This window comes from Nonomuraea solani, from assembly GCF_900108335.1.
GTDB lineage: Bacteria > Actinomycetota > Actinomycetes > Streptosporangiales > Streptosporangiaceae > Nonomuraea > Nonomuraea solani.
The window spans coordinates 396,559-451,715 of record NZ_FNVT01000005.1 but is presented as its reverse complement, the minus strand read 5'-3'; the positions used below and the strand labels follow the sequence as shown (position 1 = coordinate 451,715).

General features: G+C 70.8%; 57 protein-coding genes and 1 riboswitch (2 of these 58 only partly in view). Of the genes, 35 read left to right on the top strand and 22 right to left on the bottom strand.

Going from position 1 to position 55,157, the window contains the following annotated elements:
* Together C4V41_RS21775 and C4V41_RS21770 are read right to left on the bottom strand one after the other, a co-directional pair.
* Positions 1-31 carry the 5' end (the start) of a PH domain-containing protein gene (locus C4V41_RS21775; RefSeq protein ID WP_235030294.1) on the bottom strand. It extends 461 nt beyond the left edge of the window, so 31 of the gene's 492 nt are visible here — the first part of the coding sequence; it begins with the start codon at positions 29-31; its stop codon lies off the left edge, out of view.
* Entirely contained in the window at positions 28-267 is a 240-nt protein-coding gene (locus C4V41_RS21770; protein ID WP_103957723.1) for a hypothetical protein, read from the bottom strand. Before C4V41_RS21770 ends, C4V41_RS21775 begins: the two co-directional genes overlap by 4 nt.
* A gap of 110 nt (positions 268-377) precedes the next feature.
* Here C4V41_RS21770 and C4V41_RS21765 point away from each other — a divergent pair, with 110 nt between their 5' ends.
* Both C4V41_RS21765 and C4V41_RS21760 read left to right on the top strand, forming a co-directional pair.
* Complete coding sequence (locus C4V41_RS21765) at positions 378-1,616, top strand: sensor histidine kinase (protein WP_235030293.1); 1,239 nt, start codon at positions 378-380, stop codon at positions 1,614-1,616.
* A gap of 20 nt (positions 1,617-1,636) precedes the next feature.
* The gene (locus C4V41_RS21760; protein WP_103957951.1) at positions 1,637-2,317 is read left to right on the top strand and encodes a response regulator; all 681 of its coding nucleotides are present in this window, start codon (positions 1,637-1,639) and stop codon (positions 2,315-2,317) included.
* Here C4V41_RS21760 and C4V41_RS21755 read toward each other — a convergent pair.
* A complete protein-coding gene (locus C4V41_RS21755) occupies positions 2,299-3,375 on the bottom strand; it encodes a phosphotransferase family protein (protein ID WP_103957721.1) in 1,077 nt (358 codons plus the stop codon). The two genes, C4V41_RS21760 and C4V41_RS21755, sit on opposite strands and share 19 nt — an antisense overlap.
* Positions 3,376-3,609: 234 nt before the next feature.
* Here C4V41_RS21755 and C4V41_RS21750 point away from each other — a divergent pair, with 234 nt between their 5' ends.
* The 6 genes from C4V41_RS21750 to C4V41_RS21725 all read left to right on the top strand — a co-directional run bounded on the left by C4V41_RS21750 (position 3,610) and on the right by C4V41_RS21725 (position 10,448).
* The gene (locus C4V41_RS21750) at positions 3,610-4,842 is read left to right on the top strand and encodes an NYN domain-containing protein (protein ID WP_235030292.1); all 1,233 of its coding nucleotides are present in this window, start codon (positions 3,610-3,612) and stop codon (positions 4,840-4,842) included.
* Positions 4,843-4,946: 104 nt separating this feature from the next.
* Entirely contained in the window at positions 4,947-5,900 is a 954-nt protein-coding gene (locus tag C4V41_RS21745; RefSeq protein ID WP_235030291.1) for a C40 family peptidase, read from the top strand.
* Between the two features lie 454 nt (positions 5,901-6,354).
* Positions 6,355-6,517, top strand: a riboswitch (cyclic di-AMP (ydaO/yuaA leader).
* A 73-nt stretch (positions 6,518-6,590) separates the two neighbouring features.
* Complete coding sequence (locus C4V41_RS21740) at positions 6,591-7,115, top strand: C40 family peptidase (protein WP_103957718.1); 525 nt, start codon at positions 6,591-6,593, stop codon at positions 7,113-7,115.
* Between the two features lie 89 nt (positions 7,116-7,204).
* Positions 7,205-8,014: a gluzincin family metallopeptidase gene (locus C4V41_RS21735; protein WP_146103732.1), complete on the top strand. Its 810-nt coding sequence runs from the start codon at positions 7,205-7,207 to the stop codon at positions 8,012-8,014.
* A 95-nt stretch (positions 8,015-8,109) separates the two neighbouring features.
* Positions 8,110-9,366 (top strand): M48 family metallopeptidase, encoded by a 1,257-nt coding sequence (locus C4V41_RS21730; RefSeq protein ID WP_235030290.1) that lies wholly within the window; start codon positions 8,110-8,112, stop codon positions 9,364-9,366.
* Entirely contained in the window at positions 9,363-10,448 is a 1,086-nt protein-coding gene (locus tag C4V41_RS21725) for a glycosyltransferase family 4 protein (protein ID WP_103957715.1), read from the top strand. The genes C4V41_RS21730 and C4V41_RS21725 overlap by 4 nt, the downstream gene beginning before the upstream one ends.
* 33 nt (positions 10,449-10,481) lie before the next feature.
* Here C4V41_RS21725 and C4V41_RS60795 read toward each other — a convergent pair whose 3' ends face one another.
* Positions 10,482-10,673, bottom strand: a complete 192-nt coding sequence (locus C4V41_RS60795) for a hypothetical protein (RefSeq protein WP_146103731.1) — start codon at positions 10,671-10,673, stop codon at positions 10,482-10,484.
* 32 nt (positions 10,674-10,705) lie between these two features.
* Between C4V41_RS60795 and C4V41_RS21720 the strand changes: the two genes are divergently transcribed.
* Positions 10,706-12,547 (top strand): ABC transporter ATP-binding protein, encoded by a 1,842-nt coding sequence (locus C4V41_RS21720; RefSeq protein ID WP_103957714.1) that lies wholly within the window; start codon positions 10,706-10,708, stop codon positions 12,545-12,547.
* Between the two features lie 44 nt (positions 12,548-12,591).
* Here C4V41_RS21720 and C4V41_RS21715 read toward each other — a convergent pair whose 3' ends face one another.
* Together C4V41_RS21715 and C4V41_RS21710 are read right to left on the bottom strand one after the other, a co-directional pair.
* Complete coding sequence (locus C4V41_RS21715; RefSeq protein ID WP_103957713.1) at positions 12,592-13,311, bottom strand: LA_3659 family protein; 720 nt, start codon at positions 13,309-13,311, stop codon at positions 12,592-12,594.
* Positions 13,312-13,496: 185 nt separating this feature from the next.
* Entirely contained in the window at positions 13,497-14,375 is an 879-nt protein-coding gene (locus C4V41_RS21710) for an aldo/keto reductase (RefSeq protein WP_103957712.1), read from the bottom strand.
* Positions 14,376-14,434: 59 nt separating this feature from the next.
* Between C4V41_RS21710 and C4V41_RS21705 the strand changes: the two genes are divergently transcribed.
* Positions 14,435-14,785 (top strand): MerR family transcriptional regulator, encoded by a 351-nt coding sequence (locus tag C4V41_RS21705; protein WP_103957711.1) that lies wholly within the window; start codon positions 14,435-14,437, stop codon positions 14,783-14,785.
* Between the two features lie 6 nt (positions 14,786-14,791).
* On the opposite strand, the gene C4V41_RS21700 is transcribed toward C4V41_RS21705, so the two are convergent.
* Positions 14,792-16,540, bottom strand: a complete 1,749-nt coding sequence (locus tag C4V41_RS21700; protein WP_103957710.1) for an AMP-dependent synthetase/ligase — start codon at positions 16,538-16,540, stop codon at positions 14,792-14,794.
* A gap of 126 nt (positions 16,541-16,666) precedes the next feature.
* On the opposite strand from C4V41_RS21700, the gene C4V41_RS21695 reads away from it, so the two are divergent.
* The 7 genes from C4V41_RS21695 to C4V41_RS21665 all read left to right on the top strand — a co-directional run bounded on the left by C4V41_RS21695 (position 16,667) and on the right by C4V41_RS21665 (position 22,465).
* Entirely contained in the window at positions 16,667-17,434 is a 768-nt protein-coding gene (locus C4V41_RS21695; protein WP_103957709.1) for a metallophosphoesterase family protein, read from the top strand.
* A gap of 69 nt (positions 17,435-17,503) precedes the next feature.
* Positions 17,504-17,941: an SRPBCC family protein gene (locus C4V41_RS21690; RefSeq protein WP_103957708.1), complete on the top strand. Its 438-nt coding sequence runs from the start codon at positions 17,504-17,506 to the stop codon at positions 17,939-17,941.
* A 1-nt stretch (position 17,942) separates the two neighbouring features.
* On the top strand, positions 17,943-19,142 hold the full coding sequence (locus tag C4V41_RS21685) for an ArsA family ATPase (RefSeq protein WP_103957707.1): 1,200 nt from the start codon (positions 17,943-17,945) through the stop codon (positions 19,140-19,142).
* Between the two features lie 39 nt (positions 19,143-19,181).
* The gene (locus tag C4V41_RS21680) at positions 19,182-19,640 is read left to right on the top strand and encodes a DUF5304 family protein (protein WP_103957706.1); all 459 of its coding nucleotides are present in this window, start codon (positions 19,182-19,184) and stop codon (positions 19,638-19,640) included.
* Between the two features lie 13 nt (positions 19,641-19,653).
* Positions 19,654-20,586 (top strand): ROK family glucokinase, encoded by a 933-nt coding sequence (locus tag C4V41_RS21675; protein WP_103957705.1) that lies wholly within the window; start codon positions 19,654-19,656, stop codon positions 20,584-20,586.
* 12 nt (positions 20,587-20,598) lie between these two features.
* Positions 20,599-21,318, top strand: coding sequence for an endonuclease/exonuclease/phosphatase family protein (locus C4V41_RS21670; RefSeq protein WP_103957704.1), 720 nt, complete (start codon positions 20,599-20,601; stop codon positions 21,316-21,318).
* A gap of 37 nt (positions 21,319-21,355) precedes the next feature.
* Positions 21,356-22,465, top strand: a complete 1,110-nt coding sequence (locus tag C4V41_RS21665; RefSeq protein WP_235030289.1) for a hypothetical protein — start codon at positions 21,356-21,358, stop codon at positions 22,463-22,465.
* Between the two features lie 59 nt (positions 22,466-22,524).
* On the opposite strand, the gene C4V41_RS61950 is transcribed toward C4V41_RS21665, so the two are convergent.
* Both C4V41_RS61950 and C4V41_RS21655 read right to left on the bottom strand, forming a co-directional pair.
* Positions 22,525-22,989 carry a hypothetical protein gene (locus C4V41_RS61950; protein ID WP_160150352.1) on the bottom strand — a complete coding sequence of 155 codons (465 nt, stop codon included), beginning with the start codon at positions 22,987-22,989 and terminating at the stop codon, positions 22,525-22,527.
* 46 nt (positions 22,990-23,035) lie between these two features.
* Positions 23,036-23,794 (bottom strand): alpha/beta hydrolase, encoded by a 759-nt coding sequence (locus tag C4V41_RS21655; RefSeq protein ID WP_103957703.1) that lies wholly within the window; start codon positions 23,792-23,794, stop codon positions 23,036-23,038.
* Between C4V41_RS21655 and C4V41_RS63075 the strand changes: the two genes are divergently transcribed.
* Positions 23,726-23,887, top strand: coding sequence for a hypothetical protein (locus C4V41_RS63075; RefSeq protein ID WP_200824153.1), 162 nt, complete (start codon positions 23,726-23,728; stop codon positions 23,885-23,887). The genes C4V41_RS21655 and C4V41_RS63075 overlap by 69 nt on opposite strands.
* Before the next feature lie 68 nt (positions 23,888-23,955).
* Positions 23,956-24,657: a lysophospholipid acyltransferase family protein gene (locus tag C4V41_RS21650; RefSeq protein ID WP_103957702.1), complete on the top strand. Its 702-nt coding sequence runs from the start codon at positions 23,956-23,958 to the stop codon at positions 24,655-24,657.
* Here the strand turns inward: C4V41_RS21650 and C4V41_RS21645 are convergent.
* Positions 24,654-25,112 (bottom strand): MarR family winged helix-turn-helix transcriptional regulator, encoded by a 459-nt coding sequence (locus C4V41_RS21645; RefSeq protein ID WP_103957701.1) that lies wholly within the window; start codon positions 25,110-25,112, stop codon positions 24,654-24,656. The two genes, C4V41_RS21650 and C4V41_RS21645, sit on opposite strands and share 4 nt — an antisense overlap.
* An 83-nt stretch (positions 25,113-25,195) precedes the next feature.
* On the opposite strand from C4V41_RS21645, the gene C4V41_RS21640 reads away from it, so the two are divergent.
* Complete coding sequence (locus C4V41_RS21640) at positions 25,196-25,618, top strand: DoxX family protein (protein WP_103957700.1); 423 nt, start codon at positions 25,196-25,198, stop codon at positions 25,616-25,618.
* Between the two features lie 47 nt (positions 25,619-25,665).
* Here C4V41_RS21640 and mmuM read toward each other — a convergent pair whose 3' ends face one another.
* From mmuM to C4V41_RS21620, 4 genes are all read right to left on the bottom strand, one after another.
* The gene (gene mmuM, locus C4V41_RS21635; protein WP_103957699.1) at positions 25,666-26,532 is read right to left on the bottom strand and encodes a homocysteine S-methyltransferase; all 867 of its coding nucleotides are present in this window, start codon (positions 26,530-26,532) and stop codon (positions 25,666-25,668) included.
* Positions 26,533-27,360: a trehalose-phosphatase gene (gene otsB / locus C4V41_RS21630; protein WP_103957698.1), complete on the bottom strand. Its 828-nt coding sequence runs from the start codon at positions 27,358-27,360 to the stop codon at positions 26,533-26,535.
* Positions 27,361-27,681: 321 nt separating this feature from the next.
* The gene (locus tag C4V41_RS21625) at positions 27,682-30,105 is read right to left on the bottom strand and encodes a VIT domain-containing protein (RefSeq protein ID WP_103957697.1); all 2,424 of its coding nucleotides are present in this window, start codon (positions 30,103-30,105) and stop codon (positions 27,682-27,684) included.
* Positions 30,102-31,091: a MerR family transcriptional regulator gene (locus C4V41_RS21620; RefSeq protein ID WP_103957696.1), complete on the bottom strand. Its 990-nt coding sequence runs from the start codon at positions 31,089-31,091 to the stop codon at positions 30,102-30,104. Before C4V41_RS21620 ends, C4V41_RS21625 begins: the two co-directional genes overlap by 4 nt.
* A gap of 126 nt (positions 31,092-31,217) precedes the next feature.
* On the opposite strand from C4V41_RS21620, the gene C4V41_RS21615 reads away from it, so the two are divergent.
* The gene (locus C4V41_RS21615; RefSeq protein WP_103957695.1) at positions 31,218-31,685 is read left to right on the top strand and encodes a Dps family protein; all 468 of its coding nucleotides are present in this window, start codon (positions 31,218-31,220) and stop codon (positions 31,683-31,685) included.
* Positions 31,686-32,158: 473 nt separating this feature from the next.
* The gene (locus C4V41_RS21610) at positions 32,159-33,181 is read left to right on the top strand and encodes an alkaline phosphatase PhoX (protein WP_103957694.1); all 1,023 of its coding nucleotides are present in this window, start codon (positions 32,159-32,161) and stop codon (positions 33,179-33,181) included.
* Between the two features lie 205 nt (positions 33,182-33,386).
* Here the strand turns inward: C4V41_RS21610 and C4V41_RS21605 are convergent, their stop codons facing one another.
* Positions 33,387-34,007 carry a TetR/AcrR family transcriptional regulator gene (locus C4V41_RS21605; protein WP_103957693.1) on the bottom strand — a complete coding sequence of 207 codons (621 nt, stop codon included), beginning with the start codon at positions 34,005-34,007 and terminating at the stop codon, positions 33,387-33,389.
* An 89-nt stretch (positions 34,008-34,096) separates the two neighbouring features.
* On the opposite strand from C4V41_RS21605, the gene C4V41_RS21600 reads away from it, so the two are divergent.
* Positions 34,097-36,256 carry an MMPL family transporter gene (locus tag C4V41_RS21600; protein WP_103957692.1) on the top strand — a complete coding sequence of 720 codons (2,160 nt, stop codon included), beginning with the start codon at positions 34,097-34,099 and terminating at the stop codon, positions 36,254-36,256.
* Here C4V41_RS21600 and C4V41_RS21595 read toward each other — a convergent pair.
* The gene (locus C4V41_RS21595; protein ID WP_200824125.1) at positions 36,225-37,136 is read right to left on the bottom strand and encodes a bifunctional helix-turn-helix transcriptional regulator/GNAT family N-acetyltransferase; all 912 of its coding nucleotides are present in this window, start codon (positions 37,134-37,136) and stop codon (positions 36,225-36,227) included. The two genes, C4V41_RS21600 and C4V41_RS21595, sit on opposite strands and share 32 nt — an antisense overlap.
* A gap of 31 nt (positions 37,137-37,167) precedes the next feature.
* On the opposite strand from C4V41_RS21595, the gene C4V41_RS21590 reads away from it, so the two are divergent.
* Positions 37,168-38,070: a lactonase family protein gene (locus C4V41_RS21590; protein WP_160150351.1), complete on the top strand. Its 903-nt coding sequence runs from the start codon at positions 37,168-37,170 to the stop codon at positions 38,068-38,070.
* Between the two features lie 52 nt (positions 38,071-38,122).
* Positions 38,123-39,457, top strand: a complete 1,335-nt coding sequence (locus C4V41_RS21585; RefSeq protein WP_103957689.1) for a N,N-dimethylformamidase beta subunit family domain-containing protein — start codon at positions 38,123-38,125, stop codon at positions 39,455-39,457.
* Here the strand turns inward: C4V41_RS21585 and C4V41_RS21580 are convergent.
* The gene (locus tag C4V41_RS21580) at positions 39,445-40,908 is read right to left on the bottom strand and encodes an FGGY family carbohydrate kinase (protein ID WP_103957688.1); all 1,464 of its coding nucleotides are present in this window, start codon (positions 40,906-40,908) and stop codon (positions 39,445-39,447) included. The two genes, C4V41_RS21585 and C4V41_RS21580, sit on opposite strands and share 13 nt — an antisense overlap.
* 130 nt (positions 40,909-41,038) lie before the next feature.
* On the opposite strand from C4V41_RS21580, the gene C4V41_RS21575 reads away from it, so the two are divergent.
* Complete coding sequence (locus C4V41_RS21575; protein WP_103957687.1) at positions 41,039-42,064, top strand: 6-phosphofructokinase; 1,026 nt, start codon at positions 41,039-41,041, stop codon at positions 42,062-42,064.
* 169 nt (positions 42,065-42,233) lie between these two features.
* Here C4V41_RS21575 and C4V41_RS21570 read toward each other — a convergent pair whose 3' ends face one another.
* Complete coding sequence (locus C4V41_RS21570) at positions 42,234-42,974, bottom strand: MHYT domain-containing protein (RefSeq protein WP_235030317.1); 741 nt, start codon at positions 42,972-42,974, stop codon at positions 42,234-42,236.
* A gap of 137 nt (positions 42,975-43,111) precedes the next feature.
* Positions 43,112-43,975: an MHYT domain-containing protein gene (locus tag C4V41_RS21565; protein WP_235030288.1), complete on the bottom strand. Its 864-nt coding sequence runs from the start codon at positions 43,973-43,975 to the stop codon at positions 43,112-43,114.
* A 112-nt stretch (positions 43,976-44,087) separates the two neighbouring features.
* Here C4V41_RS21565 and macS point away from each other — a divergent pair, with 112 nt between their 5' ends.
* The 3 genes from macS to thiI all read left to right on the top strand — a co-directional run bounded on the left by macS (position 44,088) and on the right by thiI (position 47,106).
* Positions 44,088-45,188 (top strand): MacS family sensor histidine kinase, encoded by a 1,101-nt coding sequence (gene macS / locus C4V41_RS21560; protein WP_103957685.1) that lies wholly within the window; start codon positions 44,088-44,090, stop codon positions 45,186-45,188.
* 9 nt (positions 45,189-45,197) lie between these two features.
* The gene (locus tag C4V41_RS21555; protein WP_103957684.1) at positions 45,198-45,845 is read left to right on the top strand and encodes a response regulator; all 648 of its coding nucleotides are present in this window, start codon (positions 45,198-45,200) and stop codon (positions 45,843-45,845) included.
* 64 nt (positions 45,846-45,909) lie between these two features.
* A complete protein-coding gene (thiI, locus tag C4V41_RS21550; RefSeq protein ID WP_103957683.1) occupies positions 45,910-47,106 on the top strand; it encodes a tRNA uracil 4-sulfurtransferase ThiI in 1,197 nt (398 codons plus the stop codon).
* On the opposite strand, the gene C4V41_RS21545 is transcribed toward thiI, so the two are convergent.
* Both C4V41_RS21545 and aroF read right to left on the bottom strand, forming a co-directional pair.
* A complete protein-coding gene (locus tag C4V41_RS21545; protein WP_103957682.1) occupies positions 47,107-47,394 on the bottom strand; it encodes a YiaA/YiaB family inner membrane protein in 288 nt (95 codons plus the stop codon).
* Positions 47,395-47,479: 85 nt separating this feature from the next.
* On the bottom strand, positions 47,480-48,511 hold the full coding sequence (gene aroF, locus C4V41_RS21540; RefSeq protein ID WP_103957681.1) for a 3-deoxy-7-phosphoheptulonate synthase: 1,032 nt from the start codon (positions 48,509-48,511) through the stop codon (positions 47,480-47,482).
* Between the two features lie 252 nt (positions 48,512-48,763).
* Here aroF and C4V41_RS21535 point away from each other — a divergent pair, with 252 nt between their 5' ends.
* The 4 genes from C4V41_RS21535 (at position 48,764) to C4V41_RS61945 (ending at position 51,606) form a co-directional block, all read left to right on the top strand.
* Complete coding sequence (locus C4V41_RS21535; protein WP_235030287.1) at positions 48,764-49,360, top strand: molybdopterin-dependent oxidoreductase; 597 nt, start codon at positions 48,764-48,766, stop codon at positions 49,358-49,360.
* A 55-nt stretch (positions 49,361-49,415) separates the two neighbouring features.
* Positions 49,416-50,561 (top strand): sensor histidine kinase, encoded by a 1,146-nt coding sequence (locus tag C4V41_RS21530; RefSeq protein ID WP_103957679.1) that lies wholly within the window; start codon positions 49,416-49,418, stop codon positions 50,559-50,561.
* 66 nt (positions 50,562-50,627) lie between these two features.
* Positions 50,628-51,368 carry a LytR/AlgR family response regulator transcription factor gene (locus tag C4V41_RS21525; protein ID WP_103957948.1) on the top strand — a complete coding sequence of 247 codons (741 nt, stop codon included), beginning with the start codon at positions 50,628-50,630 and terminating at the stop codon, positions 51,366-51,368.
* An 82-nt stretch (positions 51,369-51,450) separates the two neighbouring features.
* Entirely contained in the window at positions 51,451-51,606 is a 156-nt protein-coding gene (locus C4V41_RS61945; RefSeq protein ID WP_160150350.1) for a hypothetical protein, read from the top strand.
* A gap of 1,199 nt (positions 51,607-52,805) precedes the next feature.
* On the opposite strand, the gene C4V41_RS21520 is transcribed toward C4V41_RS61945, so the two are convergent.
* Positions 52,806-53,645, bottom strand: coding sequence for a deoxyribonuclease IV (locus tag C4V41_RS21520; RefSeq protein ID WP_103957678.1), 840 nt, complete (start codon positions 53,643-53,645; stop codon positions 52,806-52,808).
* A gap of 181 nt (positions 53,646-53,826) precedes the next feature.
* On the opposite strand from C4V41_RS21520, the gene C4V41_RS21515 reads away from it, so the two are divergent.
* Positions 53,827-54,828 carry an NADP-dependent oxidoreductase gene (locus tag C4V41_RS21515; RefSeq protein ID WP_103957677.1) on the top strand — a complete coding sequence of 334 codons (1,002 nt, stop codon included), beginning with the start codon at positions 53,827-53,829 and terminating at the stop codon, positions 54,826-54,828.
* Between the two features lie 84 nt (positions 54,829-54,912).
* A protein-coding gene (uraD, locus tag C4V41_RS21510; RefSeq protein ID WP_103957676.1) for a 2-oxo-4-hydroxy-4-carboxy-5-ureidoimidazoline decarboxylase crosses the window boundary here: on the top strand, positions 54,913-55,157 show its 5' end (the start). The gene runs 256 nt beyond the window's last position; the window shows 245 of its 501 coding nt (coding positions 1-245); its start codon is at positions 54,913-54,915; the stop codon falls past the right edge of the window.

The following is a 55,157-nucleotide window of genomic DNA, read 5'->3' as shown; positions in this document are numbered from 1 at the left end:
TACGCGGCGGGCGCAACCTGGTCTCGCTCACTGCTCGCCTCCCTGCTTGTTCGCCTGCTTGCCCATCGAGTCGGCGATGGCGAGCAGCGCCAGGCCGAGAACGCCGATCACGATGGCCGCGAACACCTCATATCCCTCCAGGAAGGGCAGCAGGTTGACCACGAGCAGGTCGTGCGCCCACCGCCAGAACCCCAGCAGGGTGTTCACCAGGCCGCCGACGCCCTGCACGAGCAGCAGCCAGCCGAATATCGTCAACGTCGTTCTCATGGATCCAGCGTGTCCGGGCGCCGGTGCCCGCCGCGTCGGTCCTAGGTCTCGGCCGACACCGACTTTGGTCGCTGTCGCCGTACCCTTGGCAGGGCCTAACCTCGATGAATGTGACGGAACTGCGGCGGGACGGCGGCCACGAGCTCGGGTGGGCGCTGCCGTCCGTGCTGCTCGGCGACGCCCGCGAGGGCGGCCGGGTGCGGCGCTCGATGCGCGACTGGTTCGTCGACACCGTCATGTTCCTGCTCGCCTGCGCCCTGACGCTGCTGACGCTGATCGAGATGGCGCCCAAGCCGCCCGACCCGTTGATGGCCCTGGAGCAGGTGGTGGGGGCGCTGTGCTGCGCGGCGGTGTGGCTGCGGCGCCGGTGGCCGGTCGGGCTGGCGGTGGTGACCACCCTGCTCTCGTCCTACCTGGAGATGCCCGGCGGGGCGGCGGTGGTCGGGCTGTTCACGGTGGCGGTGCACCGGCCGTTCAAGATCTCGGGGCCGGTCGTGCTGCTCAACCTGGTCACGGTGGTGCCGTTCATCATCCTGCGGCCGCAGGACGACATGAGCCGGTCGTGGATGGCGGCGTTCAGCGTCACCATCGTGCTGACCGTCTTCGCCTGGGGCATCGTGGTCCGGGCCAGGCGGCAGCTCGTGTGGTCGCTGCGGCAGCGCGCCGACAGCGCCGCCGAGGAGGCCAAGCGGCTCGAACGCGAGCGCATCGCCAGGGAGATGCACGACGTGCTGGCACACCGCATCTCGATGCTCAGCCTGCACGCGGGCGCGCTGGAGTTCCGGCCCGACGCGCCGCCCGCGGAGATCACCAGGGCGGCCGGGGCCATCAGGACCAACGCGCACCTGGCGCTGCAGGACCTGCGCGAGGTCATCGGCGTGCTGCGGCACGCGGACCCGTCCGGCGAGAACCCGGTGCCCGACCGGCCCCAGCCCACGCTCGCCGATCTGCCCACGCTGGTCGAGGAGTGCCGGCAGGCCGGCATGGAGGTACGGCTCGACCTGCGGGCCGATGGCGCTCCCGAGGGGCTGGGACGCAACCTCTACCGCATCGTCCAGGAGGCGCTCACCAACGCGCGCAAACACGCGGGCGGGGCGCCGGTGACGGTCACGGTGACCGGGACGCGCGGCAAGGAGCTGTCGGTGGAGGTGCGCAACCCCCTGTGGGTGCCTGGGTGGGCCCGTCACGGCGCCCGCCTGCCCGGAGCCGGGGCCGGGCTCATCGGGCTCACGGAGCGCGCGGAGCTGTCGGGCGGGCGGCTCCAGCACGGCGCGACACCGGAGGGGGAGTTCGTGGTGCGCGCCTGGCTACCGTGGCCGGTGGAGACGACTCGGGAGGACGACCAGTGACCACATCCAGCGACGGCCCCATGGACAGGCCCGGTGACAGTTCCAGCGACGGGCCCATCAAGGTGCTCATCGTCGATGACGACGCGATGGTCAGGGCCGGGTTGTCGATGATCCTCGGTGGCGTGGCCGACCTGCGGATCGTGGCCGAGGCCGGTGATGGGGCCGAGGTGCCGCCCCTGGTGGCCGAGCACCGGCCCGACGTGGTGCTGATGGACATCCGCATGCCCGGCATCGACGGCCTCACCGCCACCGAGACGCTGCGCCGCACGTCCGCACCGCCCGAGGTGGTGGTGCTGACCACGTTCCACGCCGACGCGCAGGTGCTGCGGGCGCTGCGGGCCGGGGCGGCCGGGTTCCTGCTGAAGGACATCGCGCCGGGCGACCTGGTGCAGGCGATCAGGAAGGTGGCCGCGGGGGAGCCGATCCTGTCGCCGGTGGTGACGCGGCAGCTCATCACGCATGTGTCCGACGGCGGGGCGGGGGAGCGTACCGAGCGGGCCGGGAAGCTGCTCGGACGGCTCAGCGAGCGGGAGCGCGAGGTCGCGCTGGCCGTCGGCCGGGGCAGGTCGAACGCCGAGATCGGGCGGGAGCTGTTCATGAGCGTGCCCACGGTCAAGGCGCACGTCTCCCGGATCCTCACCAAGCTCGACCTCAACAACCGGGTCCAGGTGGCGCTGCTGGTCTACGATGCCGGATCGTAGTGGGCGAGCAACTCCTCGATGGTGGCGCGGTGCAGCACGAGGTCGTCCGGATCATCCGGCCTGGGCTGTTCGCCGAAGTGGATCCTGCGCTGCCACACCCTGGCCATGATGATGCCGTGTCGTAGCGCGGCGTACATCTCGTAGAAGTCCATGTCGCGCGGCTGATAGCCGGTCAGTTCCTGATATTTCCGGCAGACGTCCTCGCCGCGCATGAAGCCGGGCATGCCGGGCAGGCCCGCGCTGGTCGTGATGTCCTGGAAGAAGCGGTGCAGGAAGATCATCCAGGACAGGTCCAGCTCGCGCGGCCCCACGGCGGCCATCTCCCAGTCGAGCACCGCCACCGGCGCGAAGTCCTGGAACATCATGTTGCCGATCCTGGCGTCGCCCCAGGTGAGCACGTCGGGGCCGGGGTCGTCCGGCCAGTGTTCCTCCAGCCAGGCGAAGGCCCGTTCCAGCACCGGGATGGGCCGCTCGCCGTGCGCCCACGTGTAGTAGGCGCGCTGGGCCTCGACGTGCGCGCGCAGCCCGGGGGCGCCGAACGGGGTCAGCTCCGCCGGGGTGAACGCGGCCTGGTGCAGCGCCGCCACGATCCCCACGCTCGCGTCCTGCAGCCGGCGCTGGTCCTCGGGGGAGGCGTCGTGCAGCCATCCCCCGAACGTGTACGGCATCACGTCCGGCGGCACCTCGCCCTCCGCCCGCTCCATGACGAAGAACGGCGTGCCGAGCGGTCCGGCGTCGGGCTCGAACCAGAGGGCCCGTGGCGCTGGGATTCCAGCTTTTTCCCTGGCCAGCCGCATGATTTCGAACTGGGCGCGCAGGTCGTACGAAGGGAAGACGGGAACGGCTTCCACCGCGGGCGCGAGCCTGGCCACGCAGCGTTTTTCCCCCTCACTCCAGGTGGCGGTGAAGAACAGGGTCTCGCTCGACATGCCGTTTTCCGACGGTCTGGACATCTCGGACACAGAAGCGTCCTCGCCGACCCTGCCGCGGAGCCACGCCGTCGCACGTTCGCGCAGTTCTTCCAGGTCACGTGTGGAGGTGCGCATCTGCTCGGTCACCGTGGACCTCCCGGGGGTTCATGTGCCCTTCGACAGTCGTATACCCCCTAGCAAGCGCTTGTCCATCACCGGGTGGCCGTTACGGACAGGTACGCAACAGCCGTACCCTTGTCTGAAAGGGCATGTCACGAAGGGACAAGTGGGATGAGTTCAGCGGGTGAAGGCCTGTCTCGCCCGCTTCCCGAGCAGGTGCGGCTCAACGTCGTGGATCTGGCGTCTCAGGTTCTCGGGACGATGCCCGCTGTCTCCGTGCCGCCGCCGCTGCGCGGAATCGCCAAGTTCGACCCCCGCAAACGCGCCAAACTGGGCGGCGCCCCCATCGCGGCGCAGTTGGAGAACGACAAGAAGTTCCGCGAGCTGGTCGCCGAGTCGGTCGCCGCCGGCTGGCCCGAGCTGGTCAGCGCGCTGGCCGAGGGCAATGTGCCGCCGGCCGCCGACCCCGTGCTCGTGGCCGCCGCCGCCTACCTCACCCGGCCGCCCGGCTGGGCGGAGATCATCGAGGCCGCCCGCACCGACCTGGAGCAGTCGGCGGTGGCCGCCGAGGGCTCCGAGCGCGAGGAGGCGGTCGCGCGGCTGCGCGAGCAGCTCGCCGCCCAGAAGAGCGCCGCCAAGGAGGAGGCCGAGCGGCTGCGCGAGCAGATCAAGGCCGCCCGGGTGGAGAACTCCGACCTGCGCCGCAAGCTGCACGACAGCCGCGAGCGGGCCAAGGCCGCGGTCCGGCGGGCCGAGGAGATGGAGCACGCGGCGGAGGAGGCCAAGTCGGCCGCCACGGTCGCGGGCAGCGCCGGCGAGTCGGAGCTGCGGCGGCTGCGCGAGCGGCTGGCCGATGTGGAGAAACAGCTCGAAGCCTCACGCCGGGCCGCCCGCGAGGGCAGGAGCATCGAGGACGCCCGCGTCCGGGTGCTGCTCGACGCGCTGCAGGACGCCTCGGCCGGGCTCCGCCGCGAGCTGGCCCTGCCCACCATGATCAGCCGTCCGGCCGACTCGGTCGCCGCGATCACCGGCGAGCGCCCCGGCGTGGGCCAGGTGCCCGCCCGCGCCCTCGCCGACGACGACCCGCAGCTCCTCGACCAGCTCCTGGCGCTGCCGCAGGTGCACCTGATCATCGACGGCTACAACGTCACCAAGACCGGCTACGGCACCATGACCCTCGCCGACCAGCGCAACCGGCTGATGACCGCGCTCGGCGGGCTGGTGGCGCAGACCAGGGTCGAGGTGACCGTGGTGTTCGACGGCGCCGAGCTCAACGCCCCCGTGCAGGTCGTGGCGCCGCGCGGGGTGCGCGTGCTGTTCAGCGCGCCGGGCGAGATCGCCGACGATCTCATCCGCCAGCTCGTCCGCGCCGAGCCGCCCGGCCGGGCCATGGCCGTGGTGTCGTCCGACCGCGAGGTGGCCGAGTCGGTCAGGCGGATGGGAGCCAGACCGGTTCCGTCTGGTTTGCTGCTGCGCAGGCTGGGCCGGGCATAAATTACGAATTGGCACTTTAGGTGAACCTCACCGGCCTCTTCTGTACTATTTCGCCCCAGATATCATCCCTGGGAGGCGACACAGTGAGGTTTGGCCGGGTGCCGATGGCCGCGGGAATCGCGTTCGGGCTGGTCATATCGCCCATGGGAGCCGCCGTCGCTGATCCTCGGCCGACGCTGAGGCAGGCCAAAGCCAAGCTGGAGAAGCTCAACGACAAGGCCGACAAGGTCGTCGACCGGTACAACACGGCGACCGAGCGCCTCAAGGACGCCAAGGCCTCCTACGCGAAGCTGAACGACACCTACAAGCGCAAGCTGGAGACCGTCGCGGCCCTGCGCACCCAGGTGGTCGACATGGCCGTCAACGCCTACCAGCTCGGCGGGGACGTCGCCTCATGGCCGGGCATGGTCGGGGCGGACAACCCCGGCGACATGCTCGCGGGAATGGCGCTGGCCGGGCAGCTCTCGCAGGAGCGGGCCGGGAAGCTGGCGGCGTTCGACCGCGAGAACCGCGGGCTGAAGGCCGAGCGCGACAAGGCCGAGACGGCCCTGGCGAAGGCCGACAAGGAACGCGACGAGGTGGAGAAGGAGCGGGCGGAGGTCCGCAAGCTCATCACCCAGCAGAAGAAGCTCCTCGACCGGCTGGGGGCCTACAACCCCGGCAATCCGAACAGCGGGGGCATCAAATACACCGGCCCCGCGTCGGGGAGCGCGGCGGCGGTGCTGCGGTTCGCGTACGCGCAGGTGGGCAAGCCGTACATCTTCGGAGGCACGGGGCCGCGCGGCTACGACTGCTCGGGGCTCACGCAGGCCGCCTGGCGGGCCGCCGGGGTGAGCCTGCCGCGCACGACGTGGCAGCAGTGGGCCTGGGGCGCGCGCCGCAAGGTCGAGATCAAGGACCTGCAGCCCGGCGATCTCATTTTCAGCTCCGGCCTGGGGCACGTCAGTATCTACGCGGGTAACGGGCAGATCGTTCACGCGCCGCAGACGGGTGACGTCGTCAAGGTCGTCAAACTGTCGGCGTACGGCGGCACGCTGGTCGGCGCGGTCCGCCCCTAGCCTCTTATACGGTCTCCGGCCGGCCGTGTGAGCGTCTTTACGGACGCTCCGCGGCCGGTTTTCGGTTTCCCAGCCAAAATCTACTATGCCAGATAGTAGTGCGTCTCGCAACATCCGGGAGCGCTCCCAGTGACGTGGCTCACGTTTTTGCCGCGACAGATGTGACAAACGCGACATTTGGGACCTGACAAACGGGGCCGGAGAGAAGTGTGAGCAGGGTCACATTTTCATAACGGAACCTGGTGTTCCAGCAGGGGTTTCGATATTGACTGACACCTCTGTCTGATCTTTACAAGATGACGCGGGCTTTGCCGTTCCGTGACTTTTCGGCGTAGCTTCTGGCGTCGTCGCGGCGCACAAGCCATGTCCACCGCGGACCCCGCATCGGTCCCCCCCGATGTGAGCCAGATAAAGATCCGCTAGGTCGCCGCCGATATCCCCAAAGCATGAATCGGGCGGTGGCCTGCCGAATCCGTGCAGCCAGGAGGCACGGAGCCGGGGACCCAGCGATCCCAGTTCCCCAGGGATCAGGGGTGAATCGGCGCGCCAACGCGCCGTAGGGCGACTTCCAGGCCCGAATCCGTCAGCTAACCCGGTAGGCGTTCGTGGAAGACACAAGGAGAAATCCTGTCTAACACCCTGCATAACCCCCGCCTGTCCCGCCTTGCCCTGAGTGGCGTTGCACTCACGATGACCGTGACGGCCGGAGGTTTGGTCCTCCATGCCCCCACGGCTCAGGCGGCGACGACGAGCGATTCGGCCGCCACGCCGGTCAGGGCGGAGACCACCGCCAAGACGTCGGCGAAGGCGGCCACGGCCTCTCAGCGGAGAGCAGCCAGAGCCGCTCGGCAGCAAACGAAGGCCCGCAAGGCCGTCGCCGTGGCCAAGAACCAGATCGGTGACCCGTACCGGTACGGAGGCACAGGCCCTGGTTCGTTTGACTGCTCCGGACTCGTCCAGTTCGCCTGGAAGAAGGCCGGAGTGAAGCTCCCGCGCGTGACGAACAGCCAGTTCGCACGCATCAGGAACAAGGTCTCCTGGCGCAATCTCAAGCCTGGTGACCTGATGTTCTTCAGTGGGCTCGGCCATGTGGGCATGTACGTCGGCAAGGGCAAGATGATCCACTCGCCTCGGACAGGCGAACGGGTGCGCATCGACAAGCTGGGCGGATGGCGTAGGTCGTCGTTCGTCGGCGCGGTTCGTCCCGGCATGTGAACAAGCCCCGCCCGAAGGAATTCGGGCGGGGCTTTCGCGCGCTCTGACATGGGCGTGACAGTCGGGCCCACGCACTACGATCTGGGCTCGTGCCAGAGCAGGTGAGCCGACGAGCCGCGTTGACCGGGCTCCTGCTGCTCGCCTTCGCCTCCGCCGGCGCCCCGATCCCCGCCCTTCCCCCTGGACTGCGGAACCTGTGGCGCGACGGCACGGTCGTGAGCCGGGGCAGGCGGTCCGTCGTCGTCGGTCACCACACCGGCGCCGCGACACTCGGCGAACTGGCGCGCAGGGCCGACACGGCCGGTACGAGGGTCTCCGACGTGCTGGGCGAGCCGGTCACCCCTTTGGTCGTGGTGCCCGCGTCCACGGCGGAGGCGGCCCGGCTGGCCGGTGTGGGGCGGCTCGACGGGCTGGCGGCGGTGGCCGACGGCGGGCGGGTGATCGTCGTCCCCGAGTTCTTCGCCGCGCTCAACTCCGTCGGCAAGGACGTGGTCCTCGCCCACGAGCTCACCCATGTCGCGGCCGGCACCGGCGGCCTGCCGGTCTGGCTCTACGAGGGGTTCGCCGACTACGTGGGCTACCGCGACGCCGGGCTGCCCGTGCGGACGGCCGCCGCCGAGCTGGCGGCCGAGGTGCGCGCCGGGCGTCTGCCGTCCGCATTGCCCGGACCTGCGGCTTTCGCGGCTGACGGGCGCGACCCGGCACGCCTCGCGCGGGCGTACCAGGAGGCCTGGCTGGCGTGTCGCTTCCTCGCTGACCGGTTCGGTGAGGGGACCCTGGTGAGGCTCTACCGTGACGCCCGGGCGGCCGGCGTCGATCAGGCGCTCGCCGCACAGGGGCTCTCCGTCGACTCGCTGACGGCACGGTGGCGCGCGTACGTGCGGGATCAGCTCGGATGAGGGGGAGGCAGATGAGCGAACGACTCGACGAGGACGACGCGGCCGATACGGCGCCGGCGGGGAGAACGGAGAGCGGACGGGGGGATGGTAGGGAGGTGGACGCAGACGCATCGGGCGGCCGGCTGAGGCGGGAGGCCGCCATCGCGATGGTGCTGCTCGGCCTGGTGATCCTGGCGGTGGCCGTCTTCAGCACCCCCTGGCAGGTGCTCACCGGCGGCCCGCCCGACCCGGCGGCCGACTTCAGCTCCGCCGAGATCGCCAGGTCGCAGGCGTTCGACGCGGCCACGACCCTGCCGAGCTATCTGGCGCTCGCGCTCACGCTCGTCTTCGCCGGCCTGCTCGTGGCCACGCCCTTCGGCGCCACGGTGCTGGGCCGGCTCAAGGGCCCCTGGTGGCTGCGGGTGATCCTGGGCATCATCGTGATCACCGCGATCGTCGAGGTGTTCAGGTGGCCGCTCGGCATGTGGTTCGAGACGATCATGCGGGACTACGGCCTGTCCATCCAGGACTGGGCGGGCTGGAGCGTCGACCGGCTCAAGGGCATGGGCGTGGAGGTGTTCCTGCTCTGCCTCATGCTGCTCGCCCTCGTGGCGCTGGCCCGCAAGGTCAGGCGCTGGTGGATCCCGGCGGCCGTGGGCGCGTTCGCGCTGACGCTGGTGGCGTCGTTCGTGTATCCGGTGGTCTTCGAGCCGATGTTCAACGAGTTCACCTCCATGGAGCAGGGCTCGCTGCGGACGAATCTGCTGGACCTGGCCGAGCGCGACGGGGTGCCGGTCGAGGACGTGCTGGTCGCCGACGCCTCGCGCAGGACGACGGCGCTCAACGCGTACGTGTCCGGCTTCGGCGCCACGCGCCGCATCGTCGTCTACGACAACCTGCTCAAGGCGCCGCCGGCGGAGGTCGAGCTGGTCGTGGCGCACGAGCTGGGGCACGCCAAGTACAACGACGTGCTCTACGGCACGCTCATCGGCGGCCTGGGGGCGGCGCTGGGCGCGATCCTGCTGTTCCTGGTGTTCGGCGCGATCCGGCGGCGCACCGGCGTCACCTCGATCGCCGATCCCCGTGCGGTCGGCGCGGTCATGGGGCTGATGACCATCGGTTCGCTGATCATGGGCCCGATCCAGAACGTGATCAGCCGGCACATCGAGGGCCGGGCCGACGTCCACGCGCTCGATCTGACCAAGGATCCGGCCACGTTCATCGCGATGCAGAAACGCCTCGCAGTCACGAATATTTCCGACTTGTCGCCGGATGCGGTGGAATATGTCCTCTATGTCTCGCATCCTTCCGGCCCCGAGCGCATCGCCATGGCCCGCTCGTGGGCCAAGCTGAACGGCGTCCCGCTGCCGTGACCAACGTGGTCATCGTGACCAACGACTTTCCGCCGCGACCGGGCGGCATCCAGTCGTTCGTGCACGGGCTCGCGCTGCGCACGCCGGAGGTGGCCGTCTACGCCCCTTTCTGGCCGGGCTGCGAGGAGTTCGACCGGCGGCAGCCGTACCGGATCGTGCGGCATCCGACGCGGCTCATGCTGCCCACCCCGGCCGTCGCGCGTACGGCGGCCGGGCTGGTGGCCGAGCACCGCGCCGATACCGTCGTGTTCGGCGCGGCGGCGCCGCTCGGCCTGCTCGCCCCGCGCCTGCGCGCGGCGGGCGCGCGGCGCGTGGTGATGCTCACCCACGGCCATGAGGCGTCGTGGGCGAGCGCGCCGGGGTTCCGCGCCGTGCTGCGCAGGATCGGCGAGCACGCCGACGTGGTCACGTATCTGGGGGAGTACACGCGGCGGCGGCTGGCCGCCGTGGTGCCGCCCGGCAAGCTCGTACGGCTCGCGCCGGGCGTCGACACCGAGCAGTTCCACCCCGGCGCTCCCAAGGCCGAGCTGGGCCTGTCAGGGCGCCCGGTGGTCGTGTGCGTGTCGCGGCTGGTGCCGCGCAAGGGCCAGGACCGGCTCATCAGGGCCTGGCCCCAGGTGTTGCGCTCGGTCCCGGACGCGGTGCTGCTGCTGGTCGGCGGCGGCCCGCACCGGAGCTCGCTGGAGCGGCTGGCGGCCGGGCGGGAGTCGATCAGGTTCACCGGCACGGTCCCGGCCGCGAGCCTGCCCGGCTACTACGCGGCGGCGGACGTGTTCGCGATGCCGTGCCGTACCCGGTGGAGGGGGGTGGACGTCGAAGGGCTCGGGATCGTGTTCCTGGAGGCGTCCGCGAGCGGGCTGCCGGTGGTGGCGGGCGCGTCCGGTGGCGCGCCCGACGCGGTGCGGCCCGGCGAGACCGGGCTCGTCGTGGACGGCGCGGACGCGGGCGAGGTGGCGCACGCCATCGTCGAGCTGCTGTCCGACCCCGCCAAGGCGCGCAAGATGGGCGCCGCCGGCCGCGACTGGATCACCCGCGAATGGGCGTGGGACCAGGTCGCGGCCCGCTTTCACGACCTCCTCTGACCTCACCACAGGCGAATCGCCTCCCCGTTTTCTTCAAGGAGGACCGGTCCGGCCTTTGGTGGCGCCGAGCGTGAGCCCGGCGACGAACCGCTCGTGCGGGAGCTGGAAGACGATCAGCGTCGGCAGCGCCAGGCCGACGTCCTCGTCTCCGACCCCGGCCTGCCCCAGGCCGGCCATGTGGGTGAACTCGTCATCGCCGGCCCGCCCGGCACCTGACGCCGTCAACGCGCCACCGCCGGGCCGCCTAGCCTGGCGGCATGGAGTCGACGCGGCGCAGTGTCGCCGAGGCGGCAGGCCTGGTGTGGCACGCGGGACGCGTGCGCGCCGCCGGTTTGATCCTCCTCACGCTCGTCCAGTCCGGCCTGCCGGTGACCGTCGCCTGGCTCACCAAGTTCGTCATCGACGCCCTGGTCGCCAGGGCGCCGCTGAGCGAGCTGATCGTCCCGCTCGTGTCACTGGTGGCGGTCGGCGTGGCCGTGGCGGCGCTGCCGCAGGTCGCGCTCTACCTCGGGAACGAGATGGGCCGGCAGGTCTCGTTACACGCCCTCGACCGCCTGTACGTCGCCATGGAGCGTTTCGTCGGCCTCGCCCCGTTCGAGACCCCGGCCTTCCTCGACCGCCTCCGGCTGGCCGCGCAGGGCGGCTCCATGGCCAGGAGCCTCGTCACGAGCGCCTTCGAGCTGGCCAGGACCGCCCTGACGCTGGCTGGTTTCGTCGCCTCGGTCGTGCTGATCTCGCCCGCTATGGCCGGTGTCGTGCTGGTCGCCGGGATCCCGGCGCTGATCGCGCAGGTCGCGCTGGCCAGGCGGCGGGCCAGGATGATCTGGGACATCGCCCCCGTACAGCGGCGCGAGCTATTCTACACCCACCTGCTCGGCAGCGTCGCGGCGGCCAAGGAGGTGCGGCTGTTCGGCCTGGGGCCGTTCCTGCGCCGCCGCATGCTGAACGAGCGCGGCATCTCCCAGGACGCCGAGCGGGCCATGGACCGCAGGGACCTGTCCGTCCAGAGCGGCCTCGAACTGCTCGGCGCCCTGATCGCCGGCGGTGGCCTGGTCTGGGCGGTGATCGCGGCCGGGGCCGGCACGCTGACGGTCGGCGACGTGTCGATGTTCATCGCGGCGGTGGCGGGACTGCAGGGCGGGCTGGCGGGGCTCGTGAACGGTATCGCGCGCACGCATCAGCAACTCCTGTTGTTCTCCCACTACGCCGACATCGTGCACAGCCCGCCCGACCTGCCCCTCGCCGCCGAACCCGCCCCCGCGGGCCCGCTGCGGACCGGCGTCGAACTGCGCGACGTCTGGTTCCGCTACGCCGACGACCTGCCGTGGGTGCTGCGGGGCGTCACCCTGACGATCCCGTACGGGCAGGCCCTCGCGGTCGTCGGGCTCAACGGGGCGGGCAAGAGCACGCTCGCCAAGCTGCTGTGCCGCTTCTACGATCCCGTCCAGGGCTCGATCCACTGGGACGGCGTGGACCTGCGCGACCTCGACCCGGCCGATTTACGCGCCCGGCTCGGGGCGGTCTTCCAGGACCACATGACGTACGACTTCAGCGCCCGCGACAACATCGCCGTCGGCGACCTGTCCGCGATCGACGACCTCGACCGCATCAGGACCGCCGCCGTCAACGCGGGCGTGGACGAGGCGATCAGCGAGCTGCCCGACGGGTATGACACGGCGCTGACCCGGATGTTCGTCCTGTCGCTCAAACCCGCCAAACGCCCGCCGACCGGCGTCACCCTGTCGGGCGGGCAGTGGCAGCGGGTGGCGCTGGCCAGGGCGTTCCTGCGCGACCACGCCGACTTCATGATTCTCGACGAACCCAGCTCGGGGCTGGACCCGGCGGCGGAGCACGACGTGCACCTGCGCATGCGCCGCTACCGCGCCGACCGCACCAGCCTGCTCATCTCCCACCGGCTCAACGCGGTACGGGCGGCGGACGTCATCGCGGTCCTGGAGGACGGGGTGGTGGCCGAACTGGGCGGCCATGACGAACTGATGGCCGCCGACGGCCTGTACGCGCACATGTTCCGCCTCCAGGCCAGCGGCTACCACCACCCCCCGCCCCTGCCCACCCTGGACCTCGACCCGGGGACATGAAAGGGCGGGCCCGCCTTCACCACGAGCCCGTCCTTGGGGTGTGACTAGTTGATGTCGAGCTTGCTCTGGATTTTGACGAGGATCTTCATCATCTCGAGCTGGGTCGCATGCGTGGAGTCCTGCCTCGCCTCCATGCGGTCGAACCGTTTGTCGACGGCGTCGAATCGCTCGTCGAGGACGTCGAGTCGCTTGTTGACGGCGTTGAACCGCTGGTCGACGGTGTCGAGTCGCTTGTTGACGGTGTCGAACCGCTGGTCGAGGACGTCGAACCGTTTGTCGACGGCGTCGAATCGCTCGTCGACGGTGTCGAGTCGCTTGTTGACGGTGTCGAATCGCTCGTCGACGGTGTCGAGTCGCTTGTTGACGGTGTCGAACCGCTGGTCGACGGTGTCGAGTCGCTTGTTGACGGCGTCGAATCGCTCGTCGAGGACGTCGAACCGTTTGTCGACGGCGTCGAATCGCTCGTCGACGGCGTCGAATCGCTCGTCGACGGTGTCGAATCGCTCGTCGACGGTGTCGAGTCGCTTGTCTACGGCGTCGAGTCGCTGGTCGACGGTGTCGAACCGTTTGTCTACGGCGTCGAACCGCTCGTCGACCTCGGCGAACTTGACGTCCATCCTGGCGCTCAGCTTCTTGACGTCGTTGGCGACGCCGTTGATGCGCTCGGTGAGTTGCTGGCCCATCTCCCGCTGGTCGGCGCGGATCTGGATCAGCTCGCTTTGAATTTTGTCGCCCAGCAGAACGCCGGCTGCCTTGATGCTCATGGTGATCTCCCTTACCTTGGGGTAAGGGACCGGGGATGCAGGAAATCTCCGGTCCCGTTGCTTTGCCACGAGATTACCCGGTGATCTCCGGCCAAGAACCCCGAATCGAAAGGAGATTCCCCTGCTCAGAGGGGATCTGGGAGATTAAATCCGGAAAAATAGACCCAATTTATGGCGATGATTTTTTAGACGGAGAGAGACAACCGGTCGTATTGCTCCTCGGTCAGCTCGATCGACAAAGCGGCCACGTTCTCCTCCAAATGCCCCACGGAAGACGTCCCCGGAATCGGGATCACCGTGGGGGAGCGCCGCAGCAGCCACGCCAGCGACGCCTGCGCCGGCGTGACCCCGATCTCGGCCGCCACCTCCGCCAGCGGGCTCCCCGGCCCGGCGTGCGCCCCCGCCGCGAACGGGAACCACGGCAGGAACGCGATCCCGTGCCGGGCCGCGTAGTCCACCACGGGGTCGTGCTCCCGGGTGCTCAGGTTGTACAGGTTCTGCACGCTCGCGATCGCCGCGATCTCCGAAGCCTGCCGCAGCTCGTCCACGGTCACCTCGGACAGCCCGATGTGGCGCACCTTGCCCTCGTCCTGGAGCCGCTTGAGCGCGCCGATCTGGTCGGCCAGCGGGTACTCGGGGTCGACGCGGTGCAGTTGCAGCAGCTCGATCCGGTCCACCCGCAGCCGCCGCAGGCTCAGCTCGGCCTGCTGGCGCAGGTAGGCCGGGTGGCCGTGGGTCACCCACTCGGCAGGCGACGGGCGGACGACGCCGACCTTGGTCGCCACCGTCACGCCCTCGTACGGACGCAGCGCCTCCGCGATCAGCTCCTCGTTGGCCCCCAGCGCGTACGCGTCGGCCGTGTCGATCAGGTTCACGCCCAGCTCCACGGCCCTGCGCAGAAGAGCGACGGCGCCGGCGCGGCCGGCCGGGGCGCGCCAGATGGGGGCCTCGGTGGCCGAGGGCGCCGGTTCGGGGCCGTCCGCCAGGCGCATCGCGCCGTAGCCGATCCGGTTCAGGGGCAGGTCGCCGCCGAGAAGGAAGGTCTCACCAGGAATTTCTCTCATGCCCGTCACGCTAGAAGTTCACACGGATGTGAGATTCAAGCGCCTGTGAGGAGTGTCACATGAAGATCGGAGCGCTGGCCCAGGAGACGGGGGTCAGCCCGAGGCTGCTGCGCTACTACGAGGAGCAGGGCCTGCTGACCTCACACCGTGGCGACGGCGGCCACCGCCGCTACGGTCAGGACGCCCCGGTCGTCGTACGCCGCATCCGCACCCTCCTCGCAGCCGGGCTGCCGACGAGGGTCATCAGGGACGTGCTGCCCTGCGTCTCGGGCACGGGCGAGGTCCTCGCCGCCTGCACCGTCGGCCACCTGCGCGGCCGCCTGACGGGCCTGGACGATCAGCTCGCCGAGCTCCAGGCCCATCGGGACGCGCTGGCCGCGATCCTGCGGGCGACCGAGGCGGCCGTCTAGAAGGGCTCAGTGCCCGACGTACAGCTCGTCGATCTCCTTGGCGAAGTCGCGCATCACCAGGTTGCGCTTGACCTTCAGCGTGGGCGTGAGGTGCCCGCTCTCCTCGGTGATGTCGGCCTCGAGGATCGTGAACTTCTTGATCTGCTCGGCCTTCGACACCGCCAGGTTCGCGCGGTCCACGGCCGCCTGGATCTGCTCCAGCACCTCCGGGTCCGTCCGCAGGTCGGCGATCTTCGAGCCCGCCGGCACCGCCTCCGGGTCGAGGGTGATCAGGGCCGCGACGAACGGCCGGTCGTCGCCCACGATCATGGCCTGGGAGATCAGCGGATGGGCGCGCAGCGCGTCTTCCAGCGGCCCCGGCGCCACGTTCTTGCCGGCCGCCGTGACCAGGATCTCCTTCTTGCGCCCGGTGATCCGCAGGTAGCCGTCGGCGTCCAGTTCGCCGATGTCGCCGGTGTGGAACCAGCCGCCGGCGTCGATCACCTCGGCGGTGGCGTCGTCGTTGTGCCAGTAGCCCTCGAAGACGTTCCTGCCCTTGGCCAGGATCTCGCCGTCGTCGCCGATGCGCAGCGTGACGCCGGGCAGCGGCTTGCCGACGGTGCCGATCTTGTTGGCGCCCGGCATGTTGACCGAGCACGGCGCGGAGGTCTCGGTCAGGCCGTAGCCCTCGAAGACCTCGATGCCGACGCCCTTGAAGAAGTGGCCGAGCCGGTCACCGAGCGCCGAGCCGCCGCACACCGCCGCCGAGAGCCGGCCGCCGGTGGCCGCGCGCAGCTTGCCGTAGACCAGCCTGTCGAAGACCAGCCGCTTCAGCTTCAGCCCGAGCGGCGCGCCGCCCGTGCTCTCGGCCTTGCTCCAGGCCACCGCCACGTCGACCGCGGCGGCGAAGATCTTGCCCTTGCCGCCCGCGATGGCCTTCTGCTCGGCGCCGTTGTAGACCTTCTCGAACACCCGCGGCACGCCCAGCAGGAACGTGGGCTTGAAGTCCTGCAGGTCGGGGGCGACGTTCTTCATGTTCGGCGTGTGCGCCATGACGGCGCCCGCCTCGATCAGCACGACCTGGATCATCCGCGCGAAGATGTGCGCCAGCGGCAGGAACAGCAGCGCCGCCGGGTCCTTGCGGGCGAACAGCGGCTCCAGCGGCCCCCGCAGCACGTTGAGCGCGGTGAACAGCAGGTTGTCGTGGCTGATCCGGCAGCCCTTGGGCCGGCCCGTGGTGCCGGAGGTGTAGACGATCGTGGCCAGGTCGGCGGCGACGACCCGCTCCCTGCGCTCGTCCACGGCCGCGGCCGGGACGTCGCCGGTATCGAGGGTGCCGTCGATCCGCCAGACCGACGCGAGGCCGGGCGCGGCCTGCCTGACCGTCTCCTCGTGCCCGTCCAGCTCGACGAACACCGCCTTGGCCGCGCTGTCCTCCAGGATCCACCTGACCTGCTCGGCCGAGGAGGTCTCGTAGATCGGCACGGTGACCCCGCCGACGGACCAGATGGCGTAGTCGGCCAGCGTCCACTCGTAACGGGTGCGCGACATCAGCGCGACCCTGTCACCGTGCTCGACGCCCGCCGCGATGAGCCCCCTGGCCACCTCGACCACCTGGTCGCGGAACTCGGCCGCGGTGACCACGGGCCAGCCGGTGCCGGCCTTGCGACGCATCACCACGGCACCAGGCTCCCGCTCGGCCCGCTTGAACACGGTGTCCGGCAGGCTGGCGGAGGCGGGCACGTCGACCAGGACGGGGACGCTGTACTCGCGCACGAATCAACTCCTCTTCGGGGAACGCCTGGACGTTACCGCTTTAAGTTACGCGCTGGTAGCTCCGTCATTGAGGCGTTATGGAGGGCGTTCATCACGCTAGCAGCCACCACTCGTAGGATCTCCCCCATGAGGGTGCACGTCGTCAGCGATGTCCATGGCAGAGCCGACGCACTGGCCAGGGCCGGTGACGGGGCCGACGCGCTGATCTGCCTGGGCGACCTGATCCTGTTCGTCGACTACGACGACCACGCGCAGGGCATCTTCGCCGACCTGTTCGGCGCCGAGAACGCCGCCGCGTTCATCGCCCTGCGCACGGCCAAGCGGTTCGACGAGGCCAGGGCCATGTCCGCGCGGCTGTGGGCCACGCTGGAGGGCGATCCGCGCGAGCACATCGAACGCAACGTACGCGCCCAGTACGAGACCCTCTTCGCCGCCATGCCCGCCCCCGCCTATCTGACCTACGGAAACGTGGACATCCCGCGCCTGTGGGCCGACTACCTCAGGCCGGGGCACGAGGTGCTCGACGGGCAGGTGGCGGAGATCGGCGGGCTGCGGTTCGGGTTCGTGGGCGGCGGGCTGAAGACCCCCTACCGCACCCCGTACGAGCTGGCCGACGAGGAATACGCCGCCAAGGTCGAGGCCGTCGGCGAGGTCGACGTGCTGTGCTGCCACATCCCGCCCGCCGTGCCCGAGCTGCTCTACGACGTGGTGGCCCGGCGGTTCGAGCGCGGCAGCGAGGCCACCCTGAGGGCGATCGAACGCACCCAGCCGCGCTACGCCCTGTTCGGCCACGTGCACAACCCGCTGCACGGGCGGGCCCGCGTCGGGCGTACCGAATGCGTCAACGTCGGCCACTTCCGGGGCCGCGGCGTGCCGTACGTGCTGGAGTGGTGATCAGCGGTCCGCCGCAGAGTGTGATCAGCGGTCCGCCGCAATGAGCGGATTCTGCATTACGGTGGTCGCATGCCTGATCGCACCACTTCGAGCACCACCATCGGGGCAGGCCGCGCCGACGTCATGGCGGTCATCGAGGATTTCCCCTCTTATCCCGACTGGGCCGGGCAGGTCAAGAGCGCCGAGGTCCTCAGCACCGGCGCCGACGGCAAACCGCAGAACGTGCGGTTCGTCCTCGACGCGGGCCCGATCAGCGACTCCTACACCCTCGGCTACACCTGGCAGGGCGACGACGTCGTGAGCTGGCAGGTGGTCGAGCCGGGAAAGATGGTCTCCGACCTGCGGGGAAGTTACCGGCTCGCCGACGCGGGCAGTGGCACCGACGTGACGTACGAGCTGACCGTAGATCTCAGCGTGCCCATGATCGGCCTGATCAAGCGCAAGGCCGAGAAGGTCATCGTGGACACCGCGCTCAAGGGCCTCAAGAAGCGCGTCGAAGGCCGCTGAGGTGAGCCCGCGGGTCCTGCTCTTCACCGGCAAGGGCGGCGTCGGCAAGACCACGGCCGCCGCCGCGACCGCCACGCTCGCGGCCGCCCGCGGGCTGAAGACGCTGATCGTCTCCACCGACACCGCCCACTCGCTGGCCGACGCGCTCGCCGTCGAACCGGGGGAGATCGCGCCGGGCCTGCACCTGCACCAGGTCGACACCCAGCGCACGCTGGAGCGCCACTGGGGCGAGCTGCAGGACTACGCCAGGGGCCTGCTGTCCGAGCTGGGCCTCGACGAGATCACCTCCGAGGAGATCACGGTGCTGCCGGGCGCCGAGGAGGTCATCGCCCTGCTGGAGCTGCGCGAGCACGCCAGGCAGGGCCGATGGGACGTGATCGTGGTCGACTGCGCCCCCACCGCCGAGACGCTGCGGCTGCTGGCCCTGCCCGAGGCGCTCGACTGGCACGTCACCAGGCTCATGCCGGTCGGCCGCAAGATCGTGCGGCTGGTCTCGCCGTTCGTGCGCAGCGTGGCCCGCGTGAGCGCCCCCGGCGAAGACGTCATGAGCGCGGCCGAGCGCTTCCACCGCGGCCTGATGGAGGTGCGCGAGCTGCTCACCGGCGACCACGCCTCCGTCCGGCTCGTGCTCACGCCCGAGTCCGTGGTGCTCGCCGAGGCCAGGCGCACCCTCACCTCACTCAGCCTGTACGGCTACCGCGTCGACGCCGTCATCGCCAACCGCGTCTTCCCGGCCGGCGGCGCCGACGAGTGGCGCACCCAGTGGGTGGCGGCGCAGTCCAGACTGCTGGCCGAGGCGGAGCAGTCGTTCGCGCCCCTGCCCATCCACGTCGTCCCCTACCTGCCCGCCGAGCCGGTCGGCAAGGACGCGCTGGCCGACCTGGGCGCGGTGATGTACGCCGGTTCCGACCCGTTCGCCCCCCACTCCGTCGAGCCGCCGCTCCGGATGACCGCCGACGAACTGGTGCTCGCCCTGCCCGGCGCCGACCGCGACGACATCGACCTGGCGCGTAAGGGCGACGAGCTGATCGTGACGGCGGGCCCGTACCGGAGGATCCTGGCGTTGCCCGCGGCGCTGGCGCGCCGCAGGATCGGCGGCGCGGCGCTGCGCGACGGCGTGCTCAGGGTGCGGTGGGCCCCGCCCCAGACGGCTGACTCTGCATTACGGTTCACCTCAGGGAGCGAATCCGCGACCTCATGAGTTGAGGTGGAAGAGCGACCCATACGCAGGGAGGGCCAGATGACCGAGAACAATGAGCGAAGCGCCGGCAGAGATCAGAACCGGGATCAGAACCGGGATCAGAACAGGGACCCGATCGGGACCGTCGCCGACGAGGCACGCAAGCTGTTCGACTCGATCCAGGGGCGGGCCACCCGCCAGGTCGGGAAGAGCGTGTTCAACTCCTTCACCGGCGGTGGCGGCCGCAGGGAGCGTGACGTGTGGGAGGAGGCCGTGTCCGACACCCACGACGAGTACATCTGCCGCGCCTGCCCGGTGTGCCGGGCGATCGCGGCGCAGCGTGAGTCGGGCTCCGACGTGACGGGGCATCTCGTGGCCGCGGGCGGCGAGCTGTTCGCCGCCGTCAGAGGCGCGTTCGACGCGTTGAGCAGGCCGGCGCCGCGCGGGCAGAGTGGGCAGCGTGATGATCGTGACCGTCGCGACCGCGGCGATGACGTGGAACACATAGATCTGGGATAGGAGACACGGGGCAATGCTCACGATCGGTGTCGACATCGGCGGGACCAAGGTGGCCGCGGGTGTGGTCGACGACCACGGTGAGATCGTCGAACACACGCTGCGGCCCACCGCCGCCGACCGCCCGGACGTGGTGGCCGAGACGGTGGCCGACGTCGTTCGCGAGCTGTCCGAAGGCAGGCGGATCGAGGCCGTCGGGGTGGGCGCGGCGGGTTTCGTCGACGAGACCCGGTCGATGGTGCGCTTCGCCCCCAACCTCGCCTGGCGCGAGGAGCCGCTGCAGAAGAAGATCAGCGGCCTCGTCGGCCTGCCGGTCGTGGTCGAGAACGACGCCAACGCCATGGCCTGGGGCGAGACCCGGTTCGGCGCGGGCAGGGGGCAGTCCCACGTGGCCTGCCTGACGCTCGGCACCGGTATCGGCGGCGGCCTGGTCTTCGACGGCGCCCTCTACCGGGGCCGCTGGGGCATGGGCGCGGAGCTGGGCCACATGCAGGTCCTGCCCGGCGGGCGGCCCTGCGGGTGCGGCAACATCGGCTGCTGGGAGCAATATGCCAGCGGCCAGTCCCTCGTCAAAGAGGCCAGGCGGATCGCCGAGGCCGAGCCGGAGCGGGCCCGGACACTGCTCGGGCTGGCCGGCGGCAAGATCGAGGGCGAGGAGGTGACCGAGGCCGCGCGGCTGGGCGACGAGGCGTCGCTGGCCGCCTTCGCGTCGCTGGCCGACTGGCTCGGCCAGGGCATGGCCGACATGGCCGCCATCCTCGACCCCGGCTGCTTCATCGTCGGCGGCGGCGTCTCACGTGCCGCCGACCTGTTCATCGACCGGGCCAGAGAGGCGTTCGCCGAACGGCTCACCGGGCGCGGGCACCGCCCGCTCGCCGAGATCCGGCTGGCCGAACTGGGCGCCTCCGCCGGCGTGGTGGGCGCCGCCGACCTGGCCAGGCAGCGCTAGAAGCCGCCGTACGTGACGATCAGGGTCGCGACCTACAACCTGCACGGGCTGCGCGACAGCGTGCCCGCGCTGACCAGGGTCGTCACCGCCATGCGCGCCGACGCGCTGTGCGTGCAGGAGGCGCCCGGGTTCCTGCGCTGGCGGGCCAGGCGCCGGGCCCTGGGCGCGGCCACGGGGCTGCGCCAGGCCACGCAGGACCGGGCCGGGGGCACGGCGGTGTACGTCGGGAAGCGGGCCCGTGTGCTGCACGCCGGCACCCACGCCCTGCGGGCCTTCGCCGGGCTGGAGCGGCGCTTCCTGGCCGTGGCCGTGGTGGCGGCCGGGGACGCGCGGCTGGCCGTCGGCTCGCTGCACCTCGACCTCAACGGGTCCGCCAGGGCACATCACGCCGCCGAGGCCATGGCGATCATGGAGGATGTGGCGGCCGCGTACGAGGCCGTGATCGTGCTCGGAGCCGACGTCAATGAGCGGGAAGACCGGCCGGCCTGGCGCTTTCTCGCCGGGCGGGCGGCCGACTGCTACGCCGTCGCGCCCAAGGGCGACGGCCTGACCTTCCCGTCGCGGAGCCCGTCCGCGCGCATCGACGGCGTGTTCGCGGAGCGCGAAGCGCGGGTCGTCTCGTGCGGGGGAGCGGACGCCTCGATCGCCGATCTGGCCGCCGCCAGCGACCACCTTCCGGTCGTCGCGGAGTTGCGGGTCGAGCACGGCGCGGAGTTGCGAGTTGGGCACTAGAGCGAAAAACGGGCTCTCCAGCCCGTAGCATTTCCTCATGACCCGTCGCTCTCAGCGGCGTGCGCTCTCCTTGATCTTGGCGACGTCCGTGGCCTTGACGCAGGTCACGCCCGCCGCGCATGCCGATCCGCGCCCCGCCACGATCGAGGCGTGGCAGCAGTCGACCAGCGTGCGCCTCCAGGCCGACGGCTCCCTGTCCGACGTGCTCGCGATCTCGTCGAGCGACGTGTGGGCGGTGGGCCAGCAGGAGATCTGGGACGTCTGGAAGAACCGCGGCAGCATCCGCCACTGGGACGGCGCCAGGTGGACCGAGGTCCCCGTGCGCGACGCCACGGCCGCGGGCAACCTGCGCGGGCTGGCCGCCGTCTCCTCCTCCGAGGTGTGGGCGGTCGGCGACGGGCACGACGGGCTGCCCTACGTGGCACGCGGCGACATGACCGGGTTCGACCGGGTCAGGCCGCAGGGGCTGCGCGCCGGAGACTGGGTCGGCGGCGTCGACGCCAAGTCGGGCAAGGTCGTGGTGGTCGGCTCGCGCGACGAGCATGGGCTCATCCTCACCGGCCAGGGCAACTCCTGGACCGTGCAGGAGACCAAGGAGAAGGGCGGCCTCTACGCGGTGGGCGGCGGGTTCGCCGTGGGCGACACCGGCACCGAGCCGCTGGTCATGCACTACTCCGACGGTGCGTGGAAGTCCATGCCGGTGCCCTCCATCCCCGGCGGCTACCTGCGCGACGTGCAGGTCGACAGCTCCAAGCGGGCGGTGGCCGTGGGCGGGGTCTACAACGGGCCCGGCGACATCGAGCCGCTCGTGCTCACCTGGAACGGCAAGCGCTGGCGGGAGCTGCGGCTGCCCGGGTCCGAGGCGCGGCTCTACGGGGTGACGGGCGACGGCAAGGGCCGCTACTGGATCACCGGTTACGATCCGTCGCGGGCGGCGGAGCCGTACATGATGCGGTGTGTGAAGAGCGATTGCGAGGCCATCAGGGGCGGGGCCAAGCCGGGCAGGAACAGTGTGCGCCTGCAGTCGGTGGCCTATCTCGCGGGCAAGGGCACGGTCTGGGCGGTGGGGCACGCGGTCGACACCGCCGACCGCTACACCGACGTGGTGGAGACGTTCGCCCCGAAAACGACCACCTCGAAAAGCTAGAGCCCCGAAGTCCTCAAGCCCCGAGTCCTCAAGCCCCGAAGTCTTAAAGTCTCGAAGTCTTAAAGTACGGCGCCGTCGTCCCAGCCGGAGTCGTTGGACGGCGGGCCGTCGCCCATGCGGACCACCAGCGCCACGAACCCGCCGATGAACGCCGCCACCGCCGTGAACAGCGCCCAGCCCTCCATGTGCCAGCTCGCCATCGCCGCCACCAGGAGATAGGCCGGCCCGCCGAACAACGCCACCCACGCCAGCTTGGTCGCTATGTCGAGCTTGGGCAGCGGAGGCGGCGGCGGAGGCGTGAAGTGGCCTTCGCCCTCCTCCTCGTCGTCGCCCTCGTCGCGAGGCTCGTCGTCCTCCGTGTCGAGCTCTTCCTCCTCGGGCGGTTTGACCACCCGGCGCATGGGCTCGACGGGGATGTTCTCGCTGTCGGGCCATGGCTGATCGGCCGAGTCGCGCTCGGCCGTGTCGTTGAAGGACGCGACGATCTGCCGCCAGACCTCGTCCTCGTCACTCTGGCGCGTCACCTAGATGGGCCTCTCCGCAACGATCGCGACTTCCCCCTGGGTGCGATCAGTCCCTCTGCAAGGGTACCGAGGCATGTGTCCGGATGAAGTCGAGGCTTCCGGCAAAGATCCTGTCGGCATCGTTGTCCAGCGTCGCAACATGGTAGCTATCGGTAAGCTCCTCGATCGTGGCCTGAGGGACCTTCTCACGGATGATCGCGACACTCGTGGGCTTGACCACGTGATCCTCCACACTGTGGAAGACCAGCAGCGGCTGTGTCACCTTCGCCAGGTCGGCCTGCACCAGCGACCACAGCCCGGGCAGCGACGCGGCCGCCTTCACCGGAGTGCGAGTGTAGGCCAGCTCGGTCACGCCGGGCTTCTTGACGTCGTTGGCGACGCCCGGCACCGACGGCACGAACCATTTGAGCAACGGGGCCAGCCTCATCAGCGGCACGTCGTTGGCGATCGACGGATTGACCACCATCACGCCCCTGATCGCCGTGCCGTGCACCTCGGCGAGCCGCAGCGCCAGGCAACCGCCCAGCGACAGGCCCGCCACGAACACCTCCGCGCAACGCCCCTGGAGGTCCGCGAACGCCTTTTCGACTTCGGCGTACCAGTCCTCCCAGCGTGTGCGGTTCATCTCCTGCCACTTTGTCCCGTGGCCCGGCTGGCGGGGCAGCGACACGCTGATCCCCTGACCGGCCAGATATTCGCCCCACGGCCGTAGTGACTGCGGTGTGCCCGTGAACCCGTGGCAGAGCAGGACACCGATCTGGCCCGCATCGTGGTGGTACGGCTCCGCGCCTGGCATGAGCGGCATAACAGCTCCTCCATGCTGTTTCATTCCGGCAATTTCCACCAGAACGGCCCGATCGTCGCACGTTCTAGGGTGTTTGTGCGAGAGCTGATGTAGGAGCATGGCCATCGAGATGGGAAGATGACTCTGCTCGCCCGACGAAGTGCTGAGGAAGAGGTGCCAGGGTGTTCTACTGGGTGGTCAAGGCCATCTTGGGGCCGATCCTCCACCTCGTCTTCAGGCCGTGGACCGAGGGCGCCGACAACGTGCCGAAACAGGGTCCGGCGATCCTGGCCGGCAATCACCTGTCCTTCGCCGACCATTTCTTCGGCCCGCTGCAGATCCGCCGCAAGGTGATCTCGCTGGGCAAGGCCGACTACTTCACCGGCCGCGGCATCAAGGGCTTCTTCACCCGGCTGTTCTTCAGCGGGGTGGGCACGGTGCCGATCGACCGCTCCGGCGGCAAGGCCAGCGAGGCGGCGCTGCGCACCGGGCTGCGCATTCTGCGCGAGGGGCACATCCTGGGCATCTATCCCGAGGGCACCCGATCGCCCGACGGCCGCCTCTACAAGGGCAAGACCGGCGTGGCCCGGCTGGCCCTGGAGTCGCGGGTGCCGGTGATCCCGTGGGCCATGGTCAACACCTACGAGATGATGCCGCCGGGGCGGCCGCTGCCCAAGCTCGGCATCAAGCCGGGCGTCAGGTTCGGCAAGCCGCTCGACTTCTCCCGCTACTACGGCATGGAGGACGACCGGCTGGTGCTGCGCGCGGTGACCGACGAGATCATGTACGCGCTGATGGAGCTGTCCGGGCAGGAATACGTCGACAAATACGCCGCCAGCGCCCGGGTCGAGATGGAGCGCGCCGCGCGGGCCGCCAAGGGCTAGCCGGCGCGTAAGACCTCTTCCGTCTTGCGCATCGCGGTCGTCATGGCCTCCAGCTCCTCACGGTTGAGCTGGTCGATCAGGTAGGCCCGCACGACCCCCACGTGCCCCGGCGCCACCCGCTCCAGACAGCGCAGGCCGGCGTCGGTGAGCACCGCCAGCACGCCCCGCTCGTCGGACGGGCAGGTCGCCCGCTTCACCAGACCGGCCTTCTCAAGCTGGGTGATCTGGTACGTCAGCGCGCTCTTCGACACCACGACGCCCCTGGCCAGCTCGGTCATGCGCATCGAGTGATCCGGGGCGTCGGACAGGCGCACCAGGATCTCGTACTGCGGATGTGTCAGCCCCGCCGCGGCCTTGAGCTGCTCCTCGATCCGGCGCTCCAGCAGGTGGGAGGTGGACAGGAAGGCGCGCCACGCGGCCATCTCCGTCGCGTCTAGCCATCGGGGGTTCGTCACCGATTCATTCTACTTGTCGTTCAGATTTGAACATCACTGCTAGAGTTGTCGTTCAAATCTGAACGACTGATGGAGGAGGCCGCATGGTCGACCAGGCGCGTCCCGTCGTGCTATTGCTCGCGAGGATCGCCATCGGGGTGATCTTCCTGGTGCACGGCTACCAGAAGTTCGCGACCATGGGGATCGCGGGCACCACCAAGTTCTTCGAGTCCGCCGGCATCCCGCTGGCCGGCGTGGCCGCGCCCGCCGTGGCCGTGCTGGAGGTCGCGGGCGGGCTGGCCCTGATCCTGGGCGTGGCGCTGCCGATCGTCGGCACGCTGCTGGCGCTCAACATGGTGGGGGCCATCGTCTTCGTGCACGCGGCGAACGGGTTCGCGGCCGGCGAAGGCGGTTACGAGTTCGTCCTGGCGCTGGCCGCCGCCAGTCTGGCGATCGGCTTCACGGGGGGCGGGGCGCTGGCGCTCGACAACGTCCTCGGCCGCCGCCGCGCCACCGCCACGGCGTAGCGCTCATCACGTACGTGGGCCCCGCGCGGGTCCACGTACGTGAAGGCTCAGGACAGGTGGGCGCGGATCTGCCTGATGTGCTCGGGTGTCGTCCGGCAGCAGCCGCCGATCAGCGACGCGCCCGCCCGCCGCCACTCCTCGGCCGCCTCGCCGTATTCACCCGGCTCGGTCAGCCCGGTCCATCGGCGGGCGGCGGCGTCCCACGTCTCGCCCGAGTTGGGATAGACCACCACGGGCAGCCCGCCGGACAGGCGCGCGATCAGCCCGGGGATGTGCCGCGGCGCCGTGCAGTTCACGCCGACGGCCACCACCTGCGGATTCCCGCCGAACAGGGCGGCCGCCTCGACGATCGGCGAGCCGTCGTTGAGCCGCTCATCGTCACGGCACGAGAAGCTGATCCACGCCTTGACCCCCGGCGTGGCCGCCAGCAGCCGGGCCAGCGCCCGCGCCTCCGGGTAGGACGGGATCGTCTCGCAGGCCAGCAGGTCGGCTCCCGCCTCGGCGAGCACCTCCCAGCGCGGCAGGTGCCAGGCGTACAGGCCGTCCTCGTCGAGGCCGTAGTCGCCGGTGTATTCGGCGCCGTTGGCCAGATAGGCGCCGTACGGGCCCACCGAGGCCGCCACCAGTCCCCGCCCCGCCTCGTCGCGGGCCTGCCCGGCCAGCTCCACCGACAGCCGCATCAGCCGCCCGGCCTCCGCCGCGTCCAGCCCGCGCCGCGCGAAGCCGGGGAACGTGGCCTGGTAGCTGGCGGTCGTGGCCACGTCGGCGCCCGCCGCGAAGTAGTCGGCGTGCGCCCGCCGGATCAGCCCGGGCTCCTCCAGGAGCAGCCGCGCCGACCACAGGTCGTCGCTCAGGTCGGCGCCGAGGCGTTCGAGCCGGGTGGCCAGGCCCCCGTCCAGGACAAGTGTCGTCACTTATCCAGCGTATGAGCCCGCCGGAGGTCCCGGGAACGCGCCGATCACGTGGTCGAGCATGGCGGGGACGTCCTCGGGAGACCCGGCCGTGAAGTCCGCCCCGCGGATCAGCTCGTCGCCCACCTCGTCGTTGGCCACCGCGACCGCGACGCCCATGAACGCCGGGTCCCGCCGTTCCCGGCCGCGCAGCGCGTCGAAGGCGCGGGCGTCGGAGAGGTCGTCGCCGAAGTACCAGGCGCGGGTGAGCGACTCGGTCTCGTGCTCGATGATCGTGCCCTTGTCGCGCTCCACCGGGGGTCGCAGATCGACGACCATCCGGCCGTACTGTTCCCGCAGGCCCAGCTCCGCCGCCTTGCCCGAGGCCCACCGCTCCACCGCCGTACGCAGGGACGGGGCCGCGCGGTAGTGCAGCGAGACCAGCAGCGCCTTGTCCTCCACCAGGACGCCGCCGGGCAGTTCGCGGGCGGCGTCGGCGGCCAGGCCGCGCATGACCGGGGCCCAGGGTTGCGCGTCGGCGTCCGTACGCACCTCGCCGTCGACGACGGTCTGCATGCCGTACAGGCCGAAGAGGTGGACGCCGGGCAGGCCCGAGAAACGGTCGCACAGGAAGGCGGCCGGGCGGGCGGAGACGATGGCGACCCTGCTCACCAGGTTCGACAGCACCTCCAGCCGGGCCAGCGCGCCCGCCACCGGGAACACGGCGGCGGGATCTCGCATGATCGGCGCGATGGTGCCGTCGTAGTCGAAGAAGAAGCCGCTCTTCGTGCTCTCCGAGACGGTGGCCGACACCGCTTCGACGAAGCGGAGCGGGGCGCGAGGGGTCGCCATGATGTGGACGATAGAACAGCCTGACCGGCTCGGATAGACGCCCGTCGGGGTAATTCGGGGGTGCGTCACGATCACTGGGGGAGGGGGATGGACGCGGTGCGCGCCAGGGCCCGCCGATGCGACGGCACGTCCCGCACCGCCGCGTCGGTGAGCCGCTCGTCGAGGTCCCGTACGGCACGCCCGCTTCACCGGTACGCCCGCCTCACGCGGCCATTCGCGCGGGTGCCCCCATGTCCGGCATCTGTGAGGTGGTGGCTGTGGGGGAGGGGCGGTCACCGTGGTGGTGGCCGTCCCTCCCGGTGCCGGGCTGGATGGTGTTGATCAGGTGCGCTTCCAGAACGGCCCTCGGCGGCCGCCGCGATCGTCGGGCGGTGTGGTGGGAGGTGTGCCGGTGTCACCGGCGAGCGCGGTGAGGACCTCGATGGCCCGGTCGTGCAGGGCCTTCGCGTCCGCTCCCGGTCGTTCGGCCGCCTCCAGTTCCCTGGCCAGCGCCTCCAGGGCCTCGTTCCCGCCCAGGTAGGCCGCCAGCGCACCCAGACGGGTCCCCAGGTCGGCCAGGTACAGCACGTCCGGGCCCGGCAGAGCCTTCAGCCGGTCCAGTTCGGCCACCAGTTGCGGCCTGACCGACTCCAGTCGCGTCCCGGCCGCGCGTCCATGCCCGGTACTCCCGGGCACCACCGGAGCGGGCGCCACGGGAGGAGGCATGGCCGGCTGCCCGGGCATCGACCGCACCGGCCCGCCGAACTCCGGCCCAGACCCGGGCCTGCCGCCTGGTGCGGCTGCGGGGCCGGGCGCCGGCAGTGCGCCGGCTCCGCCGCCGCCCGTGAACCCCTGGTCCAGGTCGGCCGAGCTGAAGCCGCCCCCGGGCGCCCGCATCCGGCGAGCGGACACCGGCGCGGCGGCCAGCATCGCGGTGGCCGCGAAGCCGCCCGCCATCGGTGGCGCCATCGGCATCTCCCACCCGCTGGGCGGCTCCACCGGCTGGATGACGTGGTGCTCGGGCACGCCGTCGGCCACCTGCCGGGTGTCGATGGCCACGTAAGCGGTGAACCGGCAGAGCACCCCGTGCTCCAGCGAGGCCCGTACGATCTGCTGCTCCAGGTCGTGCTCGCCCATGGCGTACCGGTCTTCGAGCTCCCGAAGGTGCGCCCTCGCCCACACCGCCCGGATGGCCGGATTGTCCACGGTCACGCCCGCGACCTGCTCCTCCCAGGGCCCACCGGCCGCCATGCCGCGTACGGTCAGCGAGGATCCCTCGCGGTAACGCCCGTACACGCGCAACGGCACCCCGGGGAAGATCGAGCCGAGATGGGTGACCGTACCGGCTTCAACATCGAGCCCCTTGAGGGACACGTCGGTGACCAGGGGAGCGCCGATGCGGCGGTGGATGTGCTCCATGGCGGCGTCGAGCCGGTCCTCCGACTCGACCAGCTCGCACCGGCCCGCCCCGAGCCCGGCGAGCCGGCCGAGGAACCCGGCGTTCACCGCCCGGTCGATGCCGACCGTGTGCACGCGCATGGCCGACAGCGCGCCGCCCGCCTGCTCCAGGATCTGGTCCTCGTTGCCCACCTGGCCGTCGGTGACCAGCACCACGACACGTTCCCGCTCGCTCCGGCCACCCAGCAGGGCGATGGCCTGGCGTAGCGGTTCGAGCAGTTCGGTGCCGCCCCTGGCGTCGACACGGGCGAGGTGCTCGACCGCCCGGTACCGGTTGCGGTCGGACGCCTCCGCCATCCCCTCGAACGCCTGCTCCACCACCGAGTCGAACGCCAGCACCGCGAACCGATCCTGCGGCGTCAGCGTGTCGACGATGCGCGCGGCGGCCCGGCGGGCGCAGACCATCTTCCAGCCGCTCATGCTGCCGGACCGGTCGAGCAGCAGCACCAGGTCGCGTGGCGCGCGCGTGGCCTGCAGCGGCGGCGGTACGACGGTCAGCGCGAACGTCCCCTGGCCGTCGAACTGCAACGACGTGGAGGCGTCGAACGACAGCCGCAGGATGAAGTCGCGGTCGAGACGTTCGCCGGGCTGGAGGCGTACCGTGTGGCCCTGTTCTTCCACCACGTGCAGGCTGGAGGCCAGCTCGCGCAGCTCCAGCCCGGCGGCGTCGACGCTCGCGGTCAGCGAGAGCCGCACGGGGTTGGGGAAGCCGGGCAGCAGGACGGGCGGGCTGATCCTGGAGGCGTCGGGGACCGCGTCGGTGTCGGGCGCCGTCCCGTCCCCGGCCGGCGGGCCGTCGATCGGGGTGCCCGGAATGTACCGGGGCGCCACGACCAGCGGGAACCTGAACGTGGCCGCGCCGTCCTCGTACGGCAGCGGCTGGCTCATGGTCAGCCGGACCGACACGCTCTCGCCGGGCAGGATGTTCCCCACCCTGATCGTGAACACGTCCGGCCGATCCTCCTCGGCGATCGCCGCCCGCCGCCCCTCACGCAGCGCCTGGTCGTAGTCCGCCCTGGCCTGCCCGCGCTCCTTCAGCACGCCGTCGACCACCCGGTCGTCGGCCTCCATCCGGAACCCGGTCACCGCCGCCCGTTCGGGCAGCGGGAAGACGTACGTCGCCTCCAGCGTGACGTCGAACGGATTCCTGAACCCCTGCGTGACCTCGACCCCGGCGATGAGCCCCGAAATGCTCGCCGCCACGTTCACGCTCTCCAGCGGCAGGTTGCCGCGCTCGGTCAGCAGCGCGCCGAACCCGGCGTCCGGCACCGGCAGGCACCGGGCGGGCTCCAGCGAAGTGATCCTCATATCAGCTCCCTCTCCTTGAGCACCGCAAGCAACGGCCCCGCCGCCGCCAGCATCGCCTGAACGTCCTCCTCGGACGGAACGCGACCCGCGTCCCACACCAGCCGCACCCCACCCCCCAACCTGACCCCTGCCACCACCACATCCGACACCCTGCCGCCCACCACGGAGCCGCCTGCGGGTGCGCCGTCCGCCTGGGCGCGGTCTGTCATGGCGCTGTCAGGTATCGCCGTGTCCGGGGTCAGGCCGGCCGGGGCCGCCGTGTCGCCGGGCGCGACCGCGTTCTCCGTCGCGCCGTCCGGCCGCTCGGCACCCGACGTGTGCCCAGCGCTTGGCCGCTCGGCCCAGAACCGGCCCCGCGCCGCCTCCTCGGGCCGCCCGCTCCCACCGGCGGCCCGATCGCCACGCCCGCCTCTAAACCGCGCGTCGTGACTGCCCGCGCCGTGACCATCTGCGCCATGACGCCCCGAGCCGTGTCGCGCCGAGTCGTGAGGCGCCAAGTCGTGACGGGCCGCGCTGCCGCCGCCCGGCCCGGCATGGCCGTCCAGCGCTGGCAAGGCTCCCTGGCCGTCGCGCGCCGGAAGGGTTCCCTGGCCGTCCAGTGCCGGAGGGGCGCCTTGGGCGGGTACGCCGCCCGGGGGCATCACGTCCGGCAGGTCGGTTGCCGGGGTGTCGCCCAGTTGGGCGGCGGCCTCCAGCATGCGGTCCGTCGCCCCCGTCAGCGCCGTCTGGATCTCGGCGATCGAGCGGCCCGCCGCCTGTAGTCGCTTCACGGCCACGAGCTGCAGCAAGTGCCGCCGCCCGTACCGTGCGATTCTGCCGCGCCGGGTCAGGGGCGGATCCACCAGGCCGATCGTTGTATACCACCTGATCAGCCGCTCACCGGGCACATCACGCACCCGGCCGTTGACGGTCGGCGGGGACGTGCCGAGGCGCAGCGCGCGCGCCGCGTGCTCGGCCAGTTCGCCGATGGTCCAGGTGTCACTCATACCTTCACAATGACACTGTCACTATTACACTGTCAACGACGAGCGCACTCCGGAGGGTCGGAAGAACCGCAGGCCCCAAAGCGTTCTAAATAGGGAAAAGTCCGACCAAAGGGGAGGAACTCCGACATGGCTACGATCACCGGTCCGCTCCAGGGCGATGCCAGGAACACCGTCGCGGAAGCCCTGCAGGGAGCACTGGTCGATCTGATTGACCTCTCGCTCGTCGCCAAGCAGGCGCACTGGAACCTCATCGGACCCCACTTCCGCCCGATCCACCTCCAGCTGGACGAGCTCACCGACCTGGCCAGAACCCACATGGACACCATCGCCGAGCGCGCCGTCGCCCTCGGCGTCAACCCGGACGGCCGTTCCGCCACGATCGCCAAGTCCACCCGGCTTCAGCAGCCCGAGGGCGGCTGGCTGGAGGACGGCAAGGTCGTGGCGACCGTCACCGACATCCTTGACGGCATCAGCAAGCGCATGTACGAGCGCATCCGGGCCACCGACGAGCCCGACCCGGTCTCCCAGGACTTGCTCATCGCCGTCGCGCAGGACATCGACAAGCAGCACTGGATGTTCCAGGCCCAGCGCTGAGGTATTGCGACAGGGTCAGTGCTGAGGCATTGCGACAGGCCCAGCGTAGAGGCGCCGTGACAGCGTCAGCGCTGGGGCATCGCGACAGCCCAGCATGGAAGTACCGCGACAGGCCCGGGTCCGTGGCCCGGGCTTTCGCATGCCGTCGGCGTGTTCGCGTCCGCCACGGTGATATCACCGCCTCCCGGTTCCAACGGGAGGCGAAAGGGGCCCCACTGTCACGGACCGTCACGAGGGGACCGGCCGCTTGATCCAGGCGCGGCAGGCAACGGACCCGGGGTGGTGTTCCTGGTACGGGACGCCGGAGCGGGTTCGCGGTCCGGCCGGGTGCCGGTCGCAGACGTACGGACGGTGACCGTACGGCTGCCGGGAGCGGTGCGGGTTCCGGGGTTTGCGCAGAGTTTGATGTCGCGAGTCCCTGCCATTCATGTCGGTGCGGTCGACTAGCGTGGCACCTAGAGGGAGGCCCCACGATGTCCCACAAGACTCTCCTCCGCACGGGCCCGCTCGTGCCGGGCGGCGTCAGCCCGTACGGACCGCTCGGCCTGTCAGGCGAGGGCGCACTCGCGCTGCCCTCCGGGTTCACCGGCCGGGTGGTGGCCCGTTCCGGCCACAAGGTGGCCGGGCTGACCTGGCACGCCGCCCCCGACGGCGGTGCCTGTTTTCCCGACGGCGCCGGCTGGATCTACGTGTCCAACTCCGAGCTGCCCCTGCTCGGTGGCGCCTCGGCGGTGCGCTTTCGCGCCGACGGCAGTGTCGCCGACGCGTACCGGATCCTGTCGGGCACCGATCTCAACTGCGCGGGTGGCGCCACGCCGTGGCACACCTGGCTGTCGTGCGAGCTCGGCCACCGGGGGCGCGTCTTCGAATGCGACCCCTACGGCGCCCGCGCCGCCCGGCCCCGACTGGCCATGGGCCGCTTCAAGCACGAGGCCGCCGCCTGTGACCCGGAGCGGCGCGTGATCTACATGACCGAGGACGAGCCCGACGGCTGCTTCTACCGGTTCCGGCCCGGCGACTGGGGTGACCTGACGGAGGGCACGCTCGAAGTCCTGTGCTCCTCGGGCGACTGGCGGCCGGTGCCCTCGCCGGCGGCGCTGCTCAAGGCAGCCCGCCACCAGGTCGAGGACGCCCGCCACTTCGACGGCGGCGACGGGTGCCACTACGCGGGCGGGGTCTGCTACTTCACCACGAAGGGCGACACCGGCCTGTGGGCCTACGACGCCCAGACCTCCACGCTTGACCGGCTCTGCGAAGGCGTGCGCGCCATTACCGCCGCCCCCTCCGGAGACCTCTACGTCGCCAGGGAGTGCAACGAGATCGACGTCATCGCGCCGGACCGGGCGGTGACCCCGTTCCTCAGGCTCGAAGGGCACGACGGGGCCGAGCTGACCGGGCTGGCGTTCTCACCGGACGGGGAACGGCTCTACTTCTCGGCCAGGCGCGGCCGCACGGAGGGCCACACGTTCGAGGTGACCGGCCCGTTCCGCACCTGACCGGTGAGGGAGTCGCCCATGACCGCCAGGACCGCCCCTGACCGACCCGAAGGCCGCGCCTGACCGGATCGGAGGTCGGACCCTGGCCGCTCAGGTCCGCGCCTGACTGGCCCGGCCTAGCGCGCCTGATCGACCGGCGCCGTGTTTGGCCGGCCTGAAGGCTGCACCCTGTCCGCTCAGGGTCGCATCTGGCCGGCCCGGAGGCTCAGGTGAGATAGCGCACCAGTACCGTCTTCAGTTCCGCGATCAGCTCGGCGGCTCGCTCCGGCGAAGGCGAAGGCGAAGGTGAAGGTGAAGCCGCCGAGGTGATCATCGGCATCACTGCCTTCACCACGGCCAGCGCCATCGTCCCGGTCAGCGCGGCGCGCTCCTCGGACAGTTCGGGCGAGCGCCGCCGCAGCATGGCCGCGATCTGCCGGGCGATGTCCTCGTGCAGCCGCCGCGAGGCCGCCGCGAACCGGTCACCGGTGGCGGTCCCGTACAGCAGCGACCAGTACGCCGGCGACTCGCTCTTGAACCGCACGCTCTCATCCACGAGCTGCCCCACCAGCGCCTCCAGCGGCACCTCGGGCGTGACGGCGGCCAGCCGGGCGGCCCAGAACTCCTGGCGGTCGACGGTGTAGCGGGCCACCAGCCCGTCCAGGATCTCCTCCTTGTTCCGGAAGAACTGGTACAGCGACCCCGGCGACATCCCCGCCCGCGCCGCGACCTGGTTCGTCGTCAGCTCCGGATAACCGACCTCGGCGATCAGCGACTCGGCGGCGTCGAGGATCTCGGCCATGCGCTTCAGGCCGCGCGCCTGCCGACGGACCGTGCGTTCAGCCATGGGTCTCCTCGTTGACAAATACGAGCTTTTACTTGTATTTCTGGAACGGACAGAAACACGAGTAGTTTACCGAGTTTTCGGAGATCGCCATGACCCTGGTGGAACGACCGGCCCTGCGCAGGCTCGGATTCCTCCTCGTACGCCGCCGCAAACTCGTCCTCTCCCTCGCCCTGGCCCTGCTGGTCGTCGCAGGCGTGCTGGCGGCCGGGACGGTGTCCGGGCTGTCGCTGTCCAGGTTCGAGGCGCCGGGCTCGGAGTCCGACCGGGCGCAGGCCGAGCTGGCCGAGCGGTTCGGTACGGGCAGCCCCGACATGATCTTCCTGGTCACCGCCAGGACCGGCACCGTGGACGACCCGGCGATCGAGGCCGCCGGCAGGGAGCTGACCGCCAGGATCGGCCGCGCGGAGGGCGTCGCCGAGGCCGACTCCTACTGGACCCGGGGCCGGCCCGCCACCCTGCGCAGCGAGGACGGCAGGCGTGCCCTCGTCGTCGTCCGCATCCCCGGCGACGCCGGCCACGTACGCTCCCAGGTGCTGCCCAGGCTCGTCCCCGAGATCACCAAGGGCACGGCCCTGCTCGACGTCAGGGCCGGGGGAGGGGAAGAGGTCTTCCGCGAGACCGTGCCCCTGGCCAGGCAGGACTTCGTCCGCGCCGAGCTGATCATCTTCCCGCTGGCCTTCGTGCTGCTCTGGCTCTACCAGCGGCGCGCCATGGCGGCCCTGGTGCCGATCCTGGCCGGCGTGTACGCGATGGTGCTCGGCCTGGCCCTGCTCGCCGGTGTCCTGCCGTTCGCCGACATATCGACCTTCGCCCTCAACCTCACCCTCGCCATGGGACTCGGCCTCGGCATCGACTACTGCCTGTTCGTCGTGCAGCGCTTCCGCGAGGAGACCCGGCGCGGCGCGGACCGGGCCGCCGCGGTCGCCGGGGCCGTCGAGCACGCGGGCAGGACCGTGCTGTTCAGCGGCCTCACCGTGGCCTCGTCGCTGGCCGTGCTGTTCGCGCTGCCCTTCGACTTCCTGCGCTCCTTCGCCTATGCCGGCATCGCCGTCGTCGCGGGCGGCCTGGTCGCCGCCGTCATCGTGCTCCCCGCCGTACTCGCCACGATCGGGGGCACCCTCCTGCCCAAGAGCGACAGGCCGGAGCGTTCTGAGGGCTTCTGGCATGCTCTGGCCCTCGGTGTCATGCGCCGGCCGGTCCTGTCCGGCGGGCTGGCCACGGTGCTGCTGCTGGTGCTCGCCGCACCCTTCCTCGGCCTGCGCTTCGGCGTGGCCGACGACCGCATCCTGCCCCCGGAGGCCTCCTCCCGGCAGACCCAGGAGATCATCCGCCAGACCTTCCCGGCGGAGGAGACCGACGCCATCCAGCTCGTGTCAAAGACCACGGGCGACGTCGCCGGGTACGCCACCGCCCTGTCCCGCCTCCCCGGCGTCGCCCAGGTGGACTCGCCGGCGGGCTCGTACGCGGCCGGCGCCCGCGTGGCCGACGGCGACCCGGCCAGATTCGAAGGAGAGGGCACCTGGCTGTCCGTGGTCCCCTCCGCCGCCGCCCTGGCCGACGACCCCGTACGCCTCGTCGAAGCCGTACGCTCCGTCGAACCTCCCTTCGAGGTCCTGGTCGGCGGCTACCCGGCCGAGCTGGCCGACTACCGCGCCTCCGTCGTGGACCGCCTCCCCCTGGTGCTGGCGCTCATGCTGGGCGTGACGTTCGTGATCCTGTTCCTCATGACGAGGAGCGTCATCATCCCGATCAAGGCGACCCTCCTGAACGTCCTCAGCCTCGCCGTCATGTTCGGCGCTCTCGTGTGGATCTTCCAGGACGGCAACCTGTCGGGAGTGCTCGGCTTCACCGCGACCGGCACGCTCGACCCCAGCATCCCGATCCTCATGCTCTGCGTCGCCTACGGCCTGTCCATGGACTACGAGGTGTTCCTGCTGTCCCGCATCAAGGAGGAGTACGACAGGACCGGCGACACCGAGCAGGCCGTGGCCGCCGGACTGCAGCGCGGCGCGCCGCTGATCACGGCGGCCGGTGGCATCCTGGCGCTCACGTTCGCCGCCTACGCCACCGCGCGGGTGTCGTTCGTGCAGATGCTGGGCGTCGGCATGGCGGTGGCGGTGCTGGTGGACGCGACCGTGATCAGGGCCGTGCTGGTGCCCAGCCTGATGCGCCTGGCGGGCCCGCTCAACTGGTGGCCCCGGAAAAGGAGAACCACCACTAGAGATCTCGTGACCACATCTGCTCGATGACCTCGATCCCGTTCTCCATCCCCATCTCCTCCGAGTCCAGCTCGAACCCGGCCGCCTCGTAGATGCGCCGCGCGCTGGCCAGGCAGTCGCGCGTCCACAACACGATCCGCTTGCACCCCTCGGCCCGCGCGTGCCGCAGGCACTCCTCCACCAGCCGCCGCCCGAGCCCCAGCCCCCGGGCGGACGGCTCGACGAGGAGCATCCGCAGCTTGGCCGTCGTCTCGTCCTGCCGGACGAAGAACACGCACCCGGCCCGCTCCCCGTCCACCTCGGCGATCCAGCCGGCGTCGCGGGAGAAGTCGAGGTCGCCGACGATCCTGGAGACGAGCCGCTCGAAGTCGGTGCCCCAGCCGTACTCGGCGCCGTAGAGCACCCCGTGCCGGTAGACCACCCAGCCCAGGTCGCCGGTGCGCGGGGGCCTGATCACGTACGGCTCCCGCGCCGGCCCCTCCCCGAGCAGTGCCCGGATCGCCGCCATGCTCGACACCAGCCGTTCCTGGTCCTCCTCCGCCAGCCCGGACAGCAGCCGCCCGATCTCCTCGGCGGAACGCCTGTCGAGCGCCGCGAAGACCTCGGCCCCCGCCGGAGTGAGCCGGACGAGCTGCTTGCGCGCGTCCGACGCCGAACGCTCCCGCGCGACCAGCCCGTCGGCCTCGAAACGGGTCAGGAGCCGGCTGAGGTAGCCCGCGTCCAGGTCGAGCAGGCCCCTGAGCTCGCCGGTCTCCATGAACTCGCCCTGCGCGAGCTCGAACAGCACCCGGACCTCGGTCAGCGAGTAGGGCGAGTCGAGCATCCCTGCCTGGAGCGCGCCGATCACCTTCGTATAGAACCGGTTGAAGCCTCTGACCTCAGAGACTCTTGCTTCTGTCAACGAACTCATTGCCTTAGTCAACCATAGGAGGAACGCGCCTGTGAAGCGTGTGCACATCGGCGGATACGGCCCGGGCATCGTCACCATCGGCGGCGGCCTGACCCGGGTGACCTCACCGTCGTTCCTCGCCGCCCATCCCACCCTGCCCGTCCTGTACGCGGTGGGCGAGCTCGAACGCGGCTGGCTGACCGCGTTCGAGGCCGGCCCGGAGCCGCGCCCGCTGGACGAGCGGCCGAGCGAGGGCGACAGCCCCTGCCACGTGGCCGTGGCCCCCGGCGGCGACCTGCTCGCGGCGGCCAACTACGGCGACGGCACCGCGGTCGTTCACCACCTCGACGAGCGGGGCGCGTTCACCGGCGAGCCGATCGTGCTGCGCCACGAGGGCTCGGGCCCGGACCCCGACCGCCAGCGGGGCCCGCACGCCCACCAGGCCGTCTTCCACGACGGCGTCCTGCACGTCTCCGACCTCGGCACCGACGAGATCCGCCGCTACGACCTCGACGGCACCCCGCTCAAGCCGATCCCGCTGCAGCCGGGCTCGGGCCCGCGCCACTTCGCCTTCTCCGGCTCACGCCTGTACGTGGCGGGCGAACTGGACGGCACCGTCACCCTCATCGACGGCGAACGCCGCACGATCGTCCCCGCCTCCCGGAGCCAGGGCCCGAACGCCCCCTCCCACCTGCAGCTCGACGGCGACCTCGTCTACGTCGCCAACCGCGGCCCCGACTCGATCACCGTCCTGCGCGCCGCCGACCTGTCGCCGGTGGCCGAGGTCTCCTCGGGCGGCCACTGGCCCCGGCACTTCGCCATCGACGGCGACCGCATGTACGTGGCCAACCAGCACTCCGGCACCGTCACCCTCTTCACCCTGCGCGACGGCGTCCCCGAGCCTGCGGGAGAGGAGTACGAGGTGGAAAGCCCGGCCTGCGTGCTGATCATGTAAGGAGTTCGTCAAGTCGCGGCTGACGAGGGCGCGCGATCATGACCATGGGCTCGTGCGTAAGATCATGCTCGCCCTCGTCCTGCTGGCGTCCGGCTGCGGCGAACCACCCGTGGCCGCGCCGCCGGTACGGACACCGACCGCCACGGCGCCGGCGGTGGACGTACAGGAGTCGTGGCGGATCACCCGCCACGGCGCCGACCACGAGATCGAGGGCTACGCCGACCGGGTGAGCGTCCTGCCGGGCGAGCGGTTCGGGCTGCGCGTCTCCACGACCGCGCCGCGCTTCTCCGCCCGCGCCTTCCGCATGGGCGCGAACCCGGCCAAGGTCTGGGAGTCCGCCCGGGTACGGGGCGTGCGGCAGGCGCCGATGCGGATCACGGGCGGCATGGTGACGGCCGCGCACTGGAGACGGTCTCTCACGGTGGACACCACGGGCTGGCCCGAGGGCGCGTACCTCATCCGGCTCGACGCCTCCACCGGCGCCCAGCGCTACGTCCCCGTGACCGTGCGCTCGGCCTCCACCGCGGGCCGCGTGGTGATCGTCAACGCGGTCACCACCTGGCAGGCGTACAACCTGTGGGGCGGCCACAGCCTCTACCAGGGCCCGGCGGGGTACGCCGACCGCTCCCGCACGGTCACCTTCGACCGCCCTTACGACGGCACCGGCGCCCGGCTCTTCCTGGACTTCGAGAAGGAGGCGCTGGCGGTGGCCGAGCAGAGCGGCGTGCCGCTGGCGTACCTGACCAGCCTGGACCTCGAACCGGGCGCGCTGGACGGCGCCCGCGCGGTGGTCTCGCTCGGCCACGACGAGTACTGGTCGCCCGCCATGCGCAAGGCCGTCACCCAGGCCAGGGACCACGGCACCAACCTCGCCTTCCTCGGCGCCAACGCCGTCTACTGGCGCATCGGCCTGCACGGCAGGAAGGTCGCCTGCGACAAGGAGCGCCTCTGCGAGCTGTGGCGCGAGTCGGAGCCGGAGAGCGCGCTGGTGGGCCAGATGTACGACTGCTTCCCGGCCGAGGGCGTCTACCGGGTGCGCAGGCCCGGCCACTGGATCTTCGCCGGGACGAAGGGGCGGCGCTTCCCCGGGCTCGTGGGCGTGGAGACCGACCGGGTGTCGCCGGGCTCGCCCGGCAACGTGAAGGTGCTGGCCGAGTCGCCGTTCTCGTGCGGCGGCCGGTCGAGTGTCACGCACAGCACGTACTACACCGCGCCGAGCGGGGCCGGGGTGTTCGCCTCGGGCACGATGCGCTGGGTGTGCGCGCTGAAGGGCAGGGGCTGCGGCCACGGCGTCACCGGGCCCGCCGCCGCCTTCACCCGCCGTGCCACCGTCAACCTGCTGACCAGGTTCGCCAAGGGCCCGGCGGGAGACCCTCAGGAGCGGTGAGACATGGCCAGCTCCACGGCCGCCCGCCACCGCTCATAGGCCGCGTCGTCCCGCTCGCCCGGCTCGAACCGCCGGTCGAGATGCCACGTCTTGCGCAGCTCGGCCCGCGACCCCCACACGCCCGCCCCCAGCCCGGCCAGGAACGCCGCCCCGAGCGCCGTCGTCTCCTGGACGGCGGGCCGCTCCACGGCCGTGCCGAGCTGGTCGGCCTGGAACTGCATGAGCAGGTCGTTCGCGCTGGCCCCGCCGTCGGCCTTGAGCACCGGCACGGACCCGCTCGTCATCGACTCCACCACATCGCGCACCTCGAACGCGATCGCCTCCAGCGTGGCCCTGACCAGGTGCGCCCGCGTCGTGCCGCGCGTGAGGCCGCTGATCAGCCCCCGCGCCTCGGGGTCCCAGTGCGGCGCCCCCAGCCCGGTCAGCGCGGGCACGAACACCACGCCGCCGCTGTCGGGCACCGTACGCGCCAGGGCCTCCGACTCCGGCGCCGTCCCGATCAGCCCGAGCCCGTCGCGCAGCCACTGCACCGCCGCGCCGGTCACGAAGATCGACCCCTCCAGCGCGAACGTGCGCTCGCCGTCCGGCGTCTGCCAGGCCACCGTGGTCAGCAGCCCCGAGTCCGGGCGGACGATCTCCCCGCCCAGGTTGGCCAGCACGAACGAGCCCGTGCCGTAGGTGCACTTCACGTCGCCCACGTCGAAGCACGTCTGCCCGAACAGCGCCGCCTGCTGGTCGCCGGCCACCCCGCTGATCGGCAGTTCGAGCCCGAGGAACGCCGACGGCTCGGTGTGCCCCAGCGGCCCGTAGTTGGGCACGATCTCCGGCAGTGCCTCCATCGGCACCCCGAACAGCTCGCACAGCTCGGGTTCCCAGGCGCCGGAGCTCAGGCCGTACAGAAGGGTGCGTGAGGCGTTGGACGGGTCGGTCACGTGCCGCGCGCCCGCCGTGAGCCTGGCGATCAGGTAGGAATCCACCGTCCCTACGGCCACATTTCCGGACGTGACGCCTTCCCACACCCCGGGGTCGTGCCCGGCCAGCCAGGTGAGTTTCGTCGCGGTGAAGTACGGGTCCAGGCGCAGCCCGGTCAGCTCCGACACCCGCCGCTCGTGCCCCGCCGCGCGCAGCCGCCCGCACACCTCGGCCGTGCGGCGGTCCTGCCAGACGATCGCCCGGCGCGGCGCGGCCAGCGTGCGCCGGTCCCACAGCACGGCGGTCTCACGCTGGTTGGTGAGGCCCAGGCAGGACGGCTCGGAGGAGGCCCCGCGCAGCGCCGTGGCGCAGGCCGCCAGGGTGGCCTGCCAGATGTCCTCGGGGTTGTGCTCGACCCGGCCGGGCCGGGGAAAATGCTGGGCGAACTCCTCGTACCCCTTGGATGTGATCTGCCCGTTCTCGGCGACGATGAGCGCGGTGACCCCGGTCGTCCCGGCGTCGATGGCCAAAACACTCACGAAAAATCCTCCTGCCGAGGGTTTGTTTTGCGAGCCTGGCGTTTGGTCTAGACCACTCCCTGTGAGGGCGGGCACAATGCGAGTCTGACATCAAGGTCTGGTTCGTGACCCCTATCGGGAGGAACCCGCCATGCGCATTGGAGTGCTCACCGGAGGCGGCGACTGCCCCGGCCTCAACGCCGTGATCAGGGCAGTGGTCCGTAAGGGGGTGAGCGTCTACGGACACGAGTTCGTCGGATTCCGCGACGGCTGGCGCGGTCCCCTGGAGGGTGACACGATGCCCCTCGACATTCAGGCCGTGCGGGGCATCCTGCCACGTGGCGGGACCATTCTGGGCTCCTCCCGCACCAACCCGATAAAGATCGAGGGCGGTGTCGACCGGATCAAGGAGAATCTGCTCGCCACCGGCGTCGACGCGTTGATCGCCATCGGTGGCGAAGACACCTTGGGCGTCGCCAAACAGCTCTACGACCGCGAGGTCAACGTCGTGGGCGTGCCCAAGACGATCGACAACGACCTTTCGGGCACCGACTACACCTTCGGCTTCGACACCGCGGTCAACATCGCGATGGAGGCCATCGACCGGCTGCACACCACGGCCGAGTCCCATCACCGCGCGCTCATCTGTGAGGTCATGGGCCGGCACGCGGGCTGGATCGCCCTGCACGCGGGCATGGCGGGCGGCGCCAACGTGATCCTCATCCCGGAGAAGCCGTTCGACATCGACCGGGTCTGCGAATACGTGGAGTCGCGCTTCCGCACCCGCTACTCGCCGATCATCGTGGTCGCCGAGGGAGCGCACCCGATCGAGGGCCAGATGGAGCTGCAGGCGGGCACGCTCGACGCCTTCGGCCACGTCCGGCTGGGCGGCATCGGCGAGGTGCTGGCCAAGGAGATCGAGAAGCGCACCGGCAAGGAGGCCCGCACCACGGTGCTCGGCCACATCCAGCGCGGCGGCACCCCGACGGCCTACGACCGGGTGCTGGCCACCAGGTTCGGGCTGCAGGCCATCGACGCGGCCCACGAGGGCGACTACGGCAAGATGGTCGCGCTGCGCGGCACCGACATCGTGCGCGTCGGCCTCGACGAGGCGACGGCCGAGCTCAAGACCGTGCCGGTGTCGCGTTACTCGGAGGCCGAGGTGTTCTTCGGCTGAGGCTGAAGCCGGGGCCGGGGCCGGCTGAAGCTGGCTGAAAGCGGCCTGCAAGCGCGTGGCCGTACCTTCAGGACAGCGGGGTCACCGCTACGACCCCCCTCAGGGTACGGCTTGCGCCGCAGCGAGTCGGCGGCCCACCTTGCGTCGCAAGCCGTACCTAGGAGATAGCTCAACCGCGGGGCGTGCCGAAGAGATCCACTTCCGGCGCGCCCTCGTCGCGTCCGCGCAACCGCTCCCTGAACTCGGCCTCGCTGCGCAGCTCCTTCTCCGTCGGAGACAGGATGACGGTCAGCAGCAGCCCCACCGTGATCACACTGATGCCGACGATGAGCGGCAGCAGGAAGTCGATGGCCTTGGCCCCCTGAACGGGCACCATGTCCGCGTGCGCCGACACCGACAGCGAGAACATCCCCGTGTAGTGCATCCCCGAGACCGCCACACCCATGACCAGCGCCGCACCGCCGATCTTGAGTGCCCCGCTGACCCGTATCGTGAACCACAGCGCCACCGTCGCCGCCACCACCGCGATCAGCACGGACAGTGCGACGACCAGCGGGTCGTAGGAGACGAGGGCGGACATGTTCATCGCGTACATGCCCAGGTAGTGCATGGACGCCACGCCGAGCCCGGTCAGCAGGCCGCCGCCGAGCAGGAAGACCGATCGCTCACCGCCGTGGGCGGCGAGGAAGAGGCCCATCGCCACGAACACGACCGCGATGAGCGCGGACAGGGCCGTGAGCGGCACGTCGTAGCGGATGACCGAGCCGCTCACCGAGAAGCCCAGCATGGCGATGAAGTGCATCGTCCAGATACCCGTGCCGCCGATCGCGATGGCCGCCCCGACGAGCCAGAACTTGGCCTCACGCCCCCCGATGAGCCGGGCTCTGGACGTCAGTAACAGCCCGAGCATGGAGCCCACGCTCGAGATGATGTACGCGGTCACGGGCGTGAAAAGCCCAAAAGAAAAATGGTCGATCGGCGACATAACCCCACCCATCCCTTACGCACCGATAAGGGAGTATGAACAGGGAGTCGCCGCGTGCGCAACTACCTTCTGCGAACCTGCATCGCCTGCTGGCGCGGCAATTGCGTCACGGGAGCGGGGTAGGCGAGCTGTTGCTCCTGCTGGTTCGTACGGCGCCGCAGCTCCAGCCTGGCGACGAGCTCCGCGTCCTCGTGCAGTTCCTCCTCCGAGGGCGACAGGATCACCATGAGGAGCATGGTCAGCGTGATCAAACTGATAACGGTCATGAGGGGCACGAGGAAGTCGAGGGCGTCGGCGCCCATGACCATGCCGGGCTCGGCATCGACCGTGACGTGCATGGCGTACATGCCGGTGTAGTGCATGCCGGACACGGCCACGCCCATGACGAGGGCGGCGCCACCGATCCAGATGGGCTTCTTGACCCGCAGGGTGAACCAGAGCGCGACCGTGGCGGCGACCACGGCGATGGCCACCGAGGCGGCCACGGTGACGCGGTCGTAGCTGACGTGGGCGGACATGTTCATCGCGTACATGCCCAGGTAGTGCATGGACGCCACGCCGAGCCCCGTCAGCAGGCCGCCCCCGAGCAGCGCCAGGACCCGGCCGCGGCCGTAGGAGACCAGGAACAGGCCGGTGCCCACGACCACGATGGCGACGAGCGCCGAGGCCGCGGTGAGCCAGACGTCGTACTTGATCTGGGTGCCCTCCACCTGGAAACCCATCATCGCCACGAAGTGCATGACCCAGATGCCCGTGCCGCCGATGGAGATGGCGGCCCCCAGCAGCCAGCGCACCCGCGCGCCGCCCCGGGAGGCGTGCGCCTGCGCGGTGAGCCGCAGGCCGAGCATCGACCCGATGGTCGACATCACGTACGCGAGCAACGGTGTCAGCAAACCGTAGGTGAAATGATTCACGGCGGTGGTCATCTATCGGTTCCTTGTATTTAGGGGTTCACGGATTGTGCCATCTCGGACATCCGTTTCGCATGGATACTGCAACTATCTGTCAACTTGACTGTCGGGAACATGAGAAGGGCTCATGGCTATCGAGGGGCCGTTCTGGCGGGCGATCGCCGTCTTCCGCGTGGCGTCGCTGGTGTACGCGGCCGTGCTCATGTTCCAGTACCGCGGCTACGAGGAGCCGGTGCTCGGCTGGCTGGTGATCGGCGTGATGGCGCTGTGGACGGCGGGGGCCACGTTCGCCTATTCGGTGGCCGCGCTGCGCCGGTGGCCGCTGCTGGCGATGGACCTGCTGGTGGCGATGGCGTGCCTGCTGGCCTCCCCGTATGTCGAGGGCGCCAGTCAGGGCGCGGCGGGGATCATGCCGGTGCCCGCGACCTGGGTGGCGGCGCCCGTACTGGCCTGGGCGGTGCACGGCGGCCGGCGCGCGGGCGCGGTGGCGGCGGCCGTCGTCGCGGCGGGCGACCTGTGGCTGCGCGTCCGCGCGCCCGACGTGCCCATCCTGATCAACGGCGCGGTGTTGCTGTTCCTGTCAGGGGTCGTGGTCGGGCACGTGGCCCGGCTGGCCAAGCAGGCGGAGGCGCGCATGCAGCGGGCCATCGAGATGGAGGCCGCCCAGCGCGAGCGCGAGCGCCTGGCCCGCGATATCCACGACTCGGTCCTGCAGGTCCTCGCCCTCGTGCAGCGGCGGGGCCGGCAACTCGGCGGCGAGGCGGCCGAGCTGGGGCGGCTGGCCGGCGAGCAGGAGGCGGCGCTGCGCGAGCTCGTCTCCGCGGGCCCCGCGCCGCCGGAGGGCACGACCGACCTGCGCACCCTTCTCGCCCGGCACCGCTCGCCCGAGGTGACGATCTCGACCCCCGCCACGCCCGTGCTGCTGCCCGCCGAAGCGGCCGGGGCGGTCGCGGCGGCCGTCGGCGCGGCCCTGGACAACGTGCGCGCCCACTGCGGACCCGGGGCGCGGGCGTGGGTGCTCGCGGAGTCGGACGACGGCGCGGTCACGGTCGGCGTCAGGGACGACGGGCCCGGCATTCCGGACGGGCGGCTGGCGGAGGCGCACGCCGCCGGGCGCATGGGCGTCGCCCGCTCCATCCGGGGCCGGATCGCCGACCTGGGCGGGACGGTCTCCATCGTGAGCGTCCCCGGCCAGGGCACAGAGGTCGAAATCAGGCTGCCCGTCTAGAGTTGCGGCATGGTGGTGCGGGTCATGGTGGTGGACGACCATCCCATGTGGCGTGACGGGGTCGCCAGAGACCTCGCCGAGGCCGGTTACGAGGTCGTCGCCACCGTGGGGGAGGGGCGGCAGGCGGTCCGGGTGGCCGCGGCGGTGCTGCCCGACGTCGTGGTGCTCGATCTGCGGCTGCCCGACATGCCGGGCCCCGCGGTGGCCGCCCGGCTGGCCGGGGTGGAGCCGGCGCCCAGGGTGCTGGTGTTGTCGGCCAGCGCCGAGCAGGACGACGTCCTGGAGGCCATCAAAGCTGGCGCGTCAGGATATTTGGTCAAATCGGCGAGCCGGGAGGAGTTCCTCGACGCCGTCCGGCGCACCGCCGATGGCGACGCCGTGTTCACGCCTGGCCTGGCCGGGCTCGTGCTCGGCGAATACCGCCGGCTGGCCGCCCGTCCGGCCCACGCCGCCGAGACGCCGCGGCTGACCGAGCGCGAGACCGAGGTGCTCAGGCTGGTCGCCAAGGGCCTGTCCTACCGGCAGATCGCCGAGCGGCTGGTGCTCTCCCACCGCACCGTGCAGAACCACGTCCAGAACACTTTGGGCAAGCTGCAGTTGCACAACCGGGTGGAGCTGGTGCGATATGCGATAGAGCAGGGCCTCGACGCGGACTAAACTCGATGGGTCACGACGTTGCGACCAACGCGTCCTTTCCCTGTCTCTCCCCGGAGGTTCCACCATGACGATGTCCGCCCTGGGCGAGCCGTGCGTTCTGCTCAAGCTGGGCGAGATCGTCCTCAAGGGCAAGAACCGCGAGCTGTTCGAACGCCGCCTGATCAGCAACATCCGCGACGCGCTCCAGTCGGTCGACGTCAAGGTCGACGTGCGCAAGCGGCACGGCGTCATCGCGATCTTCCTGCCCGAGGGCGCCACCGCCGAGCAGGCCGAGGCCGTGGCCCAGCGCGTCGCCGACGTGCCGGGGCTGGTCTGGATCCACCGCGCCTGGCGGGTCGCCAAGGACCCGGAGACCGTGCTGAAGGCCGGCCTCGAGCTGGTCGGCGAGAGCGAGGAGGCCAAGCGCGGCGCCCGCTTCGCGGTCCGCTCCCGCCGCCGCGACAAGCGCTTCCCGATGCACTCCAACGAGCTCGACCGCTACGTCGGCGGCGCCATCAACGACGAATACGGCCTGCCCGTCGACCTGAAGAACCCCGAGCTGACGGTGTTCATCGAGGTCGACAGGGACGAGGTGTTCATCTTCACCGGCGGCATCCCCGGCCAGGGCGGCCTGCCCGTCGGCAGCAGCGGCCGGGCGCTGGTGCTCATGTCGGGCGGCATCGACTCGCCGGTGGCGGCGTACCGGATGATGCGGCGCGGGCTGCACGTCGACTTCCTGCACTTCTCCGGCATCCCGTTCACCACCTCCGAGTCGATCTACAAGGCCTACGCGCTGGTCAGGAAGCTCGACAGGTTCCAGGGCAGGTCGCGCCTGTGGGTGGTGCCGTTCGGCAAGGCGCAGCAGTCGATCCGCAACTCGGGCCAGGACCGGCTGGCCGTGATCGCGCAGCGGCGGCTCATGCTGAAGACGGCCGAGGAGGTCGCCCACCGCATCCGCGCCGCCGCGCTCATCACCGGTGACGCGCTCGGCCAGGTGTCCTCCCAGACCCTGACCAACATCACCGCCCAGGACAACGCGGTCGAGCTGCCCATCCTGCGGCCGCTGGTGGGCTGGGACAAGACCGAGATCATGGCCGAGGCCCGGCGCATCGGGACACTGGAGATCTCCGAGCTGCCCGACGAGGACTGCTGCTCCCTGCTGGCGCCCAAGCGCGCCGAGACCCGGGCCAAGATCGAGGACCTGAAGCAGATCGAGAAGCGGCTCGACGCCGAGGAGCTGTGCGTGCAACTCGCCGACTCGATCCAGGAGTACACGCTGTAGTCAGGCGTCCACCTTGAACGGGTCGTGCTCGGCCAGCAGCTTGTCCAGCCTGGCCTGGTCGACGCGGTTGCTGACCTCGGCCTGCTCCTGCCGGTCGCGCACGACCTTGCACAGGGTGATGGTCGAGGTGACGACGTACAGCATGCCGAGCCCGAGGAACGCCCTGATCCACCCTTCGGTGGGCAGGTAGATCAGGGCGATCACCACAGAGGCCAGCGAGACGGCGAACGACAGGACGGCCTGGATGTAGAACGCCGCGGTGTTGGTGGGCTTGATGGGCTTCGTCATGCGGGCATCGTCCCGCCGCGCCGGAGCCCGGCGCATGGGGTCTCGTACTCAAGTTACTCATGAGTACGTTCGCCCGCGCGATGGATCAGACGGTGACCGCGCCCGCCGCCCGCTTGCCCAGCAGCGCCGGGAAGTCGTTCATGACCTGGGCCAGCTCACCCAGGTCGGCGTCCACCAGCGCCTGCGGGCCGTCGCAGAGCGCCTGCTCGGGCTGCGGGTGCACATCGATGATCACGCCGTCGGCGCCCACCGCGATCGCGGCCCGGGTCAGCGGCAGCACCAGGTCGCGCCGGCCGCCCGAGTGCGACGGGTCCACGATCACCGGCAGGTGCGACAGGCGCTGCGCCGTCGGGACCGCCGAGACGTCGAGCGTGTTGCGGGTCGCCGTCTCGAACGTCCGCAGGCCCCGCTCGCACAGCACGATGTCGAGGTTGCCGCGCTGGGCGATGTACTCGGCGGCCATCAGCCACTCCTCGATCGTGGAGCTCATGCCGCGCTTGAGCATCACCGGCCGCCCCGCCTCGCCGACGGCCTGCAGCAGCGCGAAGTTCTGCATGTTGCGGGTGCCGACCTGCAGCATGTCGGCGTACGTGGCCACCAGCTCCACGTCCCTGGCGTCCACGACCTCCGTCACGATCGGCAGCCCGGTCTCCTCGCGCACGTCCGCCAGGATCCGCAGCCCCTGCTCGCCCAGCCCCTGGAAGGCGTACGGCGACGTACGCGGCTTGAACGCCCCGCCGCGCAGCAGCACCGCCCCCGCCGCCTGCGCCATCCTGGCCGCGCCGAGGGTCTGCTGGTGGGTCTCCACCGCGCACGGCCCCGCGATCAGCGTCACGGTGTCGGGGCCGATCGGCACGCCGCCCACGTGGACGGTGGAACGTTCCGGGTGGTTCTCCCTGCTGACCAGCTTGTACGGCGTGGACACGCGCATCACGTCGCGCACCCCGCCCATGCCGCGCAGGCCGGCCGCGTCGAGCTGCGTCACGTCGCCGACCAGGCCGACGATCGTGCGCCGTACCCCCTTGCTGACGAAAGCCTCGACTCCGGCCGCCTGGGCGACCTCCACGATCGACGCCAGATCCTCCGCGGTGGCCTCGGGCCCCATGACGATCACCATCTGCTGCTCCTCAATTCGCGTGTTGAAAGTCCGGAAAACACGAAAGGCCCCGGGTCCAGTGGACCCGGGGCCTTTCGTTCGCCTGTCTGCTAGCGCAGCGTCAGATGGCGAACGGACTCGGGTCCGTCGCCATACCAAAACAGCCACGCGGTGCGCATAGCTCGTAATGGTAGCGCACCGCACCCGCTCGCGAGGCACGGGCGGGGCGATGGCAGGATGGCCCAAGACGCGAGATCGGTGAGGGGAGTGATCGTGGAGGAGTCGCGCCTGCCTCCAGGCCAGTACGTCCCGCGCGGCCGACCCGTGATCCATTACGGCAGGGTTCCCGTCTTCAAACCGGAGAGCTGGGACTTCATGGTCTTCGGCGCCACCGCCTCGGGAGAGGAGCACCGGATCCCCTGGAGCGACTTCGAGCAACTGCCCCGCAGCACGCGCGTCGCCGACTTCCACTGCGTCACCAAGTTCTCCCTCATGGCCAACGAGTGGCGCGGCGTCACCCCGGCCACGATCATGGCGGCCGTCCCGCCCGACCCCGGCGTACGGCATGTGATGATCTGGGCCGAATACGGCTACGGCGCCAACCTGCGCATGGCCGACTTCGCGGCGCCCGACACGCTGTTCGCCATGGAGCTCGACGAGAAGCCGCTCAGCCCCGACCGCGGCTTCCCGCTGCGGATCGTGGTGCCGCACCTGTACGCGTGGAAGAGCGTCAAGTGGGTGCGCGGCATCGAATACCTGCTGGAGGATCGCCGGGGCTTCTGGGAGGAGCGCGGCTACCACAACATCGCCGACCCCTGGCGCGAACAGCGCTACTCCTACCAGGAAGAACCCGGCGAGGGACCCCCCTAGACTTCACTCCGGGTTTTCCCCCGGACACACTCTGTTCTTGGCTACGGTGGCCCGCATGCTGACCACCGTGTGCGTGGCGCTGTCCTCCCTGACCTTCCTCCTGGGCTACGGCCTCGCCCGCGTCTCGTGGCGCCGCCACGGGCGGCAGGAGGAGCGCAGGAAGGACGAGGCGACGTTCACCACCCTGCACATCTGCGCGCTGGCCGCCCCGGCCCTGCGCGCGGGGCTCGACCGCGACTCCGCCCGCAAGGCCGTACGCCATCTGCACACCCTGCTCGGCACCCACGCCGTCGCGATCACCTCGACCGACGCCGCGCTGGCCTGGGACGGGCCGTGCACGGACGACGTGCTCACCTACGCCCGCGTCACGCTGGCCGCCGGGCACACCCGGGTGTTCCCGGGGGAGCCGCACGGGGCCGTCGTGGTGCCGCTGACCGTGGACGGCACGGTGGTGGGCGCGCTGGCGGCGTTCGACGACGAGGTGAGCGCCGCGCTCGTGCGTACCGTCACCGAGGTCGGCCGCTGGGTCTCCGGTCAGCTCGAACTGGCCGACCTCGACGCCTCGCGGCGGCGCGCGATGGAGGCCGAGATGCGAGCCCTGCGCGCCCAGATCTCGCCGCACTTCGTCTACAACGCGCTCACGACGATCGCCTCGTTCGTCCGTACGAACCCCAAGCGGGCCCGCGAGCTCCTGCTCGACTTCGCCGACTTCTCCCGGTACGCCCTGCGCAGGGCCCACGACTTCACCACCCTGGCCGACGAGCTGACCTGCGTCGACCGCTACCTGCTCCTGGAACGTGCCAGATTCGGCGACAAACTGCGCTTCAGCATGCAGGTGGCGCCGGAGGTGCTGCCCGTTCCCGTACCGTTCCTGTGCCTGCAACCCCTGGTCGAGAACGCCATCAAACACGGCATGCGCGGCCGCGGCGGCTCCGGCGAGGTGCGCGTCGTCGTCCGCGACGCGGGCCCCGAGGCGCACATCACGGTCGAGGACGACGGCGCCGGCATGGACCCGGAGCGCGCCCGTCGCATGCTCGACGAGGACCCCGCGCGCGAGGGCAGCGGCATCGGGCTGGCGAACGTGGACCTGCGGATGCGCCAGATCTACGGCGACGGCTACGGGCTCGTCGTGGAGACGGCGCTGGGGGCGGGCACCAAGGTGCGGCTGCGCGTGCCCAAGGCCCAACTTGGCTCAATGTAGTCAATTAATTACGCTATGCTGGCGTGCCACTGGTGACCTCTGATTTCATACGGCAGCGTGGTGGACATGCTGAGAGTTCTGGCCGTCGACGATGAAGTGCCCGCTCTGGAGGAGCTGGCCTACCTGCTGCGCCAGGACGACCGAATCGAACACGTCACGACCGCGGCCGACGGCGTCACGGCGCTCCAGGACATGGTCCAGATGATCGGCGGCGGCGAGCGGCTCGACGGGGTCTTCCTCGACATCCGCATGCCCGGGCTCGACGGCCTCGACCTGGCCCGGCTGGTCGGCGGCTTCCCCAGCCCGCCCAGGCTGGTGTTCGTCACGGCGCACGAGGAGTGCGCGGTGCAGGCGTTCGAGCTGGAGGCCGTCGACTACCTGCTCAAGCCCGTCCGCGCCGAGCGCCTGTCCGAGGCCGTACGCCGGCTGGAGGCCGCCTCCGCGCCCGCCCCCGAGCCCGGCCAGGACGACGTCATTCCCGTGGAACTGGGCGGGCGCACCAGGTTCGTGCCACAGCAGGCCGTCTGGTTCGCCGAGGCCAAGGGCGACTACGTGCGCCTGCACACCGTGGACGGCAGCTACCTCGTGCGCATGTCACTGGCCGCGCTGGAGCGGCGCTGGTCGGACGCCGGGTTCATCCGCATCCACCGCAGCACGCTGGTCTCGGCGCGGCACGTCAGCGAGCTGCGGTTCGAGGGCGGGCGGGTGACACTCACGGTCGGCACCGAAACACTGCAGGTCAGCCGCCGGCACAGCCGGCAGGTGCGGGAGCAGCTCGTACGCCAGCACAGGGGCGTCATCTCGTGACGGGCCGCCAGCGCGGAGATGTCATCTGGTGAATGGGCCTCCCGACATGGCGGCGGCCATCGTCGCCCGGTAGTTACGGCGGGTGCTGCTGACCGCCGGCGCCGTCGCCGGCCCGCCCGTGGGCGTCCCGGCGCTCGCCCAGCGGATGCCCGCCCCCTGGCTCTGGGCGGCGCTCTCACTGGCCGCGCAGGGAGCGTGGATGGAGTTGGCCGTGCTGCGGTTCGGGCGAGCAGAGTAGCTGGAGAGACGACCGTGCCGCAGCTCAGACGGGCGGAGCGGCCGGAGAGATGACCGTCGCGGTGCTGACCGCAATCGCCTTCGTGCCGGGTTCTGGGCGTCATGGTGGGTGCCGCGCATCCACGCCGCGCCGCCCTGGCGCTCTCTCGTGGCCCCACAGGTGCTGCTGGCCGTGTTCTGGCCATGCCGCCCTGTACGGCGTTCTGGGGCACGTGCGCGTGTCCGGTGTCGTGGTGGACGAGATCGTGCTGCCACTGCCCGCCAGGGTGCTTCCCGGGGCTCCTGGAGAGGCGCTCACGGGATCGCTGGCGGCTGAGACGTTCGCGGCGCCCTTCCGGGCTACGTCCGGGGGCGTCCTCATGGCCATGGGGGCGCGGTGTCGGCCTGCCCGACGTGGGCGGAGGTGCGCTCCTTCCACGGCGCCGTGGCGGCGGTGCTGCCGGCCCGCGACCGGCCCGCGACCGGCCCGCGACCGGCCCGCGTGGCGGCCGGGTTCGCGCTCGGAGGGGGCGTGACGGCAGTGCTTGTGATCGGCGAGTGGGCAGGCGTGAACATGGGGGTGTTCGCTTCCTACCCCGCATCGGTCGCCGTGCCGGTCTCGTTTGCCGTGATGGTAGTGATTTCCCTGGTCACACCGGGTCGGAAGCCGCACGGAGTGGGCTGGATGATGGCCAGGATGCACTTGCCGGGGCATCTTGCAGGCCCAGGAACCTACCGTTCGTCGCCCCCCGAAGACCGCTCATCTCAATAGCACTCTCCGTATACCGATGACTACAGACCGTTCAACGCGCTGACCGTAAACAGGGTTTCGCCCACATGATCGCGACCGTAGTGTTTCGCCCATCGGAAAGCCACCGCGGCGCATCGGGGGGGACGAGCCGAAAGGCTCACAGCAGGTCTGATGCGCCGACTTCACCGGTGACCACGCAGGTCACCGCGGCTGTCGGGCCCTCGACCGGGGGGTTGGGCCCGTCAGTCGGATCCGTGAAGGGGCGCCCGCCGAGGCCACCGGTCTCGACGTCGCGATCCGGCCTTCGGGGGCGGCCGGATCGCGCTAGCGGGCGCCCCTATCACGGTTCCTCTCCCACTCGGGGTTTTATCCCCCATTGCGGGACCTTCGCCCTTCGGGACCTTGCGGTCATTCCGGGCGGTCATTCCGATGCGTGGTCGGACGTCGGGCGGTCAGCCGGGGCTTTGTGGTCAGCCGTCGCGCAGTTTCTTCAGCAGGGCGATGTCCTCGGCGTGCTGCGGCGCCTTGCCCGGCGTCTCGATGCAGAGCGGCACGCCCGCCACCGCCGGGTGGCGCATGAGGAGGCCGAACGCCGGGGCGCCGATGTGCCCGGCCCCGATGTTCTCGTGGCGGTCCTTCTTCGCGCCGCACACGTCCTTGGAGTCGTTGGCGTGGATCAGCTTGAGCCGCCCGGGCGCGATCTTGTGCAGGGCGTCGAACGTCTCCCGTACGCCGTCCTCGGTGGCGAGGTCGTGCCCGGCGGCGAAGGCGTGGCAGGTGTCGAGACAGATGTTGGCCCGCGGGTGCCAGTCGAGTGCCGCCAGATAGGGCTCCAGGTCCTGGACGGTCGCGCACAACATCGCGCCCTGGCCCGCCATCGGCTCCAGCAGCAGGTCGGGCCCGCCGTCGGGGATCTCGTCGAGCAGCGGCACCAGGTTCTCCCGCAACTGGCGCAGCGCGTCGTCGCGCGACTGCGTCACCGCCGAGCCGGTGTGCACGACGACTCCCTTGGCGCCGGTCTCCACCCCGCGGCGCAGCGTGTGCCGCACGATCGCGATGGAGTTGGCCAGCGTCTCAGGGCTGGGCGAGCCGAAGTTGGCGAGGTAGGGCACGTGGATGAACGTCTCGACGCCGGACTCGGCGAGCTTGGCGTCCTGGTCGGGCTTGCCTTCGGTGAGCGCCCAGCCGCGTGGGTTGGTGACGAACACCTGGATGATCTCGGCGCCGATCTCGGCCATGTATGTGAGGCCGCCCGTCGCCAGGCCGCCCGTCACGGACACGTGTCCGCCGATCAGGGATGTCAGGGTCATGATGCCCTTCAGTGTAGGCGCAGCCACGGACACTTCCGCTGGTCCGCACGCGTACAAAGGTTGCCTCAAATGGTCTTTCGCGCAGGCCGGCAGGGGGAACGCCCTCCCTCGTCCGCAGGACACCAGACCAGGCGTCCGGCTGCAGGCAGGGATGGACGCACAGCCATAGGGGGACACGTTCATGCGCGCCATCGCCATTTCCGCCTTCGGGGCGGATCCGGAGCTCGTGCAGGTGCCGGAGCCGGTGCCGCTTCCGGGCGAGTTGCTGGTACGGATGCGCGCGGCGGGTTACAACCCGGTCGATACGAAGATCGCTAGCGGTGCCATGAAGGACCGGATGTCGCCCCGGTTTCCGCTGATCATGGGGCAGGACGGCGCCGGGGTGGTGGTGGCGGTGGGTGCGGAGGTGAGCCGGTTCCGGCCTGGCGACGAGGTGTACGGCCGGTTCACCGATCCCGCTCGCGGCCTGGGCAGCTATGCCGAGTACGGGGTGGTGGCGGAGGACGGGCCGGTGGCGTACATGCCCGAAGGCATGCTCCCCGAGCAGGCCGCGGCCGTGCCCACCGCCACGGGAACCGCCAGGGACCTGGTCGAGGCGGCCCGCCTGGACGCGGGCCACACGGTCCTGATCGTCGGGGCGACGGGTGGGGTGGGCCAGGCGGCGATCCAGCTCGCGGCCCTGCGGGGAGCGCACGTCATCGCCACCGCCGGGTCCGTCGACGAGGACCTCGTACGCGACCTGGGCGCGGCCGAGACCGTCGACCACACGAGCGACCGCATGAGTGGTCAAGCGGGCGGGCAGGGTGCTGAAGGGCGTGCGGGGGTCCTGGTTGCCGATCAGGTGCGGCGGGTGCGTCCCGAAGGGCTCGACGCGGTGCTCGACCTGGTCGATCTGGCAGGTTCGACCGGGCCCATGGAGGAGCTGTTGCGTCCTGGTGGCGTCATCTGCAGCACCGTGCACGCGCTCGACCCCCACGCCCTGGCGGCGCGCGGGCTGCGTGGTGTGAACGTCATCAACCAGGTCACCGGTCAGATGCTGGCGGAGCTGGCCGGGCTCATCGAGGCGGGCCGGCTGCGGGTGCGGGTGGTGGACCGGGTGCCGCTGGAGGGGGTGCCGGAGGCGTTGCCCGGGTGGGTCGCGGGGCATGCGAAGGGCAAGGCCGTCATCGAGATTGGAGCATGACACGAAAAACACCGGTCATCGGGGTCGCCGGTTGGGAGTTCTCGCGGATGGACCGGGCATGGGGCGCCTGTGTGTACTTCTGACATGCCCGATTCGCTCGACGCCTTCAACGCCCGGTCCCCGTCCGGGGCCGAGGAGGAGCTGCTCACCTGCTGCGCCTCCCGGGTCTTCGCCGGGAAGGTGGCGGCCCTGCGGCCGTACCGCGACCTCGGAGGGCTCACCGCGGCCGCCGAGGCGGCGGTGCGGGAGCTGGACTGGCCCGACGTCCTGGAGGCGCTGGCGGCCCATCCGCGGATCGGGGAGCGGGCCGGCGGCGACGGCCGGGAGGC

What these genes read in the sequence shown, in the direction of transcription:
- C4V41_RS21770 (WP_103957723.1), bottom strand. Translation starts at nt 267, where the DNA reads ATGAGAACGACGTTGACGATATTCGGCTGGCTGCTGCTCGTGCAGGGC.
- C4V41_RS21760 (WP_103957951.1), top strand. Translation starts at nt 1,637, where the DNA reads ATGGACAGGCCCGGTGACAGTTCCAGCGACGGGCCCATCAAGGTGCTC.
- C4V41_RS21750 (WP_235030292.1), top strand. Translation starts at nt 3,610, where the DNA reads ATGCCCGCTGTCTCCGTGCCGCCGCCGCTGCGCGGAATCGCCAAGTTC.
- C4V41_RS21745 (WP_235030291.1), top strand. Translation starts at nt 4,947, where the DNA reads ATGGCCGCGGGAATCGCGTTCGGGCTGGTCATATCGCCCATGGGAGCC.
- C4V41_RS21740 (WP_103957718.1), top strand. Translation starts at nt 6,591, where the DNA reads ATGACCGTGACGGCCGGAGGTTTGGTCCTCCATGCCCCCACGGCTCAG.
- C4V41_RS21720 (WP_103957714.1), top strand. Translation starts at nt 10,706, where the DNA reads ATGGAGTCGACGCGGCGCAGTGTCGCCGAGGCGGCAGGCCTGGTGTGG.
- C4V41_RS21715 (WP_103957713.1), bottom strand. Translation starts at nt 13,311, where the DNA reads ATGAGCATCAAGGCAGCCGGCGTTCTGCTGGGCGACAAAATTCAAAGC.
- C4V41_RS21710 (WP_103957712.1), bottom strand. Translation starts at nt 14,375, where the DNA reads ATGAGAGAAATTCCTGGTGAGACCTTCCTTCTCGGCGGCGACCTGCCC.
- C4V41_RS21705 (WP_103957711.1), top strand. Translation starts at nt 14,435, where the DNA reads ATGAAGATCGGAGCGCTGGCCCAGGAGACGGGGGTCAGCCCGAGGCTG.
- C4V41_RS21695 (WP_103957709.1), top strand. Translation starts at nt 16,667, where the DNA reads ATGAGGGTGCACGTCGTCAGCGATGTCCATGGCAGAGCCGACGCACTG.
- C4V41_RS21690 (WP_103957708.1), top strand. Translation starts at nt 17,504, where the DNA reads ATGCCTGATCGCACCACTTCGAGCACCACCATCGGGGCAGGCCGCGCC.
- C4V41_RS21680 (WP_103957706.1), top strand. Translation starts at nt 19,182, where the DNA reads ATGACCGAGAACAATGAGCGAAGCGCCGGCAGAGATCAGAACCGGGAT.
- C4V41_RS21675 (WP_103957705.1), top strand. Translation starts at nt 19,654, where the DNA reads ATGCTCACGATCGGTGTCGACATCGGCGGGACCAAGGTGGCCGCGGGT.
- C4V41_RS21665 (WP_235030289.1), top strand. Translation starts at nt 21,356, where the DNA reads ATGACCCGTCGCTCTCAGCGGCGTGCGCTCTCCTTGATCTTGGCGACG.
- C4V41_RS21655 (WP_103957703.1), bottom strand. Translation starts at nt 23,794, where the DNA reads ATGCCGCTCATGCCAGGCGCGGAGCCGTACCACCACGATGCGGGCCAG.
- C4V41_RS21640 (WP_103957700.1), top strand. Translation starts at nt 25,196, where the DNA reads ATGGTCGACCAGGCGCGTCCCGTCGTGCTATTGCTCGCGAGGATCGCC.
- otsB (WP_103957698.1), bottom strand. Translation starts at nt 27,360, where the DNA reads ATGGCGACCCCTCGCGCCCCGCTCCGCTTCGTCGAAGCGGTGTCGGCC.
- C4V41_RS21625 (WP_103957697.1), bottom strand. Translation starts at nt 30,105, where the DNA reads ATGAGGATCACTTCGCTGGAGCCCGCCCGGTGCCTGCCGGTGCCGGAC.
- C4V41_RS21620 (WP_103957696.1), bottom strand. Translation starts at nt 31,091, where the DNA reads ATGAGTGACACCTGGACCATCGGCGAACTGGCCGAGCACGCGGCGCGC.
- C4V41_RS21615 (WP_103957695.1), top strand. Translation starts at nt 31,218, where the DNA reads ATGGCTACGATCACCGGTCCGCTCCAGGGCGATGCCAGGAACACCGTC.
- C4V41_RS21610 (WP_103957694.1), top strand. Translation starts at nt 32,159, where the DNA reads ATGTCCCACAAGACTCTCCTCCGCACGGGCCCGCTCGTGCCGGGCGGC.
- C4V41_RS21605 (WP_103957693.1), bottom strand. Translation starts at nt 34,007, where the DNA reads ATGGCTGAACGCACGGTCCGTCGGCAGGCGCGCGGCCTGAAGCGCATG.
- C4V41_RS21600 (WP_103957692.1), top strand. Translation starts at nt 34,097, where the DNA reads ATGACCCTGGTGGAACGACCGGCCCTGCGCAGGCTCGGATTCCTCCTC.
- C4V41_RS21595 (WP_200824125.1), bottom strand. Translation starts at nt 37,136, where the DNA reads ATGAGTTCGTTGACAGAAGCAAGAGTCTCTGAGGTCAGAGGCTTCAAC.
- C4V41_RS21575 (WP_103957687.1), top strand. Translation starts at nt 41,039, where the DNA reads ATGCGCATTGGAGTGCTCACCGGAGGCGGCGACTGCCCCGGCCTCAAC.
- C4V41_RS21570 (WP_235030317.1), bottom strand. Translation starts at nt 42,974, where the DNA reads ATGCTCGGGCTGTTACTGACGTCCAGAGCCCGGCTCATCGGGGGGCGT.
- C4V41_RS21565 (WP_235030288.1), bottom strand. Translation starts at nt 43,975, where the DNA reads ATGACCACCGCCGTGAATCATTTCACCTACGGTTTGCTGACACCGTTG.
- macS (WP_103957685.1), top strand. Translation starts at nt 44,088, where the DNA reads ATGGCTATCGAGGGGCCGTTCTGGCGGGCGATCGCCGTCTTCCGCGTG.
- C4V41_RS21555 (WP_103957684.1), top strand. Translation starts at nt 45,198, where the DNA reads ATGGTGGTGCGGGTCATGGTGGTGGACGACCATCCCATGTGGCGTGAC.
- thiI (WP_103957683.1), top strand. Translation starts at nt 45,910, where the DNA reads ATGACGATGTCCGCCCTGGGCGAGCCGTGCGTTCTGCTCAAGCTGGGC.
- C4V41_RS21545 (WP_103957682.1), bottom strand. Translation starts at nt 47,394, where the DNA reads ATGACGAAGCCCATCAAGCCCACCAACACCGCGGCGTTCTACATCCAG.
- aroF (WP_103957681.1), bottom strand. Translation starts at nt 48,511, where the DNA reads ATGGTGATCGTCATGGGGCCCGAGGCCACCGCGGAGGATCTGGCGTCG.
- C4V41_RS21530 (WP_103957679.1), top strand. Translation starts at nt 49,416, where the DNA reads ATGCTGACCACCGTGTGCGTGGCGCTGTCCTCCCTGACCTTCCTCCTG.
- C4V41_RS21525 (WP_103957948.1), top strand. Translation starts at nt 50,628, where the DNA reads ATGCTGAGAGTTCTGGCCGTCGACGATGAAGTGCCCGCTCTGGAGGAG.
- C4V41_RS21520 (WP_103957678.1), bottom strand. Translation starts at nt 53,645, where the DNA reads ATGACCCTGACATCCCTGATCGGCGGACACGTGTCCGTGACGGGCGGC.
- C4V41_RS21515 (WP_103957677.1), top strand. Translation starts at nt 53,827, where the DNA reads ATGCGCGCCATCGCCATTTCCGCCTTCGGGGCGGATCCGGAGCTCGTG.